This is a genomic window from Aggregatibacter kilianii, from assembly GCF_003129965.1.
Taxonomy (GTDB): domain Bacteria; phylum Pseudomonadota; class Gammaproteobacteria; order Enterobacterales; family Pasteurellaceae; genus Aggregatibacter; species Aggregatibacter kilianii_A.
The window spans coordinates 115344-173014 of the sequence record NZ_NRCJ01000001.1; the positions used below are offsets into that span (position 1 = coordinate 115344).

A 57671-nucleotide genomic window follows, 5' to 3' on the forward strand; every position below is an offset into this window, starting at 1 on the left:
CAAAAGGTTTGCACAAATAATCATCCGCGCCGCGTTGCAAGCCGATAATGCGTTCGTCTAAGGTATCCCTTGCTGTCAGAATCAACACCGGCACATCCTGCCCGTTTTTACGCCATGCTTGCAACACATCCAATCCGTCCATTTTCGGCAGCGTCAAATCCAGCACCACCGCATCATAAGGCGCCGACTGAGCCGCCTCCAGCCCGGTTTTGCCGTCGGTAAACCAATCCACCGCAAAACCCGATTTGGTCAAGCCGATTTGAATGCCGTTGCCGATTAAAGGATCATCTTCGATTAATAAAATCCGCATAAAAAAATTACCGCACTTTTTGAGTTAATCTCTTTACAAAAAATAAAATACCAAAACAAAAAGTGGCTCATCACCACTTTTTGTTTTCTTGCCGGATTATTTTACAATTTTTTCGACGCGATCAATATCCACTTCGGTTTTATCCCAGGATTTATCCACTTCGCCGTAAAGTTTCACTTCATCGCTTGGGGAAATATCTTGTCCGTGCCAAGCTTTGCGTTCGATTTCCACTTGGATTTCGCCGCTCGCATCTTTGAAGATAAAGTCTTCTTTGCCCACTTGTTTCACGATGTTGCCTTGTAAGATGATGTATTGATCGTCTTTCCAGGTGTTCGCGTCAGAGACTTTGCTGACCGCTTGGTCGCTGTTCACGAAACCGCCGCGTTTGAAATCACCTTTTTTGTGGTGTTCCTGTTGCGGCGCATTCGGATCCTGGAAACCGCCTTTGGCAAAGGCGCCGGTGGCGGCGATAGTTGATAATACGAAAATTGTTGCTAAACTACGTTTCTTCATTTGAAATCTCCTCATTAAATTTATCTTGTAAGTAACAAAGCCCGGCTTTGTTGCGAGCTATTAAACGAAAGAAAAATTAAGAAAGTATTAAGAGGCTTAATTATTTTCTAAAAAAGAGAAAAAAAGGAAAAATTATGCGTTACGACCAAATGTCCGCCTTTATTGTCATGGATATTGTACGGGAAGCGGCGAAATACCCCAACGCCATTCATTTTGAAATCGGACAGCCGGATTTGCCGCCTTCCGATAAGGTTAAAGCCGCTTTGCAAAACGCAGTGCAACAGAATCGGTTCAGTTACACGGAAAGCCTTGGATTGCTTGCCTTGCGGGAAAAAATCGCCGAATATTATGACCGCACTTATCAGGTCAACATCACCCCGAATCGCATCGTGCTCACACCCGGCACCAGCGGCGCATTTTTGGTGGCTTACACGCTCACGTTAAAACATGGCGACAAACTCGGCTTAACAGATCCCTCTTATCCTTGTTATAAAAATTTTGCCTATATGATGGACATTCAGCCCGAATTCATGCCGGTGGATAAACAGGATTGTTATCAATTAAGCGTGGAACAGCTGGAACGTCATCAAATTAGAGCCTTGCAAATTTCCTCCCCGGCAAACCCGACGGGTAATATTTACACCGCCGAACGTTTAAAAGCGCTTAACGACTATTGCCGCGCACATCATATCGCGTTTATTTCCGACGAGTTGTATCACGGCTTGGTGTACGACGAAACAGCGGCGACGGCATTACAATTTAATCCGGACGCTTATGTCATTAACGGCTTTTCCAAATATTTCTGTATGCCGGGCTTACGCTTGGGCTGGGTAATCGTACCGGAAGACAAAGTACGCGAAGCGGAAATCATCGCGCAAAATATCTTTATTTCCGCGCCGACATTAAGCCAATATGCCGCACTGGAAGCCTTTGATGAAACGCATTTAGCGCAGGTAAAACAACAATTCCAGGCGCGCCTTGATTTTCTGTACAACGCTCTGAAAGACATTTTCACCATCGAATTTAAACCGCAAGGGACATTTTATTTGTGGGCGGACGTATCGAAATACACTGACGACAGCTATGAATTCGCCAAACAAATGCTGCATGAAATTCAAGTCGCCACCACGCCGGGCATTGATTTCGGGAAAAACGGCACGAAGCATTATTTGCGTTTTGCCTACACCCGTAACATCGAGCATTTGCAGGAAGGCGTGAATCGCATTAAACAATGGTTGGCAAATAAATAAAAATTACCCGTTCCGGTCATTGAACGGCAAATTTATGCGCCTATAATAGGCGTGAATTTTAACTTTCTATTTACAAAAAACGATGAGCATCCGAATTCTTCCCGAAAATGAAATTAAACAGGCGGCGGCCTCTTATGTGACGCCGCCGCTGCTGTTTTCCAATCCGAAAAATTTATATCAACGCCGCGCCGCACGCTTAAGAGAATTGGCACAGGATCATCCGCTCGCCGAGTATTTATTGTTTGCCGCCGCCATTGCCGATGCGCAGCTGGAACTCTTTGAAACGATGCCGATTCCGTCGGATCCGCGTTTGCAGGTGTTGTCTGCCGAGCAACTGGGGAACAAACCCTTAGATGTGAAAAACTGGCAACGCGACCCGATTTGGCGCCAATTATTGACCGCACTTTTAGCCAAATTAAAACCGTCCGCTAACGAGCAAATTCTTACCACCATCGAATGGTTGGAAAAAGCCGCCGACAGCGAATTGGAAGACCTTGCGGATAAGGTATTGGCGCAAGAGTTTTCCGTGATTTCCAGCGACAAAGCGGTATTTGTGTGGGCGGCGTTATCCTTATATTGGTTGCAATTAGTGCAACAAATCCCGCACAACGCCAAACAGGAAAACACGGAAAACCTGCACGTTTGCCCGGTTTGCGGCTCCGCACCGACCGCCAGTATGATTCATTTCGGCGCCAAGCAAGGCTTGCGCTACCTGCACTGTTCCTTATGCGAAAGCGAATGGAACATGGTGCGCAACCAATGCACCAACTGCGGACAAAGTAGCGATTTGGATTATTGGTCGTTTGACGAATATTTGGCGGCGATTCGCAGCGAAAGCTGCGGCAGTTGCCATAGCTACCTGAAAGCCTTATATCAGGAAAAAGATCCGAAAATGGAAGTCATCGCCGATGATTTGGCGTCCATCTTTTTGGATATGGAAATGGAGAAAAAAGGCTTTATGAAAAGCGGTTTAAACCCGTTTGTCTTCCCGGCGGAATGATTTAGCTAGGCGAAAAAACACGGAGAAAAACAACCGCACTTTTGCGAGAAAAAAGGCATCCGACGGATGCCTTTTGTTTTTTGGAGATTACTTACCGGACAAATCAATTTGATACACGGCGAAGCCCACCTCATCAGTGCCCACCTGTTTCATTGGGTACTGCGCTTTTTCTTTGATAAACGTTGCGGCTTGTTCGCTTGGCGAGGTTTCAAAGCGTACATCCAGTTTATCGTTGCCTTTCATCGGTACGAAGCGCCAGTTTTTATCGGCACTTGGATTCACAGCCCCCTCTTTTTCACTGGTGGCTTTGATGTAATCCGCCAGCACTTGACGATTTTCATCCGGCGCAGCGTACACAATGTGCTTGTCGCCGGTGCCCGGGAATTTGTCGCCGTACGCGCGATAATTGTTGGTGGCGATTAAAAACTCCGCTTTCGGATCCACCGCTTTACCTTGGTAGGTCAAATTCACCACGCGATGGGAATTCGGATTAATCAACTTACATTCACCGTCATAACGTGGCGGTTGGGTTAAATCATATTCGTACTGCACGCCGTCGATCACATCAAAGTTATAAGTGCGGAATCCTTCCCAATCCAGCAAAGATTGAGGTTTGTCGCTTTTCGGGTCGATTTGCTTAAACATCCCCGCACTGCATTCCAACCATTCTTTCAGTTGTTCGCCGTTGACTTTCACCACCACTAGCGTATTCGGATACAAATACAAATCTGCCGCATTACGGAAGGTCAATTCGCCTTTGTTCACTTCGGTGTAACCGGTCGGATCGTTTTTCCGTCCACCCACTTTAAACGGCGCGCCCGCACTTAAAATCGGCAAACCCGCCATTGCCGGCACGCTCGGCGCGACCTTTTCCACATAGGCTTTTTGTGCCTGATTGACGATTTGAATGGTCGGATCGTCCTGCACCAACGCCAAATAGCTATACATATTATCGGTGGCTTTGCCAATCGGCTGTGCCACGAATTTACGGGTAGCTTCATGAGTTTCTTTTAAAAGTGCGGTCATTTCTGCGTCATTTTCTACCAATGACTTTTTGTTTTCCGCGTCATAAATCGGGCGCAACACCGCTTTGCCGTCAGTCACAAGCCATTTCCCGTTATGCTCGGTCAGCACCAAATCCACCACGCTGATATTGTTCGCCCAATAGCCCGCCATGCTTTCCGGCACGCCTTTCACCGTGCCTTTGGCAAGGTCCGCATTCGGTGATTTGGCGAATTCTTTGTTTGGGAACAAACGATGGGCGTGTCCGAAAATCACCGCGTCGATGTGCGGCACATCGGCAAGGTAGAACGCCGCGTTCTCCGCACCTTCTTTATACGGCTCATCTGACGGGCCGGTATGCGCCAAGGCAACGATAATATCCGCCCCTTTTTGCTTCATTTCCGGCACATATTTTTGCGCGGTTTTAACGATATCGCGGGTTTCCACTTTGCCTGTTAAATTCGCCTTGTCCCACACCATAATTTGCGGCGGCACAAAACCGATATAACCGATTTTCAGCTTGTGGGATTTGCCCTGATTGTCCGTCACCGCCTTTTCCTGAATCACATAAGGCATGTAATAAGGCTCCTCGCTGCCTGCTTTCACCACATTGGCGTTCACGATGGGGAAATTCGCCTGTTTGATGGCATCGGCTAAATAATCCAAGCCGTAATTAAATTCGTGATTGCCCAGCGTGCCTACGTCATAATGCAACGCATTCAGGCACGCCACCGCCGGGTTCGGTTTGCCTTCTTTATAGCCGACCGCCGCCTGATAATCGGCAATCGGGTTGCCCTGAATCAAATCGCCGTTATCCACCAGCACGCTGTTTTTCGCTTCTGCGCGCGCCAGGCGAATCAAACTTGCCGCACGAGTAAAACCGAATTTCTCTGTCGGCGCGTCTTTGTAATAGTCAAAATCCGTCAAAAAACTGTGAATATCGGTGGTGCCGACAATACGCAAATCCACCTGATTATCGCTTTTGGCAAACGCCACGCGATGACAACCGAGCGCTAATACAGTACCCGCGCCGATTTGAATAAAACGTCTTCGATTCATCATAATAAGATCCTTAGTTGGGAAAAATACGGCTTTATTGTAAGGAAATCGAGAGGGCTTTGAAAGGGAAAGTGCGGTGGTTTTTCACGGTGAATTTTAATTTGGAAAAGCAAGAAATTTATCGAAAAAAATGACCGCACTTTTAGAACCGCAACGCAGAGAACGGTAAAAGTGCGGTCACAAAATCCAAAGGATTTTGAATGTTGGCGCTGCCAACGGCTCCGAAGGAGCAAATAAATCACTTCAGTGATTTATGAGTAAAATAGCAAGTGTTTTTAAAACTCATAACGAATGCCGACGTTAAAATTGCGTCCCGGTGCGCTGTAACGATCGGCGTTGGCGGAGGTAATCGCCAATGGGATGCTACTTGCCGGACGCCCCTGATCCTGCGTCGCCTTACTTAGCAGAGCAAGATAGGAAATGTCGTTCCAGTTCCAGTATTTTTTATCAAATAGGTTGTTTACGTTGGCGGTCAATGTCAGATTTTCCGTCGGTTTCCAATAAACGCCTAAGTCAAACAAGGAATAACCGCCTGTCGGGTTATACAGGTAAGCGGAGGATTGCTCAATGTCTTTGTCGGACTTGCCACGGTTATACGTCCATTGAATATTGGCGCCGTAGGTTTCCCCTTCGTAACCCAAACCGAATTTCACTTTTAACGGCTGGATACTGTTAATCGGTGTTTTCCCCCCGTTGTTGGTGGCTTTGCCGCGACTGTAAGAAATACCTTTAGTTAAGTAAAAGTCTTCATAAAACGTCCATTTCACATCGGCGGTGAAACCGTAAACTTTAGCTTTATCCAAATTGTCGTATTGAATAAAGGTGTTGTAGCCTTGTGTCGGCTTGGAGATCCAATCGATAAAGTTTTTGTAATGGTTGTAATACCCGGTGACCAAGTATTGCAGTCTGTCATTTTGACCTTTTACCCCGATTTCAAAGTTATCGGCGGTTTCGGAATGTAAATTCGGGTTACCGATGACGGCGACATTGGCAGTTTGCGGGCCCAATCCCGGCACGAAATAATTGACGCTTTCAAAGAAATAAGACGTTAGTTGTTGTGGCGATGGCGTTCTTACGCCTCGGGAATATTGTGCATACGGAATAAATTCCGGTGCGGCACGATATTCTAGGCTCAACTTCGGTGCGAATTTCGTTTCGGAACGTTTTGACGGTTGGAATTGTGAAACTTCGCTGTTACCGCCGGAAGGTTTCACCCGATAATACACAAAGCCGACTTGCGGTGTGACAACCCATTTCCCCAAAGCAATTTCATCTTCAAAATACCCTGTAATTTTATCTTGTTTCGTATCCGATGTCGGCTTTCCATTGAAGTAGGCTTGTCTGGAGTTGCCGTAAGCAGGACGTTCATAGTGTAAATAATTGGTGGCTTTGGTGTGGTTGTAACTTAAGCCGTAACGCAGAATTTGTGGAATATTTCCATCAATAAAACTCATTAAATGCGTGTTAATGCCATAAGTTTTATATTTCACGTCGGATTCTTCAAAACGGTAATTATGAGTACCCTGACGATAGCGATAGTTATCGGTGCCGGCATTTTGATAATAAACCTGCGTTTTCGCGTTTTGTAGCCAACCGTGTTCGTTGTTGTAGTCGTGGCTTAATGAAAAACGAGTACGCTTCACGCGGTCAATGGCGTTGCCTTTGGTCTGGATACCTGTGTTTCTATCAATATTGGTATCGTTTAATGTCAGTAAATCAGTCTTAATTTTTTTACGTTGATACTCAAAAGCCGCACCAATACGATGTTGATCATTTAACTGATAGTAATGTTTGGTGAGAACATAATTATTTTGTGTATCCGCCGGATTCGGTTCGGTGCGATTTACGCCGGTGCCGGCATTGGAACCTTTATTATCGGTTTGATCGCCGTTGCGAACGGTGGTCATCACCATGCCCTCATAATCTCCGGCTTTCCCTGCACCACCGAGGGTGCCGTAAACGGAATTATCAGCACTGCTATAACCGCTTCCGATAAAACCGCCGAGAGCACGCCCTTTCAATACATCTGCAGGTTCCAGTGTCGCGAAATTCACACTGCCCGATAAACTGTTGGCGGAGCCGGCATATTGCACGTCCGCACTACGCAGACCGCTCACATCCACATAATCGGCTCGTCCGAATTCCACGCCGTAAGAAATAAAATGCTTGCTTTCTTGCGCTTCCGGCAATGGAATGCCATCGACGGTGGTGGTGACGCGGTTACCTTGCAAACCACGAATATTCACCCCTTCACCACCAGAACGCGCCGTTTGTAATTGGCTGACGTTCACGTCTAGTTTATTGGAAAACAGATCTTTCACATCTTTCGCCTGACGCAAGAAAATATCTTTGCTATCCACTTTGGTGTTGACCAACGTGTCGCTGGTTTCAATTTCAACAACGGAAATTTCCTCTAATTGATTGGTTTCCTCCGCCATTGCCATATTTTGGTAGGTACAAACCGCGGCAACCAATGCCGCCAGTTTTGTTTTTTTAAGCATAGTAACTCCATAATTTGCCATTAAGAATGGTTCTCAATTATATAGATGAACGTAGGGATAACCTACTAAAATTCTAAGAATACGCAAAATAGTTTTCGGCATATGAAAATTTACATTTACCTTCTAATAAATCTCGTTAAAATACATGAGAATTATTTTCAATCACAAAAATGAGGAGATTTAGGATGTTGAAAAAGACATTATTGGCGTTAACCTGCATTGCAGTGGCAACATCTGCGTTAGCAAAAGACGTGACCATTCCTACCGCGCGCGGCGAAGTGACATTGGATGCACCGCCGGCGAAAATCGCGGTATTTGATACGGGAAGTTTGGATACGTTGCAAGCCTTGGGCGTGAAAGTGGACGGTGCGGCGGATGTAGGTAAACTGCTTCCTTATTTGAAACCGACCTTGGAACAGGCAAAAAATGTCGGTACGATTTTTGAGCCGAATCTGGAAGCCTTAAATGAACTAAAACCGGATTTGATTATTGTCGGCACCCGTACCGCAAAAAAATTTGATGACGTAAGCGCCATTGGCAAAACTATTGATTTAACCGACAACGGCGATAAATTGATTGAAAGCGGTATTCAACGTATTGAAAGTTTCGGCAAGCTGTTTGATAAACAGGCAGAAGCGGATAAATTGAAAGCGGAAATCGAAACCCTGTTTAACCAAACCAAAGAAGCTGTGAAAGGCAAAGGCAACGGCTTAATTATTTTGGTTAACGGCGGCAAAATCTCGGCGTTCGGCAAAGGCTATCGTTTGAGTTTTATCCACGATGATTTGGGCGTGCCGATGGCGGATGCCAATATTAACAGCAGCGGGCATGGTCAGCCGGTGAGCTTTGAATTTATTGAAAAAACCAATCCGGACTGGTTGTTTGTGTTAGACCGCATTGCCGCTATCGGACAAGAAGGTAAAAGCGCAAAAGAAGTGTTGGATAACGAGTTGATTCATCACACCAAAGCCTGGAAAAACGGCAATATCGTGTATTTAAGCGGTGCGTCTTACCTCGCTCCGGGCGGCGTGGAACAATTAAAAATGGATTTAAACAACATTAAATCCGCTTTTGAGAAAAAATAATCGCCAATCTCCGTTAATGGTTCTCTCCTACAGGAGAGAACTTTTTTGTGTTAAGCCAACATGTCGAACGTTTTCACCCTAAATCGAATAAATTTTTTCATTCTTCTGTTGCTCTCGCTTCTCAGCATTACCGTGGGCGTGGCGGATTTTCATTGGTCGCAGTTTTTTTCCCACCCGGAACAAATGCAGGTGTTGCTGATCAGCCGATTGCCAAGAACCGCCGCCGTAATTTTAGTGGGCGCAACCCTTGGCGTAGCGGGCATGGTGCTACAAATCGTGTTAAAAAACCGCTTTATTGAACCCGGCATGATCGGTGCCAGCCAAAGCGCGGCGGTCGGCGTGTTATTAATCAGTCTCCTCCTCCCAAGTGCCGCTCCGCTCCTCAAGATGTCGGTCGCCACCCTAAGTGCGCTGGTCGGCATGGGTATCTTTATGCTACTCCTGCAAAAATTACCGCCCCACCAAAGTCTCATGGTGCCCTTGGTGGGGATCGTGTTCGGTAACATCATTGAAGCGGTCACAACCTTTATTGCTTACGAAACGGATAGCATACAAATCCTTTCTATTTGGTTCGCCGGTGATTTTTCCGCCGTCCTTGCAGGACGCTATGAATTGCTGTGGCTGACAGCGATACTTGCCGTACTGGTTTATATTATGGCGGATCAATTGAGTATTACCGGCTTAGGACGCAACATCAGCACCGCACTCGGCATCAATTACCGCCAAATGACTTGGTTTGCGTTAATTGTGGTTGCCATGATTACGGCGGTGGTGGTCGTCACCGTGGGGCAAATTCCTTTTATCGGTTTAGTGGTGCCCAATATCATTTCCCGCCTGTCCGGCGATCGTCTGCGTCAGAATCTGCCTTCCGTGGTATTGCTCGGGGCCAATTTGGTGCTGATTTGCGACATTGTAGGGCGGGTGATTAATGCGCCTTATGAAGTGCCGATTTCCACGGTTTTCGGTATCGTCGGCACGTTGATTTTCCTCTATTTATTGTTTAAGGGGAAAGCTCATGGGAAATAATCGTTTAATGCTGTTTCTAGGCGTGTTACTCGCCCTTGCCTGTGTCTTTTTCATGAGCTACAACGCAAACGGTAACTGGGATTTTGTCTTGCCATTCCGAGGCAAAAAGCTCTTGTTATTGCTCATCATGGCTTACACCATCGGCATTTCCACACTGTTGTTCCAAACATTGACCAACAACCCTATTCTCACGCCAAGCATTTTGGGCTTTGATTCCCTGTATTTATTGGTACAAAGCCTGCTGGTGTTTATTTTCGGCGGCATCGGTTTCACACAATTAAACATCGCCGGCAAATTTGCCTTTGAAACGCTGCTCATGCTGTTCGGCGCCCTCTTGCTCTTCCGCACCTTAACCCAAAATAACAGCGACTTAGCGCGTATGATTTTAGTGGGGATTATTTTCGGCGTGTTATTCCGTAGTCTGAATAACTTACTGCAACGCATGATCGATCCCAATGAATTTGCCGTGGCGCAAGGTTCTTCCTTCGCCAGTTTTAACACGGTCAACCCGACATTACTTTGGATCGGCACGGCAATCACGCTCGTCAGCGCCCTCTGGATTTGGCAACAACGGTTTAAATTAGACGTCCTGCTACTCGGGCGTGATCGCGCCATCGGACTCGGTTTGGAATATCATCAATTCAGCCGTCAACTACTCATTTGCTGTGCATTTTTGGTCTCCGTTTCCACCGCACTTGTCGGCCCGATTCTGTTCCTGGGCTTGTTGGTGTGCGCCATCGTCAACGCCATTAGCCCGACCATGCAGCACAACCGACGCATTCCCATGACATTCATGGTGTCTGCCATCACGCTGGTAAGCGGTCAAGCTTTATTCGAACAAGTAATGAAAATGCAAGGCGTACTCAGCGTAGTCATCGAATTTGTCGGCGGTTTGGTATTTATCTATTTAATGTTAAAACGGGCAAAATAAAGGAATTTCTTGTGATAAAAATCGAAAACATTACCTATAACATCGGTCATGCTACCATTTTGAATAACATCAATCTCACCATTCCCAACGGCGGCGTGACGGCACTTATCGGTCCGAACGGCGCGGGAAAATCCACATTGTTATCCTTAATTGCCCGTTTAAATCCCATTCAGCAGGGGAAGATTTGGCTAAATGACATGGACATCGCCAATACCGCCTCACGCACCATCGCGCAAAATCTGGCAATCCTGACCCAAGATAACGTGATTCACAGCCGTATTACCGTGCAGGATTTGCTCTTTTTCGGACGCTACCCGCACCACCAAGGCAGACCGACGGAAGAAGACAAACGCATTGTTCAGGAAGCATTAAAACGTTTTGATTTGGATCCCCTCGCCTATCGCTTCTTAAGCGAACTCTCCGGCGGACAACGGCAACGGGCGCTTATCGCCATGACCTTCTGCCAAAAAACCGATCACGTTCTGCTTGACGAACCGCTGAATAATCTGGATATGTTCCATGCCCGCGAACTCATGCGCCTGTTACGCCAACTCACCGACGAACTGGCGCTCACCACCGTCATGGTTGTCCACGACATCAACATGGCAGCCGCCTACGCCGACACTATTGTCGCCATGAAAAACGGCGAAATCGCCATGATCGGCACGCCCGCAGAAATCATCACGAAAGCTAACTTAAAAACCGTATTTAATCTGGATGCGGACGTATTGGATTATCAGGGGAAAAGGTTGGTGGTGCATCATATGTGATGTACGTTATAGCGAAAGTGCGGTGGATTTTCGCGGTGTTTTTAAAAACACTTGGAAAATCCACCGCACTTTTTTGTGAATTCTAAACCAAAATCACCCGAATGCCTTTTTCTTCCGTGAGGATTTTATACAGATTCGGATCGAGGTTTTTATCCGTGATGACTACATCGATTTTTTCCAGCGGACAAACCACATTCGGGCTGCGACGGTTGAATTTTGAGGAATCTGCCAGCACAATAATTTCTCTGGCGGCGCTGCACATGGCTTTGCTTACGCCATGTACTTCATTAAATGTGGTTAAACCGACATTCAGATCGAAACCATCGGTGCCGATAAATAATTTATCAAACGAAAATTTCTCAAAGGTGGACTCCGCCAAGATGCCGTGGAAAGATCCGGATTTAGCGCGATAAGTACCGCCACACATTAATAATTCATGGTCGCAATCCAAATTCGTCAATGCGTTAATGAAATGCAGACTGTTGGTCATGATGGTCAGATTATTCAACTTCGCCAAGAACGGAATCATTTGTAACACCGTGCTACCTGAATCCACAATCATTGAATCACCGTCTTTGAGCAATTCCACGGCAGCCTGCGCAATTTTTCTTTTGGTTTCAAGGTTAATACCTGCCTTGTTGACGATAGGCAGTTCAGATTCTTCGTTATTGGTCGTGTTGGTTAAAACTACGCTGCCATAAGTGCGTAGAACTTTGTTATCTTCTTCCAATGCGGTGAGATCTTTGCGAATGGTAGTGCCGGTGGTATTAAAATGTTCGGCAAGCTGCTCTACGGGCGTTCTGCCGTGAAGTTTCAGATAATCTAAAATTGCCTGTTGTCTTTCTCTTGGTTTCATAGAAATAAAATGTCATGTTAAACGGATTGCCTCGGCAAGTGCCTCTTGTGCATTTCGATCAGAGGGAAAAATTACCTGCGGACGAATTTCATCGTAGTGTAGCCCTTTTAGGGCGGGAATCGGTTGCGGGCGGGAGAATACCGTCAAGCCTTTCATCATAATAGAATCCGTAACATGACGATTTTCATCAAAGGCAACGGCGATAACCACTTTTGCTTTAAACCGACCTTTTGTGCGACCAATCCCCACTTTGCCTCGTTTGCACAGCAACTCAAACGCTTTATTGAAACGGGAAACCTGCCACCAGCCGAGGAGGATTTGTAATAGCCAGGCGCCAACGGCAATAAAAATCAGCGTATTGGTTGTATTTTGCATAAATTATCTCATATTTTGAAAGCAATTTAACGATTAACGAAACATTTTATAAGGTTTTTCGTCCAAAAGCGCTTTCCCAGTCAAGTTCAAATTTATCCAATGCGGCAAAAACGGCAGGATCGGATAAAAATTGTTGGGCTATGTCCGGACCGACAGTCACGCTTTGACATCCGGCCAGCAAGCAATCCAGCACTTGACGCGGCGTGCGGAAACTTGCCGCCAATACCATGGATTGCGGTGCATGTAAGTCAATCAGCGTTTGCAATTCGGCTACCACCGCAATGCCGTCCCCGCCCTGGCTATCGATTCGATTTACGTAAGGCGCAACATATTTTGCGCCGGCAAGAGCGGATAACAATCCCTGCACAGAACCGTAAACCGCCGTACCTAACGTCGGCACGCCAAGTTCGGTTAATTTAGCTATTGCCGCTATGCCTTCGGGAATCACGGGGACTTTTACCACAATAGAAGGAATGCGCTCCCGCAGTTTTAATGCATCCTCCACCATTTCCTCGGTGGAACGCCCTATCACTTGCGCGAAAAGTTGTCCTTTATCACCGAAAATGTCCTGCAATTCGGTCAAGACATCAAATAACGGACGTCCTTCTTTTGCGACAATACTCGGGTTGGTCGTCACGCCGGCAAGGGGCAAAGTGCGGTGTAATTTTCGGACGATTTCAACGTTAGCCGTATCCAAATAAAATTCCATCGTGAAACTCCCTAATAATAAAGAAACAAAGGCGGCGCGCAAAACCGCCTGTGAATCGGGTTAGAACATCACCTGTCCGCCGGTAATATTGATGGATTGACCGGTGCAATAAGATGCCTGTTCGCTTGAGTAGAACAATAACACATTCAACACATCTTGATAATCGCAACCGCGTTTGAGCGGCACTTTATCAATATAAACCTGCTCCACCTCACTTTCCGGAATGCCTAATTTTTTCGCATATTGTGGAATCAGCGATTGGAACATCGGCGATTTGAGCAAATTCCCCAACATCAGCGAGTTGACGGTAATGCCGTTATCTGCAAGATCCAGCGCCAACGATTGGGTCAGTCCAACACCGCCGAATTTTGCCGCACTATAACCGGAATTGTGTTTACTGCCCACTTTGCCCGATTTTGAATTAATTTGAATAATACGCCCTTTAACACCATCGCGCACCATCAGTTTGGCGAACTCTCTGGCGCACAGGAAATAACCGGTTAAATTCACCTTCACGGAAAATTCAAAATCTTTCAGTGGAAAAGCGGTAATCGGTGCGGCTTTTGCCACGCCGGCGCTATACACCAACAAATCGGCGCGTCCAAAAGCATGATCCACATCTTGTGCCAAGCGGATTACGCTGTTCTCATCAGTGGCATCCACCTGAAAACCTTTGGCAACATCCTGCCCCGCTTTTTGGTTGATTTCCGCGGCGGTTTTCTGTGCATTTTCACCGTTTAAATCGGCAACAGCAACGCGATAGCCGTTTTCCGCCAGTCCTGTACATAAAAATGCACCCAGTGTTTGTCCGCCGCCAATGACGACCGCTACTTTACTACTCATAATATAACTCCTTAATTTGACAAAAATAGATACTTAACTTCGGCAGATTTTTAATACGCTACCCACATCAATGGAAACGGGAATCGCGCCCTGTACATGGATCGTGCCCGGGTATTCCGCCACGTCGGCACCATCAAAACGCCAGGTAACATGGCCCAATTCTTTCAAATTGAAAGAGGCCACACCGCCCACTGCCGTAATTGGGTAAACCACACCATCAATCTCCAATACATCGCCTACTTTCACGTCATCAATGAGTTCACCGTGTTCATGAATAAAACAATAATCTTCCAAATCCGCCGGCGCCCCTTGCTTAAAGGTAATCATCATGTTTTCCTCTAACGCATCACGGGCAAAATTGCCGATTTTATTGAAGGTGGTTTGATAAAGAATCGTCATCGTCTGCTCTCCTTTGAGAAAAAAAACCCCCTAACCCCACTTTACTCATGAAAGGGGAATCTTTTGTCTTTCCCGCCGGGAAAGAAGGGTTAAGGGAAGTGGATTATTGATAAATGAAGGCGGAAACAACCCATGCGATTAATACGGTTGGCGCGCCGGTTAAGAAGCGACTGACCAACACGGAAGGCACACCTACCCGCACGGTATCTTGTTTTGCTTCCGCCATGGAAAGCCCGACAGGAATAAAGTCACAGGCGGCTTGTGCGTTGATGGCAAATAACGCCGGTAACGCCAAGGCTGGTGGAATGTTGCCCGCACCGATTTGTACGCCGACCAATACGCCAATTACTTGCGCAATAACTGCGCCTGGGCCTAAGAACGGGGAAAGTAACGGGAAGGAACAAATTAATGCCAACGTCACCAAACCGATTGGGCTACTTGCCAACGGCGTTAATCCGTTTGCGATCCAGTCACCTAAGCCGGAAGCGATGATGATCCCGATTAGTGCGGAAACAAATGCCATGAACGGCAAAATGGTTTTTAACACAGTATCAATGGTATCACGGCCCGCTTGGAAAAATACCGCCACAATAGAGCCCATGCCCATGCCGATTTTCGCCAACAAACCGTCACTTTGTGACGTGATTTTTTTCGAACCATCGTAGTCTTTCACCGATTTTTGTGTAACCTGCGCAGCTTTTTCGGGTGCTGCAACCTGCTCGGCTGTGGGAATATCGCTATCAATCAGCTTAATGTTGTTTTCTTTCACGGCAGACACATAAATGTCTTCCACGATAAATTCGGCTAATGGACCTGACTTTCCGGTAGCGTGAATATTAATGGTCGGAATACGACGTTTTGGATAAAGTCCGCAACGTAATACGCCGCCGCAGTCGATAATCGCAATACCGATTTCTTCGCCTGCCGGCTCGCCTTCTTTGAAACCGTCAACGGCTTCCCAACCGGTCAGTTCTACCAATTTGTCCACGATTGACGGACGGGTTCCGGCCGTCATGTACAGTACTTTTTTGCCTTCAACGACAGGTAAAGTCAAAGGACCACCCCAGCCGCCATTACCTTTTTCGATATATAACGCTTTGCTCATGTTACGATTCCTTCTTATAAGTGAACTTCACGATCGAGCTTAATGCCCATACGTTTTTCAAAAATCGCCGTGGTAAAGTCGGTAATCCAACCACGGAAGAAGTTGGTCACCATTCCCACCAATAAATAGCTCACCGCCAGCGGTCCCAATGGCAATCCCAACGTTGTCAAACCGTTTGCAATGCCCAAATAAACGAACAGTTCTCCCGGGTTAATATGCGGAAACAAACCGTTCATGGAGTGACAACTGTAAGATGCCGCCGCGTAATAACTCGGTTTATAACGTTCCGGCAAGAAACGCCCTAAGCTCAATGTCATCGGATTACAGAAAATGAAAGTGCCGATAACGGGAAGAATCAAATAGCGTGAAATAGGATTGCCGGCACTACGTTGTGCAAGGCGCTCAATACGTTCTTGACCAACAAACTTGATCAAAGCATTCATTACAACGAGAAGAGAGATAAGTAACGGCAGAATTCCCGTGACCATACCGACAAAGGTTTCACCACCTTTTTGGAACAGCCCGATAAACCATTCTGCGGCGTGAGTAATGTATTCCATAAATGCAACCCCATAGTTTGAATTGAAAGATAACCTACATCTGAATAATCAAAATGATTAATCATTGAAAGCATTTTATTTCAAAACAAAATATAAAAATGTGATCAATGTCTCATTTTAATAAATTTACTTTCATTTTGAATGAAAAATATTTTAATTAAAATATTATTTAGAAAAATTAAAGGGAGGAAAATTTTAGTTCAAACCAGAAAAGAGAGTAATTGGCAAGTAATAACAACAGAAATGCAATGGGAAGTGAACAACAAAAAAGCCTAGAAAAAATTCTAGGCTTTTATTCGCTAAAAGTGCGGTCGAAAAAATAATATTTTTTCTGACCGCACTTTTACACTTAACGCAATAAACGTTCCACTTCATTCGCTTTAACCAGGAATTGTTTACGTTCGGCGGTGCCCATGCCGCTGTTGCCCCCCGGGAGTTTGACGGTGAGCGGGTTGACCGGGCGTCCGTTAATGTGGAACTCGTAGTGCAGATGCGGACCAGTGGAACCGCCGGTGTTGCCGGATAAAGCGATACGTTCGCCTTTCTTCACGGTTTGTCCAACTTTCACCAACGGGCGACTGAGGTGCATATACACAGTTTGGTATTCACGGGAATGGCGTAGCACCACATAACGCCCTGCACCGTAGGCTTGATAAGCAATTTTTTCAACCGTACCGTCAGCCGGTGCAATGACCGGTGTGCCTGTCGGCATGGCAAAATCCACACCCTTATGTGGTGCAATACGTCCCGTGATCGGATGGCGACGGCGCGGATTAAATGGTGATGAGACTCGCGCCTGACGCTGCAACGGATAGCGGGCGAAACCTTTGCCCAGCGTTTCCCCTTGGCGGTTATAGTAACGACCGTTGCTCGCTTGAATAGCGTAATAGCTCTTGCCATTGCTGACAATGTGAATGCCCTCAACGTTACCTTGCCCGGTACGTTTATCTTCCAGATATTCACGGGAAACCAAAATGGAAATCTTCGTGCCTTTTTTCAGCTGTTTCAAGCTGACCTGCCATTGCAACGCGGAGAATAGCTGATAAATCTGACGATTATCCAAGCCAAGCTTTTTCAGGCTGTTCACGAAAGAACCTTCCATTTCGCCGCGCAGTACTTCCCGTTTCCAAACGCTTTTTTTCTCAACAATTTGGCGCTTAAATTTGCCGTCCGCCTTTAATTCGTAAATGTGTTCTTTCTTCTGTGAAACCAACCAATTCAAATATTCCAATTCGCCTTCATTATTTAAGATCCAGTAGAATTGTTGCCCCGCCTGTAAATGTTTCAACTCGGGATAAGAGGCGATAAGCTGTTTACTGGTGTCATCTTCCAAACCGGATAACTCCAATACGTCTTTTAACGTATCGCCTTTAACGACGGTATGGCTGAATTGATCTTTAATGCGAATCGCCTGATCAGCAACATCTAAGATACTTGTGACCGCACTTTTCGCATCGTCCGGCAGTTTATCCAAATCATCAAATTCATCGTGAGTTTTGACTTCTTCCACTTCATCATCTTTACCGACGTCATCATCATAAGAGGTGGCGTTATTGTCAACCGTACTAATACCGAGCGTATCCGCCAGAATTTGCAATTCATGGGAAACCTCGTTGGCGAAGGACATGGTGTACGCGGAAGCCGGGTAAAGATCGTCGGACAAAATATCCTGAAACTGCTCTTCACCATCGGCAAAGCCGTTATTTCTTAAGGTATCGGAATAAGTGGGGTTATCGACAGTGTCGATTTTTTCAGAAGCGGAATCATTCAAATGTAAAAAAAGCCCGGTAAAAATAGAAAAAAGCGCAATAAAAAAAACAATCGCTTTAATACGCGATTTTCTTTTACGGCGATCTCTTGCCAATTTTACATGTTGCACGACGTTGATTCCTTGACTACGGATTATGGTTTAAGTGTATTTATGACCAAACAAATGTTAAAAAATTCAGCGAAAAATGATAAATGCCGAACAAACGGCTCAATTATACACATAAATCGGCGCGGAACTTGTTAAATAGCAAAAAATAAGTTATTTTTAGCGCAATTTTTCTTCAAACGAACCTAACAATGCAAATCAATGCTATCAAACTGCCTTTAGTCGAATTACAAAATATTAACGTAAAATTCGGGCAACAAACCGCTTTGCAAAACATCAATCTGACCGTTTATCCAAATTCAATCATCACTATCGTCGGTCCCAACGGCGGTGGCAAATCCACATTGCTGAAAGTATTGCTGAAACTGCAACAACCAACCTCCGGCAAGGTGATTTACAATAAAAATATCCGTATCGGTTATGTGCCGCAAAAAATCCATTTGGACCCGAATCTGCCGATGACGGTAGAAAAATTTTTATCGCTAAAAAAAGGCATTCATCCGCAGGACATTCAACAGGCGATGGCGTTATTGTCCATTAGCCATCTTATTCATAACAGTATGCAAAAACTTTCCGGCGGTGAAATGCAACGCGTGCTGTTGGCGCGCGCCATTCTAAATAAACCGAGTTTACTGGTATTGGACGAGCCGACCCAAGGTGTGGATATGACCGGTCAGGCGGAGCTATATCAACTCATCCATCAAACCCGCGAGAATTTAAACTGCGCAATATTGATGGTATCGCACGATTTGCATATCGTCATGGCGGACACCAACGAAGTACTGTGCGTTAATCAGCATATTTGTTGTGCCGGCACGCCGGAAACCGTCTCTAACGATCCGACCTTTATTCACTTTTTCGGCGACCAGTTTTCCAAAAATATTGCGGTTTATACGCACCATCACAATCACCGCCACGATATGCACGGCAACATCTGCCGCGTGGAACCAAAACAACCCCAATAACGATTTCTACTATGTTTGATATTCTTTTTCCCGCCTGGCTCACAGGCATCATGCTTTCCCTCATTACCGCACCGCTCGGCGCCTTCGTTGTGTGGCGCAAAATGGCGTATTTCGGCGATACCCTCTCTCACTCCGCGCTACTCGGTGTGGCGTTGGGGATTTTCCTGCAAATCAATCCCTATATTGCCATTTTAGTACTGACGTTATTGCTTTCCGTAGCGTTGGTCTGGCTGGAAAATAACACGCAGTTTTCCGTAGATACATTGCTCGGCATCATCGCGCACAGTTGCCTTTCCATCGGCGTAGTGACGGTAGGCTTGCTGAAAAACGTACGGGTGGATTTAATGTCTTATTTATTCGGCGACCTGCTGGCAATCAATTATGACGATCTCTTTTACATCGGCATCGGCGTCGTTATCGTGTTAGCGGCATTATGCTATTTTTGGAAGCCGTTGATCTCTGCCACCATCAGCCCCGAACTGGCGCAAGTGGAAGGTATTAACGTGAAAAAAATGCGCTTTATCCTGATGATCTTAACCGCGCTCACTATCGCTTTAAGCATGAAATTTGTAGGTGCGTTGATCATCACATCACTGCTGATTATTCCCGCCGCTACTGCCCGTCGTTTCGCCCGCACACCGGAAACCATGGCAATTATCGCCGTCTTCATCAGCATGATCGCCGTTTCCCTCGGCTTGCTCTTATCCGCTTACTACGACACCGCTGCCGGGCCATCCGTCGTCATCTGCTCCACTTTCCTGTTCCTGTGTTCCTTGCTAAAAAAACAGCAGAGTTAAAATTCACTGAAAAAAATAACCGCACTTTGAAATGCCCTCTCAAAGTGCGGTCGTTTTCAAGCCTGTTTTTTAAATTACAAACTTGGGCGAATGCCCAGCGTATGGCAAATGGCGTAGGTGAGTTCGCTGCGATTTAGGGTGTAGAAGTGGAAATCTTTCACGCCCTCGCGGGACAACACACGCACCATGTCCATGGCGATGCTTGCCGCCACTAAGTTACGGGTGGTTTGGTCGTCGTCCAAGCCATCATACATTTTTGCCATCCAGGCAGGAATTTTCACATTGGTAATCGCCGCCATTTTTTGTAGCTGCTTGAAGTTTGTCACCGGCAAAATGCCCGGTACGATTTCAGCATCAATGCCGATGGAAGCGCAACGATCACGGAAGCGCAGGTAGCTCTCGATGTCAAAGAAGAATTGGGTGATCACATGATTGGCGCCGGCGTCGATTTTACGTTTTAAATTGATTAAATCCGCTTGCGCCGATTTGGCTTCCGGGTGCACTTCCGGATAGGCTGCCACGGAAATATCGAAATCCGCGACATCGCGCAGCAATGCCACTAAATCCGCAGCATAAAACGGCTTTTTCGCATAACCTTTCGGCTCGTCGCCGCGTAATGCCACAATGCGACGAATGCCGCTGTCCCAATAATCTTTTGCAATTTGGCGCAACTCATCAGGTGTGGCGTCAATGCCGGTTAAATGCGGCGCGGCCTCCAATCCGGTTTCCTGTTTAATGCGTTTTACCACGCCGTGGGTGCGTTCACGCTCGCCTGAATTGGCGCCATAAGTCACGGAAACGAATTTAGGTTTTAATACTTTCAGGCGGTGAATGGAATCCCATAGAAGGTTTTCCATTTTTTCATTTTTAGGTGGGAAAAACTCAAAGGAAACGTTAATTTTGCCGTTTAAATCGGCTAAATGTTGGTTCAGATTATCAATTTCTTTTGCATAACTCATAAAGTTACCTCGTGTGTTTAATCGGTCGAAAATGTTCGTTTAAGTTATAGAGAAAGAGGTTAAAGAGAAAACGAATATGTGTCAATTTCAAATATTTCATTCAGTTAATGAATCGGATTAATACGCTAAGTAAAAGCCCGCGATCGATCACGGGCTTCAAAAACACCGAAAATTCTTACCGCACTTTTACCTAATTACGGCGACGTGCCAACAACCACCAAGTGATGATCAGGAACAACACACTCGGCATGAGCGCGCCGATAAGCGGCGTGGTGTTATAAACCAAGCTGAATTTGCCGAACAGTTCGTTCACCACATAGAACAAGAAGCCGAAACAAATCCCGATGAGAATCCGCGCGCCGGCGGTGACGCTACGCAATGGCCCGAAAATAAAGGACAGCGCCAACATCATCATCACACCTACAGAAATCGGTTGGAACAATTTGCGCCAATACGTGAGCTCAAAGTTTTTCGAATCCTGCCCCGTTTCCTTTAAGAAAGAAATGTAGTTAGACAAGCCTGAAATAGATAAGGAAGTCGGTCTTAGCGATGCCACGCCGAGTTTGTCCGGCGTCAAATTGGTTTGCCATTCTTCGTTTAAGCGGTTGGTGGTTTGAATACTTTCCGGTTGAATGCGGGATTCGTTAACCTGCTGCAACACCCATTTGCCGTTGTTAAACGCCGCACGGTTGGCATGTTTCATTTTTTCCAGCTGACGCTGATCGTTGAAGGTGTAGATGTAAATATCGTTTAATTCCACGTCGTCGGTAATGCGGCGCACATACACAAAATTGTTGCCGTCTTTCGCCCAAACGCCGTTTTGCACCGAGAGCATAGAACCGCCGGAAATGGCTCTGGAGCGCATATCGCGGGCGAATTGTTCCGTTTGCGGAATACCCCACTCGCCGATCACCATGGTCAACAACACCAACGGAATGGTGGTTTTCATCACGGCAAGACCAATACGCATACGGGAGAAGCCGGAAGACTGCATGACCACTAATTCGCTGCGGCTGGCGAGGTTGCCTAAAGCGATTAACGCGCCGAGCAATGCTGCCATAGGGAAGAAGGTTTCCACGTCTTTCGGCATGGTCAGCACCGTATAAGCGATGGCTTGCAAAATATCGTAAGTGCCTTTGCCGACGCTGCGGAATTGTTCCACAAACTTAATAATGGCGGACAACCCCACCAACATGAGCAAGGTGGCGAAAATTGTGCCTAAAATGCTTTTACCGATATATCGTTCTAAGGTATTCATCGAGTTATCCCTGTTTTACCGCTTTTTTATTCAACGAATAACGAATGCGATACATAAATGCGCTATCCCAGCTATTCAGGAAAATCGCCAGTAAGAAAAAGACAATATTAACTAACGGCATAAAGAATGCGGCGTTCAATTTGTCCGCACCGCCGGCGGATTTCAGCGAGCTTTGCAATAAGAAATAAATTAAATACAGCAACAATGCCGGCAACACCTTGGCAAATCGCCCCTGACGCGGATTTACGCGGCTTAACGGCACCGCTAACAACGCCATAATCGGTACCGCAAGAATGAGCGTTAAACGCCAATGCAATTCGGTTTTTGACGCCGGTGTATTGGTACTTAATAATTCACTTAACCCCAATTCTGCCGCTTCGCCGGATTCGTCCGTCACCGCTTTATGCCCTAAATACGCCTGATATTCATCGAAATGGGTAATGCGAAAATCCGGCAACGCCGCTGTACCTTCAAAGCGTTCGCTGTTTTGCAGATTCAAAATCTGATCGCCGTTCGGTAGGGCTTTCAATTCGCCTTTTTCCGCCACGATCACCGACGGCTTGGTTTGCCCGCGCGGCTGGGTTTGGAAGACATAAACGTTATTGATTTGATTATTTTGAATATTATCGATGAACAACACAAAATCACTGTTATTGGCGGTAACGAATTGCCCGGCGGACAACGCGCCCATGTTCGGATTGGCTTTGGCTTCCTCCACGATTTCCGTTTGCTTGTGAATCGCCCACGGTGTGAGCCAAAGGGCGTTATATGCCGCCACGCCCGCCGTCAATAAGGAAAGCAAAAGCACCACTTTAATTAAAATCGGTTGCCCTACGCCGCAGGCGCGCATCACGGTGATTTCACTTTCTGCGTACAAACGCCCCAGAGTGAGCAAAATTGCAATGAACAAGCAAAGCGGCAACATGAGCTGCGCCATGGTCGGCATGCCTAAGCCGAGTAAAGAAAAGACCAAATCCGCCGGCACTTGCCCGTTTGCCGCCGATCCCAGCACGCGTACCAATTGCTGACAAAAAAAGATTAACAGCAAAATAAACAGGATCGCGACCTGGCTTTTAAAAATTTCTTTGGTTAAATATTTGGTTAAAATCACTTTATCGCCTATTTTTTCTCTTGCAATTTAAGCAAAAGAGATTAAATTCATTCCGTTTACCAAAGGCAAATGCTTCATTTGCCTAAATAATAAGTAGCGTATAATACCCTAATTTGACATTTAAAACAGCAAAATAAGCGAGGAAAAAATGAAGTACAGCGCGCAACAATGTGCCGTCAACCCGGCTGCCGACTGCCTGATTGTGGGCGTTTTTGAAGAGAAAACCCTGTCCCAAAGTGCGGTGGAAATTGACAACGTTTCCGGCAAATACATAAGCCGTTTGGTAGAAAGCGGCGAAATTGGCGGCAAATTAGGGCAAACTGCGTTATTACGCCATGTGCCGAATGTGACCGCCGCGCGCGTGCTGGTGGTCGGTTGCGGCAAAGCAGGCGAGTTAAACGAACGTCAATATAAACAACTTATGCAAAAAACCGCGCAAGCATTGAAAGAAACCCAAGCCAAAAGTGCGGTCAGTTTTTTAACTGAAATTCAACTTAATCAACGTGACCTTTACTGGAACATTCGTTTTGCGGTGGAAACCCTAGAACAAGATTCATATCAATTCACCCAATTCAAAAGCCAAAAAACAGCGGAAAAATCCACCGCACTCTCCGAGGTGACTTTTAACGTAGGCGCCGACGATCAGGCAACCGCCGAACAAGCCATTCAGCACGGTGCCGCCATTGCGTTAGGCGTGCGCCTTGCCAAAGACGTAGCGAACTGCCCGCCGAATGTGTGCAACCCGACCTATCTTGCCGACAAAGCCTTGGACTTGGCGAAAACCTCTCCATTAATTAAAACCACTATTATCAATGAAGCCGAAATGGAAAAATTAGGCATGGGCGCGTATTTGGCGGTGTCTCGCGGTGCGCACAACGAAGCGAAACTCTCCGTGATGGAATACCGTAACGCGTCGAATCCGAACGCCAAACCTATCGTGTTGGTGGGCAAGGGCTTAACGTTTGACGCAGGCGGCATTTCCCTCAAACCTGCCGCCGACATGGACGAAATGAAATACGACATGTGCGGTGCGGCATCCGTTTACGGCGTGATGAATGCCTTGGCGCAGCTGCAACTGCCGTTAAACGTCATCGGCGTGATGGCGGGCTGTGAAAACCTGCCGGACGGCAATGCTTATCGCCCGGGCGATATTTTGACCACCATGAACGGCTTAACCGTAGAAGTGCTGAACACCGACGCAGAAGGGCGTCTGGTCTTGTGCGACACCTTGACTTATGTGGAACGTTTTGATCCTGAAGTGGTGATTGACATCGCTACCTTAACCGGTGCTTGCGTGGTGGCATTGGGGCAACACAACAGCGGTTTGGTTTCCACCCATGACGACATTGCCGCCGCCCTTGAAAAAGCCGCTCAACAAAGTGCCGACAAGGCGTGGCGTTTACCGCTAAGCGAAGAATATCAGGAACAACTGAAATCCAACTTCGCCGATTTAGCCAACATCGGCGGACGCTGGGGCGGTGCCATCACTGCGGGTGCATTCCTCTCCAACTTCACCAAGAAATACCCGTGGGCGCACCTCGACATCGCCGGCACGGCATGGCTACAAGGCGCGAATAAAGGTGCCACCGGTAGACCGGTTTCGTTACTGGTGCAATTCCTGTTGGATCAAGTGAAGTAAAAAACACTGAAAAAACAACCGCACTTTACTGTTCCATATGGAAAAAGTGCGGTCGTTTTACCCGCTGAATTCATCACTTTCGGTTATAATCTATGCCGAAAATCTATTAGATTTCTGATGGTTAAATGGATTTAATTTCTCGGTTTGTTATTTTTTTAGGAGTAAACAATGTTAATAGTCACCTTAGCGATTTTCGCGCTGGTCTTGGTTTTCCTTGGCTATTTGTATCAAAAAACACAGAAACTGGGGCAAACGGTGTTTGTCGGTTTGGTATTGGGCTTGGGCGCGGGCGCATTATTACAAAGCACCGGTGATCAAACGCTGATTACCAATGCGCTGGATTGGATGAATCTGGTGGGCGGCGGCTATGTGCGCTTATTGCAAATGATCGTCATGCCGTTGGTGTTCGTCTCCATTTTATCGGCGATTACCCGCCTGAATCAGGCAAGTGCACTGGGTAAAATCAGTTTCAGTGTACTTTCCGTTTTGTTAATCACTACCGCCATCGCCGCCTTTATCGGTATCGTGATGGTGTATGTTTTCGGTTTATCGGCGGAAGGTTTGGTTGCCGGCGAACGTGAAGTTGCGGCGCAAGCCAAAGTGTTAGGACGCGTGGATCAGGTCAGCAATTTAACCATTCCGGCAATGTTGCTCTCCTTCATTCCGAAAAACCCGTTCGCCGAACTCACCGGAGCAAACCCGACGTCCATCATCAGCACGGTCATTTTCGCCGCCTTCCTTGGCGTCGCGGCATTAAGTTTGCGTAAAGAAGATCAGGCGCTGGGCGATCGCATCGCACAAGGCGTGGAAACCTTGAATAAACTGGTTAGCCGCTTGGTGCGCTTCGTGATTCGCCTCACCCCATACGGCGTGTTTGCATTAATGATTAAAATCGCCGCCACCTCCAAGTGGGCGGATATTCTAAACCTCGGCACCTTCATCATCGCTTCCTACATCGCCATTATTCTGATGTTTGTGGTGCATGGCGTGTTACTCGCCCTTTCCGGCATTAACCCGATCGACTACTTCAAAAAAGTCATGCCGACACTTGCCTTCGCCTTCAGCTCCCGCTCCAGTGCGGCGACCATTCCGTTAAACATCGAAACCCAAACGGATAAACTCGGCAATAACCCGGCAATCGCCAATTTCTCCGCCACCTTCGGCGCCACCATCGGACAAAACGGCTGCGCGGGGATTTATCCGGCAATGTTGGCGGTGATGATCGCCCCGACCGTCGGCGTGGATCCGTTCAGCGTAAGCTATATCGCCACCTTGGTCTTAGTAGTCGCTATTTCCTCTTTCGGCATTGCAGGCGTTGGCGGCGGCGCGACATTTGCAGCCATCGTCGTGCTTTCAACGTTAAACTTACCGCTTGAATTAGTCGGTTTATTGATTTCCATCGAACCGCTTATCGATATGGGACGCACCGCGCTTAACGTTAACGGCGCCATGACGGCAGGCACATTAAGTAACAAGTGGTTGAAATTGAAAGACTAAGTTCCTTCTTTAAAAACACTGAAAAAAATGACCGCACTTTTACTCCCTAAAAGTGCGGTCATCATTTTTGTCAAATTAAAACAACGCTTACGCCACTAACGCCGTTTGTTTCAATCGATTCTTCAACTTGGTATATTCCGTTACCACATAGCGTTCCGCCCAGGCTTGATCGTCGATTTTTTCGATGCGCACCGCGCTGTATTTGTATTCCGGCGTTCTGGAACCCGGGTTCAAATGTTCGGCGGTGAGTTCGTTACATTTTCCGATCCACCATTGGTAGGTCATATAACAAGCGCCTTTGTTGGTACGAGTGCTGACATCGGCGCGGGAAATGACTTTACCGCGTGAGGACGCAATCCATACCAGGTCGTTGTTTTTGATACCAAGGGCTTTGGCATCTTGATCGTTCATTTGCACGAATCCCGGCTCATCGGCAAGGGCGGCGAGCGCACGGCAGTTACCGGTCATAGAGCGGCAGGAATAGTGACCGACTTCGCGCACGGTGGAAAGCACCAATGGGAATTCTTCGGAAACTTCTTCCATCGGCGGTTCCCAGTCGCAGGCGAAGAACTCGGCTTTACCGTTCGGACGGTCAAAGACTTGTCCTTTGTACAAATAGGACGTGCCTTGGTCTTCCGGTCCTTCGTCAGTGCAAGGCCATTGAATGTAGCCCAAACCTGCCATTTTTTCGTAAGTCGCACCTTTGTAAATCGGGCAAAGAGAACGAAGTTCATCCCAGATTTCTTGGGTGTTGTTGTAGTGCATTGGGTAGCCCATGGCTTGCGCGATGAGACTGATAATTTCCCAGTCGTCTTTCACGTTACCGGTCGGTTCAACGGCTTTATAGAAGCGTTGGAAACCACGGTCGGCGGCACTATACACGCCCTCATGTTCGGCACAAGAAGTCGCCGGCAACAACACGTCCGCTTCCGCGGCGGTTTGTGTCATGAAGATGTCTTGCACAACCAGAAATTCCACTTTCTCAAAGGCTTTCTTCACGGCATTAATATCAGGCTCTGTTTGCAATGTGTCTTCCCCCATAATATAGAACGCCTTGATTTTATCTTCCATGATGGCTTCCGGCACTTCGCTTAACGGCACGCCCGGTTTGGTTGGAATAGACGGTACACCCCAAGCTTTAGCGAATTTCGCATTGATTTCCGGATCGGCAAAACTTTGGTAGCCCGGCAGGACGTTAAACAACGCGCCCATATCGCAAGCGCCTTGTACGTTGTTTTGACCACGTACCGGGTTGACGCCCACATTCGGTTTACCGAGATTACCGGTTAACATTGCCAAACTTGCCAACGCACGCACGGTTTCCACACCTTGACGGAATTGACATACACCCATCCCCCACAAGATCGTGGCGGTTTCCGCTTTCGCATAAGTGCGGGCGATTTCACGCAACATTTCAGGCGCAATGCCGGTGATATGTTGGGTGGATTCAGGTGTGTAGGCTTTGACGGTTTCATAGAACGCATCGAAGTTTTCGGTGTGTTCGTCGATGAATTTTTGATCTTGCAACCCTTCTTCCAAAATCACATTCATCATGGCGTTCAGGAACGCCACATTACTGCCGTTGGCAAGCGGAGCATAAATGTCCGCAATACGGGCAGTTTCGATTTTACGCGGGTCACAAACAATGATCTTCGCACCTTTTTCTTTGGCGTGATTAATTCGACGCGCCACAATCGGGTGTGAAGTGGAGGCATTATAGCCAAAAATAAATACGCATTTGGTATCTTCAATCTCAACGATTGAGTTGGACATTGCGCCGTTACCGACCGATTTGAGCAGACCTGTTACAGAAGGGCCGTGTCATACGCGCGCACAACAGTCAACGTTGTTATTTCCTAATACCGCACGGGCGAATTTTTGCATCACGAAGTTCACTTCGTTGCCCGGTCCACGAGAAGATCCCGTTACCATGATAGATTCGTTGCCGTATTTTTCTTTGATTTCTCTGAGACGGTTCGCTGTGTAAGAAATGGCTTCTTCCCAGCTTACCGGTGTGAACGGTTCGCCACGTTTGTAGCGGATCATCGGTTGAGTCAGGCGAGGAGTCAGGATTTTTGTGTCATGCACAAAATCCCAGCCATAATATCCTTTTAGACACAACTCCCCTTCGTTGGTCTTGCCGTTTGCACCCTCAGCTCCCACAATTTTGTTATTCTCCACCAGAAGATGGATCTTACAACCTGAGGCACAATACGGACATACAGTAATCACTTTTTTAATTGCCATAGTAATGTCCTTATTTGAGATACAACACGAGATGGATAAATTATTGTTATTGTCCAAAGCCATCATACTCCTAAACATAAAACATAGGCTCACAAAAAGCATGGATTTATTGATATAGAACAGGTTTTTTGCAGATTTTGTGATTTGATAAAAAAAATGACCGCACTTTATATACATCCGAAATGCACTTTAACAAAGCTCTTATTCTGTAAGACTAACCTAAACGTTTCTATTCATACCGTTTCTTACCACTTTCCGCATCCTGCGTCCGTAACCATGCCAACTTTTCCTTAATCTTAATTTCCATGCCTCTTGTTGTCGGGAAATAGAATTGGCTGTCTTTTAGTTGCGGCGGGAAGTAGTTTTCGCCGGCGGCGTAGGCGTTGGGTTCGTCGTGGGCATAGCGATATTCAGCACCGAAACCGAGATCTTTCATGAGGTGGGTCGGGGCGTTGCGGAGATGTTCCGGCACGTCGAAATCGGCGGATTCGACAGCGAGTTTTTTGGCGGCTTTGAAGGCGAGATACACGGCGTTGCTTTTCGGTGCAACGGCAAGATACACGATGGCTTGTGCAATGGCACGTTCCCCTTCGGCGGCGCCGACACGGGTGAAACAATCCCATGCGGCAAGGGCGACTTGCATAGCACGCGGATCGGCATTGCCCACATCTTCCGAGGCGATCGCCAGCAAACGGCGCGCCACATAAAGAGGATCGCCGCCGGCAGTGATAATGCGTGCGTACCAATAGAGCGCCGCATCAGGGGCGGAACCGCGAATGGATTTGTGGAGTGCGGAAATAAAATCGTAAAATCGATCGCCTTGTTTATCGAAACGTGCCTGTCGTTCACCCAACACTTCCGTGAGTAAAGTGCGGTCTAAAATTTTGCCGTTTTTCGATTCCGTTGCCATATCCACCATCATTTCAAGGCAATTTAAGGCAAGACGCGCATCGCCGTTGACATATTCCGCCAACATCGACAACAAATTCTCTTGTAAATCCAACCGCACTTTGCCCAAACCGTTTTCCGGATCTTCAATCGCCTGTTGTAAAACACGCTCGATTTCCTGCGCGGAAAGGGGTTTGAGAATGTAAACCCGCGCGCGGGACAGCAACGCGTTGTTTAATTCAAAGGAGGGATTTTCCGTGGTGGCGCCGATAAAAATAATGGTGCCGTCTTCAATGTGTGGCAGGAAGGCGTCTTGTTGGCTTTTGTTGAAGCGATGAACTTCATCCACAAATAAAATGGTGCGTAAGCCCGCCAATTTATTTTGTTTGGCTTTTTCAATGGCTTCACGAATTTCTTTAATACCACTGGTGACGGCGGAAATGCGCTCTACTTCCGCGTTAATGCGATGAGCGATAATCTCCGCCAGCGTGGTTTTTCCGGTGCCTGGCGGGCCCCAGAAAATCATGGAATGGACATATCCCGCTTCAATGGCTTTGCGCAACGGTTTTCCTTCGCCCAACAAATGAGACTGACCGCAATATTGCGCCAACGTGGTCGGTCGCATTCTGGCGGCAAGCGGGCGAAAGTCGTTTTCGTTGAAATCAAAGCTGAAGTTAGACATAACCGAACCGATTATTTTTTACGTTGGTCGTCCAATTCGACGCCTTTTGGCACGCTGAATTTAAACAAACCGTCATCCAGCGTTTGATTGGTAATATTGCGCAAAACATATTGATTTGTCTGACCGTCTTTTTCCATTGTACTAAAGCCCTTTAACACGCCGTTTTGATCGATACGAATATCAAATTGTTTGATGTTGCTGTTTTGCGCTTTCGGTTTTAGCACGAAGGTATCATCTTTTTGTTCTACGGAATATTGCGCCCAATGGCTTTTATCATTACTGGTCAACAATACGAACGGCGTATTATTCACCGCATCTTTCACCCAGTTGGCAGTAACCTGTTCCACGAAGGGATCATAAAACCAAAGGGTTTGCCCATCGGCAATAATTTGGGTTTCCTGTGGCGCTTTGGTGTCCATGCGGAACAAATTCGGGCGTTTGATTTGCAATTTTCCATTGCCTTGTTGCACGTTTTTACCGTTCGCCGAACTCACGGTTTGCGCAAAATCCGCACTTAACACGTCCACTTTATTTAAGCGGCTTTGCAACTCAATATCGGCATTCGCCCAAGCAAGGGAAGAAAGCCCGAGCAGAGAAAGTGCGGTCAGTTTTAACAATGTTTTTTTCATAAAATTACCTGTATTCCATGTAAGAGGGGCGTTCACGCGCCCCGAAGATTTGTTCATCAATAGACAAATAAACTACCGTTTAATTCAGTCAGCGGATTGGATTAATAGTCCGTCCCACGCGCCAGCACTTCCCGTTTGCCGTTTTGCACCGGAGAAACAATACCTTGTTCTTCCAGTTGATCCATAATATTGGCGGCTCGGTTGAAGCCCACGCGGAAACGGCGTTGAATGGCGGAAATGGAGGTGGTGCCGGTGCTGACCACAAACTCCACCACTTCATCAAATAATTCATCGATTTCGCCGCCGCGTTCGCCTAAGCGTTCTGCACCGGCTTCCTCTTCGTCGCCGTCTAAAATGCCGTCAATGTAATTCGGTTTGCCGCGCGCTTTCCAGTCGTCCACCACACGCGCCACTTCGTCATCGGTCATGAAAGCCCCGTGAATCCGGATCAATTCGGTGGAGCCTTGCGGCGAATACAACATATCACCTTTGCCTAACAAGGATTCGGCACCGCCCGCGTCAAGAATGGTGCGCGAGTCGATTTTAGTCGCCACCGTGAAAGCAATACGGCTCGGCACGTTGGCTTTGATTAAGCCGGTGATCACATCCACGGAAGGGCGTTGGGTTGCCAAAATCAAGTGAATGCCCACTGCGCGGGCTTTTTGTGCCAAGCGGGCGATTAATTCTTCCACTTGTTTGCCGGCAACCATCATTAAATCGGCAAATTCATCCACAATCACCACAATATAGCTAAGTTTTTCCAGCGGAGGCGGAAGCTGATCCATGGAATCACCAGGACGCCATAACGGGTTCGGAATCGGCATATTTAGCGCATCATATTCGTCGATTTTCTCGTTAAATCCTTCGATATTACGCACCCGCAACGCCGACAATAATTGATAGCGACGTTCCATTTCATCCACACACCAACGCAGGGCGTTCGCCGCTTTTTTCATGTCCGTCACCACTTCGGTTAACAGGTGCGGAATGTCGTTATAAATGGAAAGCTCCACCACTTTCGGGTCAATCATGATGAACTTCACTTCTTCCGGTTTAACACGGTAAAGCAAGCTCAAAATCATGGTGTTCACGCCGACGGATTTACCGGAACCGGTCGTTCCCGCTACCAATAAATGCGGCATTTTGGCAAGATCCACCACCATCGGTTTGCCGCTGATGTCTTTACCCAACGCCATGGAAAGTAAGGCTTTGGAATTGCGGAATTCGTCGCTGTCCAACACGTCGCGCAACGGCACCATTTGGCGGTGATCGTTCGGCGTTTCGATACCGATATACGGCTTGCCGGGAATCACTTCCGCCACGCGAATGGAACGGAACATTAACGCGCGCGCCAAATCCGTATCCAGCCCTGTCACCTTGGAGGCTTTCACGCCCGGATCCAATTCCAGTTCATAGCGCGTCACCACAGGTCCGACTAACACATCTTTCACTTTCGCTTTCACGTTGAAATTGCGTAATTGCTGCTCGATGCGTTGCGAGGTTTCCACAATTTCCGCTTGAGTAATATCCTGTTCGCGGGTCGGGCGATGTTCCAGTAAATCCAGACTCGGCAATGGTGTGGTCGGTTTTTCCACAGCCTTTTTATGTTGTTGAAATGCCGGATGAATCAGGGAATCGCCGTAAGGTCGATAATTATTTGTTTTTGGCGTCGCTTCCGTCGCGGGTTCCTGCAGAATTTTTTGATAAACGTCTTGTGCGCCCATGTCTTTCGCGCGCTGCTCCATTTCCTGTAAACGTTGCTGTTCCTGCGCGGCAAACTGACGGGCAAGCTCGCTTTGCTCAGGATCATCCTCAGCCACATCCGCATACGGGTCGGCCAGCGATACACTCGGTATTTCCTCGGCGGTAGAAAAATTATTTTGAAAACCGACCGCACTTTTTGGCTCACCGTACGGGTTTTCCTGTTGCCATGTCGGGGTGAAGTCCTGTTGATTCGGTAATTCCACTTGGCTGTTTTGCGTAGAAATACTCACGTTCGGCAAACTTTCCTGTTGCTCAAAATCATACTTCACGAACGCATCAGGTGTTTCTTCCGAAGCAAAGGCTTGTGCAGTATCGCCATGGGTGATTGGCGTTTCATTACTCTCCGCGGTTTTTGACAAGCCGGAAATATTGATGAAATCCGTCGGGTTGACCAATGCCTTTGTTTGTTCCGATGTTTCCTGCGGTGCGGTTTCCGCAATCACAATTTCTTCTAAAGTCTCTTCCGATGGTGCTTCGGTTGTTTCGTTTTTCTCATCTTCTTCCGCTTCAGGCGGCGGATTTTGCATGGTCAGCCAACGATAAAACTTCATTAATAAACGGATAAAAGACGCGCCGGAGCAAAAAATAAAGCCCACAGCGGCGAAAATCACGGCAAGCAACAGCACGCCGAATTTACCTAAGCTTGGGTATAAATTCAAGGTAAGGCTACCGCCCAACACACCGCCGGCAAGGTAAGCAGGCGGGTTGTTTAAGGAAAGCGTGGCAAGCACGGTTAAGCCGCAAAGCAACAAAATAAAACCGAAAGCGCGCAACGCAAATTTCGTCCAAGTGAGATTTTCTACCCGCTTGGAACGGATCAGATAAATAGGGATAAAAAATAAAACGAAAGGAATCAGATTGCCCACATAACCGAAGAAAACAAAAAATAGATCTACAAACCAGGCACCGAACGCCCCCGCTTTGTTAATCGTCTCCGGCGCAAAACTAGATGTCGCCCAGGAATTATCCAACGGCGTGTAGCCGGACCAGGCGATAATCAGGTACAAACCGAAAAGTGCGGTCAATCCTAACAGCAAAGTTAATAGGTAATACTTCGGTGAAAAATGTTCGGTAATATGTTTAATCATGCGCTATTTTAACTGTAAAAAATTCGTTTGTTTCACTTCTTCCATCACCACATAGGTGCGCGTGTCGTTCACCCCGGGAAGTCGCAACAAGGTTGTGCCAAGTAGCTTACGATAAGCCGCCATATCCGCCACTCGGGTTTTCAATAAATAATCAAAATCACCGGAAACCAAATGGCACTCCTGAATTTCGTCCAACTGCTGCACCGCCGCGTTAAATTCTTCAAATACATCGGGTTTACCGCGCACCAAGGTAATTTCCACAATCACCAACAACGGCGAATCCAATAATTCGGGATTCAACAAGGCGCGATAGCCCATAATTACCCCTTGCTTCTCCAACCGCTTCACCCGCTCCAGACAAGGCGTCGGCGACAATCCCACCTTCTTGGACAAATCAATGTTGGAAATCTTTCCGTTGCGTTGCAATTCGTTGAGAATTTTTATGTCGATAGCATCAAGAGCTTTGGGTAGTTTTTTTTCCATGGGGTTTTTGGGTTTGGGTTGAGGTTGAAAATTGAGGGGAGATTTTAGCGTAAATTGGAGGGAATTTCAGTAATAAAGTGAGGTATTGGTATTTTGGAGCTATTTTTACATTTATCTTTAAATTAAAGATCGGGTTTCGCCGATGGGCGCCTTACTTTCTTTTGCTTGCACAAAAGAAAGTAAGCAAAGAAAAGTGCACCCCAACTTCACCGCTTATCCTCGCTCGTTTGCAATTTTTTTAACGAAAATTTTCGAACTCGCCACTGCGTGGCTCAAACAAAGCGAAAATTTTCTAAAAATTGCAAGTCGCTCAGGCGGTTCAAATGGGGACCCCGTTGGAGCGTTATTTGAAAAAAAGTGCGGTAGATTTTAGAGTTGTTTTTCAAGCGATTAAAAACGCTTGAAAAACTGACCGCACTTTAAGTTTATTTTTTATAATAGATAAACCTTATTCGAAGAAAGAATAATTTTCCCCGTTTAAGGCGCCCCTTTTTCTAAGGTTTTTTTAGGGAAGTTACGCCAGCGACGCATCAAGCGGAGTCTGCTAACTTCCCGTTAAGAAAAATCCTTAGAAAAAGGGAACAGCGACTTATCCGGGGTCGCCTTTCTTTTGGTTACTTTTCTTTGGCGAAGCAAAGAAAAGTAACTCGCCTTGGCGAACCCCCGATTTAAAAATTATCCAACACCCCAATCGCATCCACCAACTTCTTCACCGTAAACACCTGCATATTTTCCACAGCATGTTTCGGCTTATTGCCAAACGGCACAATGGCGCGTTTGAAGCCGTGTTTGGCGGCTTCGCTAATGCGTTCTTGTCCGCTTGGGACAGGGCGGATTTCACCCGCCAAGCCAACTTCACCGAAGACCACCAAATCCTGCGGCAACGGGCGGTTGCGGAAACTGGAGATGAGTGCGAGGAGCAAGGCTAAATCGGCGCCGGTTTCGGTGACTTTGACGCCGCCGACTACATTGACAAACACGTCCTGATCCGCCATTTGTAACCCACCGTGACGATGTAGTACGGCGAGTAATAAGGCAAGGCGGTTTTGCTCCAACCCCACAGCGACACGGCGCGGGTTGGCGAGCATGGAATGGTCCACCAGCGCCTGAATTTCCACCAACAGCGGACGTGTGCCTTCCCATAACACCATCACCGAACTGCCGGGCGTTTGTTCCTCACCACGACTTAAAAAGATCGCCGACGGATTTTTCACTTCGCGCAAACCTTGTTCCGTCATGGCAAATACGCCCAGCTCGTTCACCGCGCCGAAACGGTTTTTATGGCTGCGTAAGGTACGAAAACGTGAGTCGGTTTCACCTTCCAATAACAAGGAACAGTCGATGGCGTGCTCCAACACCTTCGGACCTGCCAGCGTGCCGTCTTTGGTGACGTGTCCGACCATCACGATCGCCACTTGGCGGGTTTTCGCATAGCGGGTTAAAAAAGAAGCGCATTCGCGCACTTGCGCCACGCTGCCGGGCGAGGATTGAATGTCTGCGAGGTGCATGACCTGAATGGAGTCGATAACGATAATTTGCGGTTTTAACTGATCCGCCAGATTACAAATTTGCTCCACGGAGGTTTCCGACAACATATTCAATTTTTCCGGAGGCAAGCCAAGGCGTTTGGCGCGCATTGCCACTTGTTGCAGGGATTCCTCGCCGGTCACATAAAGTGCGGTCATTTTTTGCGATAGATTACACATCACCTGCAACAATAACGTACTTTTACCCGCCCCCGGATGCCCGCCGATGAGAATCGCACTGCCCGGCACGACACCGCCGCCAAGCACGCGATCCAATTCGTAAAAACCGCTGCTGAAACGTGGTGTTTCCTGCAGGCTGATTTCGCTTAAAGTCTGAATTTTGGCACGGGTTTCGCCCGCATAGCCGCTAAACCTGTCCGCTTTATGATTCGGCGTAGAAACCAACCGCACTTCGGTGATGGTGTTCCAAGCTTTACAGGCGGAACACTGCCCCTGCCAGCGGGAATACTCCGCGCCGCAATCATTACACACATAAGCCGTTTTTGTTTTTGCCATCGGTTATGCTCCCATCGTTAACGTCATAAGATGAAGCATGCGCTGCGCATATTGCGGCGTTTGGATGAGATCGAGCAATTTATTCATCGCCGACGCGTTGTCTTTGGTTTCGCTGTGTAACCGAATAATCTCGTGCAGCTGCATCAAAACATGCCCATTGGCTTCGGCTAAATCCGCCGACACATTTTCCTGCGCGTAATGGCAATTTGCCGCCTGTTGTTCGCTCAATGCAGCTTCCAACAAGGCTTTATTGTCTGCGTAATAATGATACAAATTGAAAAACGCGCCCACCCGCTCCACGGTTTTAATGAAATCGGCAGCGAAGAAATCCGCGCCCAAGGCAAGCGTTTCTTCGATTAACGCTTGTTCATAGCCCAAAAGTGCGGTGAGTTTTTCCGCTGTTTTTTGCGCACGTTTTTCCTGGTGTAAAAAGCCGCGCCACTGTTCGATCCAATCGCTTGAATAAGCGGTTTTGCCTTGTGCTAATTGATAGCCGCGCTTGGCTTTACTCAGGGAATAAAAATGTACCTTGCCTTCGTAACGGGTTAAAAAATCCGCCACAAAGGCCAAAAACGCTCCCAATCCGCCAGATTTCACTTCAAATTCAATTTCGCTAATCACTTGTTCCCGATCACCGGCAAGCACTTTCCCCGAATCAAACGCCACTTCGATTTGGCAATCGGGAGCGTATTGCACCAGCCACATTTGGCGCTCAAAATCCGTGCTGAAAATCGGTTGTAATGGATTGTTGGGGTTGCCCAATTGCAAACCATGGGCTTCAATTAGTGCGGATAAATCAGGTTTCGCATCAAGCAAAGCAACATTGTATTCAGGGCGAACATGCAACCCGCCGGACACCTTGCCGTCGGTTTTGAGGGTTAAGGTGTAATCATCCTTTTGGCGGCGTACGCGCAGACCCATTTTATGTTTGGTGAAAAACTGATCGGAGGTGTCGTAATAGGTATTGGCTAAAAAATCGCATTGTTTTTCGATCACATTGAAATGATTCAAAATATTGTCTAATTGTGCTACATCGGCAGAATTTACCGCCAACTTCAATTCAATTTCATCCTGCATTATAAAATCCTTTAAAGATCATGAAGTTTTGCTTTTTCATTTGATTTATGAACGGCTCATTATCCAATAAATGTAGGGATTTTTCGATTAAAATCGTGAATTTTTCATCAACATAATGTAATATGCGCCTGAATTATTAACCTTCCTTAAAGGAGTCTTTTTTATGGCAATGAATAATATCCTCGGATTATTTGCCCACTCCCCTTTAAAACCCCTGCAAAAACATTCCAATAAAGTCACCGAATGTTGCGAATTATTAATCCCTTTTTTTGAAGCGACCTTTACTTCCGATTGGAATAAAGCGGAGCAAATTCGCTTGGATATTTCCGCTCACGAACGTCAGGCGGACGCCTTAAAACGTGAGATCCGTTTAAAATTACCACGTGGTTTATTCATGCCGATTGATCGTACCGATTTATTGGAATTAGTAACCCAACAGGATAAATTGGCGAACTATGCCAAAGACATCGCAGGCCGCATGATCGGACGTCAATTCGGTATTCCGGAAGAAATGCAAAACGAATTCATGAGTTATGTGCGCCGCAGTTTAGACGCCACCGAACAGGCACATAAAGTCATTGAAGAAATGGATCAATTGCTGGAAACCGGCTTCAAGGGACGCGAATTAAATTTCGTGAATCAAATGATCAATGAACTCGATATCATTGAAGATGATACCGATCAAATGCAAATTAAATTGAGAAGAATGTTATTCGATATTGAAGATCGCTTTAACCCGATTGATGTGATGTTTTTATATAAAGTCATCGAATGGGTGGGTGTACTCGCCGATCAGGCGCAACGTGTCGGATCGCGCATTGAATTGATGTTGGCGCGTTCATAATTTCCATTTACTCAGGAATTTTTCAATGGAATTACTCAATCAATACGGTTCATTATTAATCATAATTACCGCGATTTTCGGCTTTTTTATGGCCTTTGGCGTAGGTGCCAACGATGTTTCAAATGCTATGGGAACATCTGTTGGCTCAGGAACAATCACAGCAAAACAAGCCATTTTTATTGCCATGATTTTTGAAGCGGCCGGTGCTTATTTAGCCGGCGGCGAAGTGACGGAAACCATTAAAAGCGGCATTATTGACACGATGGAATTCGTCAATGAGCCACAGGTTTTGGTCTTCGGCATGATGGCATCGCTATTTGCCTCCGGCGCGTGGCTATTAATCGCCTCAAAAATGGGTTGGCCGGTATCCACCACTCACTCCATCATTGGTGCCATTATCGGCTTTGCCTGTGTCACCGTCGGTCCACATGCCGTAGATTGGAGCAATATCAAAAACATTGTCGGCAGCTGGTTTGTTACACCGGTCGTTGCAGGTTTACTTGCCTATGCCATCTTTATTAGTACGCAAAAACTGATTTTTGACACGGAAAGCCCGCTTAAAAATGCACAAAAATATGGTCCATATTATATGGGTTTAACCGTTTTTATTTTGTGTATTGTTACCCTCACTAAAGGCTTAAAACACGTCGGCTTAAATTTAACCGGTAGTGAAAACTTTTTAATTTCTTTCGCTATCAGTGCCGTATCTATTATTTACAGCTATTTCTACTTCCGCAGCGCCCGATTCAAACTGAAAATGCGTCAAAACCGCGAGTTTGGCGGTGTTGAAAAAGTATTCAGCATCCTCATGTTGATGACCGCTTGTGCCATGGCATTTGCCCACGGTTCCAACGATGTCGCCAATGCCATCGGGCCACTTTCCGCTGTCGTTGCGATTATTGAAAGTGGCGGTCAAATTGCCAACAACGTTCCCCTTGCCTGGTGGATCCTGCCTTTAGGGGCGGCAGGGATTGTCGTCGGGTTAGTTGTGATGGGTTATAAAGTCATGGCGACCATCGGTACGGGTATTACGGATTTAACGCCAAGCCGTGGTTTTGCCGCACAGTTTGCTACTGCAATGACCGTGGTTGTGGCATCCGGCACAGGGCTACCGATTTCCACCACGCAAACCTTAGTGGGCGCAGTATTGGGTATCGGATTTGCGCGCGGGATCGCGGCGATTAACCTCACTGTCATTCGCAACATTGTGGTGTCATGGGTTGTCACCTTGCCTGCCGGCGCGTTGTTCTCTGTAATTATTTATTATTTGCTCAAAGCAATTTTCCATTAATCTACCCTTAAAAGTGCGGTTATTTTTCACCGCACTTTTAATTTTATATTTCACCTTTTTATGACTTAACTTAGGGTTTACAGCATGCAAAAAACAATGAAATACCTTCTCGCGTTAACCTTTCTTGGCATAGGCATCAGCACCGCTCAGGCGGAAACCAAATACGTAACGGAAAACCTTTCTACTTATTTACGTAAAGGCGCAGGAGACCAATATAAAATCGCCGGCGCCATTCAATCGGGCGAACAGGTTACCGTATTGGATCAAAAGGATCGCTATACCCTCATTCGCGACGGTAAAAACCGCGAGGCCTGGATCTTAACTAACGAATTGAGCAACGAAGCCAGCAGCAAACTGGAAAATCCGAAATTAAAAAGCCAAATTCAGGAATTAAGCCTGAAATTAAGCCGTTTAGACGGCGACTGGCAACAACGCACCGTTGAAATGCAACGTCGCACCAAACAGGCGGAACAACAAAGCAGCGAATTATTAGAACAAAATTCACAATTAAAACGCGAATTGGAAATCACCAAAAATAAAAATCGTGACTTGGAAGCCATGTTGGATGCGGGCAAACGCGAAATTGCCATTCAATGGTTTATTTACGGCGGTTCCGTACTTGGGGTCGGCTTGTTAATCGGTTTGATTTTACCGTTAATCATGCCGAAACGCCGTCGTCGTGATGGTTGGGCGTAATGTCCGAAAACACTTTTCAGATTTATTTGGTTGGCGGGGCTGTGCGCGATCAGCTCCTCAACCTGCCCGTTCAAGATCGCGACTGGGTCATTGTGGGCGCAACACCAGAAGCGTTACTTAGCCAAGGCTATCATCAGGTGGGAAAAGATTTCCCCGTTTTTTTGCACCCGCAAACCAAAGAAGAATACGCCCTTGCCCGTACGGAACGCAAATCCGGTTCGGGTTACACCGGGTTTATCTGCGATTTTTCCCCCGACATCAGCCTTGAACAGGATTTAATTCGTCGCGATCTCACCATCAACGCCATGGCGCAGGATTTGCAGGGCAACCTATTTGACCCTTACGGCGGTGCACAGGATTTAGCGAATGGTATCTTACGCCATGTTTCTCCCGCGTTTATTGAAGATCCGCTACGCGTGCTACGCGTCGCGCGCTTTGCCGCCCGTTATCGTTATTTAGGTTTTCGCATCGCCGCAGAAACCCTGCAACTGATGAAAGATCTCACCGCACAAGGGGAACTGGCACATCTCGCCGCCGAACGGGTTTGGGCGGAAACGGAAAAAGCATTAAACGAAAAAAATCCTGAAATCTATTTTGAAACCTTGCGTGAAGTGGGTGCGCTCAAGGTGTTGTTTCCGGAATTGGATGCCCTTTACGGCGTACCAAACCCGGCGAAATACCATCCGGAAATCGACAGTTTCGTGCACACCATGATGGTGTTGCAACAGGCGACGTTGCTGTCCGAACAGGTAGATTGCCATAAAAGTGCGGTGCGTTTTGCCGCCATTTGTCATGATTTGGGCAAAGCCAAAACACCGAAACAAAACTGGCCGCATCATCATGGCCATGAAAAGCTCGGCATTGCGCCGACCCAAAGCCTGTGCAAACGCCTGAAAGTGCCCGGCTATTTTCAGCAACTGGCTGAACTCACCTGCGAATATCACACCCATATTCACAAAATTTTTGAATTGCGCCCGGAAACTATCGTCAAACTGTTCAATACATTTGATGTATGGCGGAAGCCCCTGCGCTTCATGGAATTTTTGTTGGTATGCTTTGCCGATACGCGCGGGCGCAAAGGCTTCTCGCATATTCCGTATCCGCAGCAGGAATTTGCTATCACCTTATATCAAGCGGCGTTGAAAGTGGATATTCAATCCATTATCGCGGCAGGCTTTGAAAATAAAGCCATTCGCGATCAACTCAATCGCGGACGAATTTTTGCCGTGAAACAAAAACGCACGGAAATCTTACCGCATTTTGTCGAGTCCAAATAAAAGGTCGCGCCTCTGCGGCGAGACAAAAAACAGCACTATTTTAAGGAAGACAGATTATTTATGAAAAAATTAAAATCCTATTTTTTACTTGTGTTCGCCGCGTTATTTTTAACCGCCTGTGTGACGGATCAGGAACGTCCGACCAACGTAAAATACATTCCCAAAACCGACCGCACTTGGCAGCAGCATTTAACCCAATTAAAACAAATTCAGGGCTATCAAGCACTCGGGCAATTAGGCTACATCAGCAGCAAAGAACGCTTTTCCACGCGTTTCGACTGGCAATATAACAACCCGCGCGATTACACCCTGAAGCTCTACTCCACCATCAGCAGTGAAACCCTACAAATCCAAATGCACGAGCAAGGCATGACCATCTCCGACAACAAAGGACGCCAACGCTCCGCCGCCGATGCGAAAATGCTGTTACGCGAAATCATCGGCATGGATTTCCCGCTGGCACAATTCGCCTTCTGGCTGAAAGGACAGCCGGAAGACAGCGCCGATTATCAAGTGGGTGAAAATCATTTCCTTGCGACGTTCAGCCATACCCTCGACGGCAAACCTTGGACGGCGGATTATTTGTCCTATCATGTGAATCATCGCCCGCCGATGCCGGAGAATATTTTGCTGAAAACGGAGGGGCAAACCTTAAAAATCCGTGTAGATGAATGGCAATTTCAATGAAAACGTATCAATTTTCTACCGCACTTTTCACGCCTGAACGCTTAAAAAGCGAAGACGGCTGGCGCTTTCCTTGCCCGGCGAAACTAAATTTATTTCTCTACATCAACGGCAAACGGGCGGACGGTTACCACGAGTTACAAACCCTGTTTCAATTTGTGGATTTTGGCGATTGGTTACACATTAAGGTGCGTCAGGATGGCGAGATTCACTTAATCTCCACCATTGCCGATTTAAACACGGAAGACAATTTAATTTATCGTGCGGCGACATTGTTGAAACAACATACCGGCTGCACGCTCGGCGCCGATTTGACCTTAGATAAAATCCTGCCTGTGGGCGGTGGCGTCGGTGGCGGATCTTCCAACGCGGCAACCGCCTTAGTTGCGCTAAATCATTTATGGCAAACCGGTTTAAACACCGAACAGCTCGCCGAGCTGGGATTACAGCTTGGCGCCGATGTGCCGATTTTCGTGCATGGAAAAGCGGCATTTGCGGAAGGTGTGGGCGAAAAAATCACCTATTGCGAACCGCCGGAAAAATGGTATCTGGTGCTCAAACCCGATGTGTCTATTTCCACCGCCGTGGTGTTCTCTGATCCGAGCTTAACGCGCAATACGCCGAAAAAACCGCTGTCACAATTACTGGCAGAAAAATACGCAAACGATTGCGAAAAAGTTGTGCGAGATCATTATTCAGAGGTTGAAGAATTGCTGAACTGGTTGGTAAAATATGCACCGGCCAGATTAACCGGGACTGGTGCTTGCGTTTTTGCGGAATTTGATGATGAAAAATCCGCCCAATCAGTTCTCCAAGCCAAACCGAAAAATTGTTTCGGTTTCGTCGCAAAAGGATTAAATCATTCTCCATTGCATGACATGTTGAAAACCGTGCCTGATTCAACGAATTAACCGACTTATTTACAACCTAACTCCTGAGGTCAAATTTACGATGCCTGATATTAAACTCTTCGCCGGTAACGCCACGCCGGAACTCGCGAAACGCATTTCCGAAAGCCTATTCACCAAATTAGGTGATGCCACTGTGGGCCGTTTCAGCGACGGCGAAGTGCAAGTCCAAATTAACGAAAACGTGCGCGGTAGCGATGTGTTCATCATTCAATCCACTTGCGCACCGACCAACGATAATTTAATGGAATTATTGGTCATGGTTGACGCATTACGTCGCGCCTCCGCCGGTCGTATCACCGCCGTGATTCCTTATTTCGGCTATGCCCGTCAGGATCGTCGCGTGCGTTCCGCCCGTGTACCGATTACCGCCAAAGTGGTCGCGGACTTCCTCTCCAGCGTCGGCGTTGACCGCGTATTAACCTGCGATTTGCACGCCGAACAAATTCAAGGCTTCTTCGATGTGCCGGTAGATAACGTGTTCGGCTCACCGGTGTTATTAGACGACATCCGCAAAAAGACCGACCTCGTCAATCCGATCGTCGTTTCTCCGGACATCGGCGGTGTGGTTCGCGCCCGTGCCGTAGCCAAATTATTGAACGACACCGACATGGCGATTATCGACAAACGCCGTCCGCGCGCCAACGTATCACAAGTGATGCACATCATCGGCGACGTTGCGGATCGTGATTGTATTCTGGTTGACGACATGATCGATACCGGCGGCACTTTATGCAAAGCGGCGGAAGCCTTAAAAGAACGCGGTGCAAGACGCGTATTCGCCTACGCTACCCACGCCGTCTTCTCCGGCTCCGCAGCCAAAAACCTTGCCAGCGACGCCTTGGACGAAGTGGTAGTCACCGACACCATCCCGCTTTCGCCGGAAATCCGCGCCTTAGGCAAAGTGCGCACCCTGACCCTATCAGGCATGCTCGCCGAAGCCATCCGTCGCATCAGCAACGAAGAATCCATCTCCGCGATGTTTAACGAGTAATAAAAACACCCGTAAAAACCACCGCACTTTAAACGACAAAAGGCTTGGGAAACCAAGCCTTTTGTTTTTTGCCTTACGATCCGATACTCACCGACTGCCTTGTTGTGCTATAATCGCGCCACATTTAACTTAGAAATTGAGGTATTTCATGAAAAAACTGCTTCTTGTTCTGGCGGGCATTTTAACCGTTGCCGCCTGTTCCCAACCGAAAGACATTTACTTCAACGGCTCCGAAGGCTCTCATTCCGGTCTGAAATACGACAAAGCCACCAAAACCTTTGGGATCAATGAGTAAAATTCCAAAAAAGTGCGGTTGAAAATTTAACTGTTTTTTCAACCGCACTTTTTCTTTTCAAGTTTCCTAAATATTCATCTCCTGAAATAGATTCAATTTATCCGGCACCAAATACACCTGCTCGCCCAATTGATATTGCGCCTGTAAGTAATTATTTTTGGTTAGAATCACTTCAATCGGCTGTTCGCTCTGCGGGCTGTCCACCTCCACCCGCACGATAAAACCGATGGCGTTGATATGGCTGATTTTACCCGTGGCAAGGGCGTTTTCGGCGTGACGCGACAGAGTGAGTTCATAAGGGCGGATATACACTGTCGCCGATTGGTTTTCCACTGCTTTGGTGGCGTTGCTGTGAGCTTGCAGATTATGCGCGAATTCCCCCACCACCAGATTGCCGCGCTCCACATGCCCGTGGAACACGTTCACATCGCCGACAAATTGCGTCACAAAAGGCGTTTGCGGGGCGTGATAAATTTGATTCGGCTCGTCCACCTGCTCGATTTGCCCCTGATTCATTACCACAATACGATCGGACATATCCAGTGCTTCATCCTGATCGTGAGTCACAAAAATACTGGTCACTTTCAGTTCCTGCTGTAAATCCCGCAACCAACGGCGCAGCTCCTTACGCACCTGCGCATCCAACGCACCGAAAGGCTCATCTAACAGTAACACTTTCGGCTGCACCGCCAAAGAGCGCGCCAACGCGATACGCTGTTTCTGTCCGCCGGAAAGCTGATTCGGATAGGCTCTCGCCAGCCATTCCAGCTTCACCAGCTTTAAAAGTGCGGTCACTTTTTCACGTATTTCTTCCTTGCCCGGTCGTTCTTTGCGCGCCTTCACCTGCAACCCGAACGCTACGTTGTCAAACACCGTCATGTTCTGAAACAAGGCATAATGCTGAAACACAAACCCCACCCCCCGCTCCGCCGCCGAAACCCGCGTCACATCGCGCTCGCCAAACAAAATTTGCCCGCTGTCGGAAAACTCCAACCCGGCAATAATCCGCAACAACGTCGTCTTCCCGCACCCGCTAGGACCAAGCAACGCGGTCAGGCGATGGTTAGGAAAGCTGAGGTTGATGTTTTTCAGCGCGTGGTACGAACCGAAGTGTTTTTCGAGGTTTGTGAGGGTGATGGACATGGTGTTGATCCTGTTTGTGTTTTTAATTTGTGTTTGTAAATATCTTCTTTATCTAATTTATATATCGGGTTGCGCCCGATAGGCGCCTTACTTTCTTTTGCTTGCACAAAAGAAAGTAAGCAAAGAAAAGTGCACCCCGGATAAATTGCTTTTCCTCTCTTAGCATTAATTTTCTTCACGGAAAATTTCGAACTCGCCACTACGTGGCTCAAACAAAGCGAAATTTTCCTAAAAATTAACGCACGTTCGGGCAATTTATACGGGGACCCCGTTGGTGCACTATTTGAAAAGTGCGGTGGATTTTTAATTTGTTTTCTAAGGTTAAAAACATTCGTAAAACTAACCGCACCTTAAATTTATTTTTTTGAATAGATAAAATCTATTCGGAGAAAAAATAATTTTCCCCGTTTAAGGCGCCCCTTTTTCTAAGGATTTTTTAGGGAAGTTACGCCAGCGACGCGTCAAGTGGAGTCTGCTAACTTTCCGTTAAGAAAAATGCTTAGAAAAAGGGAACAGCGACTTATCCGGGGTCGCCTTTCTTTTGGTTACTTTTCTTTGGCGAGCAAAGAAAAGTAACTCGCCGTCGGCGAAACCCAAGTCAACCAAATAAAATCGCAAAATCACTTTTGCACTCCCCGCTCCAACGATCTCTTAACCCTTCTCTCCTCCCTACCCCGCACCACACTCTGCACCCCCAACGTCAATATCGCCACCAACGCCAGCAGGCTCGCACAGGCAAATGCCGCAACAAACTGATATTCGTTATAGGTGATTTCCACATACAACGGGATGGTATTGGTTAAGCCGCGGATATGACCGGAAACAACGCTAACGGCACCGAATTCGCCCATGGCGCGCGCGTTGCTGAGGATAACGCCGTAAATCAGCGCCCATTTGATTTTCGGCAGGGTGATTCGCCAGAACAACGTCCAGCCCGATGCGCCGAGGATAAGGGCGGCTTGTTCTTCGCTGTTGCCTTGTGCGGTCATGCTCGGCAACAGGGATTTTGCGATGAGCGGGAAGGTGACGAATAAAGTTACGGTAACAATGCTCGGGGTGGCGAACATGATGCGAATGTCGTGTTCCGCAAGCCAGGCGCCCCATAAGCCGTCAAGCCCGAAAAGCAGCAAGAACATTAACCCCACCACCACCGGCGAAATGGAAAACGGCAGATCCAAAAGTGCGGTTAAAATGCTTTTTCCTTTGAAGTTGAAATAAGCGATAGTCCACGCCATGACGACGCCGATGAATAAATTCACGGGCAAAACGATTAACGCCACTTTTATGGTCAGCCAAATGGCGGCGCGAGCTTCCTCATCATTGATTGACTGCCAGAATAAATGTACGCCCTGCTCTAAGGCGGAATAAAACACCGTAAATAGCGGGAACAACAGAATGACGGTGAAAAAAATTAAACCGACGCTGATTAACGTCCATTTTTGCCAATTTGCACCCATAAATTACCTCACTTGACTCATGCGTTTCGCCACCGTCCATTGGGCTAAATTAATTAAAAAAATCAAGGCAAAAGAAATCACCAGCATGAGCAACGCCACCACGGAAGCGCCTTGCACGTCGTATAAATCCAGTTTTGACATGATGATCAAAGGCGCGATTTCGGAGACCAACGGCACGTTGCCGGCAATAAAAATCACCGAGCCATACTCGCCTAACGAGCGGGCGAACCCCATGCCCGCGCCGCCGATAATCGCCGGGAGCAAGGCGGGAATGATCACTTTGCGCAAAATAGTCAATTTGCCTGCGCCGAGAATCTGTGCGGCTTCTTCAAACGCCGGATCCAAGTTCGCCAACACAGGCTGAATGGCGCGCACCACAAAAGGCAGGCTGACGAAAATCAAGGCGATGGCAATGCCGCTCGGGGTATAGGCGATCTGAATACCCATTTTTTCCAACAGCCCGCCAATCAAGCCTGTCGGCGCATATAAAGATGCCAATGCAATCCCCGCCACGGCGGTAGGCAGCGCAAAAGGCAGGTCGATAAACCCATTGACGAACGATTTACCGGGAAAGTCATAACGCACCAAAATCCACGCCAGTAAAAAGCCGAAAATCACATTAATCAGCGTCGCCACCAACGCCATACGAAAAGACAGCAAAATGGACGCGATCACCCGCTCGCTGCCAATGATCTGCCAAATGCTCTGCCAATCTAGCTGCAATGCACTGAAAAACAACAGAATTAGCGGCAGAACCACCATTGAACCGAGCCAGCCCAGCGTAATGAACATACCGCGTTTAAAACCGGGTAAAACGGTTTGCATGATAACGTCTCCAACCTTTTCCCACAGGAATCCTAAAAAATGTTTAAAAAAATAACCGCACTTTTTATAAGGCGCAAAGATCAGAAATTTATTTATCATTCCATTTAGAAATAAGTAACCGTTTGCTATTCATGAAAATATTCTATTTAGTTATATAAAATTCAAATTTGTTATTTTTTTAATCATTTCTTTTGCGCTATAAATTAGCCCCAGAAAAAGCAAGGGATTAATTCCGAGAATAACTCAAGAAATAAAGAGAGGAGCCGGCAATGAAAAAAATGGTTTTATTTTCAGCAGCTTCATTGCTTGCCGCTCTGTCGATTATCACGGCTTGTTTACAAACTAAAAACGACACACCGAAAGTGTTATTGAACGTTTCTTATGACGTGATCCGTGATTTTTACAAAGAATACAACCCGGTATTTCGTCGCGAATATGCCCCTGATGTGATGATTTCCCAATCCCACGGCGGCGCCAGCAAACAGGTGTTAAGCGTGCTGAACGGTTTACCGGCGGATGTGGTGACGCTAACCCAAAGCAATGACATTGATGCGCTGGTGCAAAAAGGCTTGGTGAAGGCAAGCTGGCAAACAGATTTACCGAATCAGGCGACGCCTTTCGGTTCGGTGATGGTATTTTTGGTGCGCAAAGGCAACCCGAAGCACATTCGTGATTGGGCGGATTTAACCCGCGCCGACGTAAAAGTGGTGTTTGCCAACCCGAAAACCTCCGCTAACGGGCGCTTCGCTTATTTATCCGCGCTGGCGTATGCACAGAAACATAGCCAAAATCCCGAGGATTTTATGTTGCGTTTATTGCGTAACGTGCCGGTGTTGGAAGCCGGCGCACGCGGTGCCAGCATCTCCTTCACCCAACGCAATATGGGCGATGTGCTGATTACGCCGGAAAACGAAGCGGCGCTGGCGGCAAAAACACTGGGCAAAGATCAATTCGATTTGGTTTATCCGAGCATCAGTGCCTATACGCCGGTGCTGGTGGCAGAAGTAAGTGCCAATACCAAACACAACGGCACACAGCTGTTGGCGAAAACGTATTTGCGTCATTTATGGTCGCCACAAGGGCAAGAGATTGCCGCGCAAAATTATTTTCGTCCGCGCGATGAAGAAACAGCGGAAAAATACACCGCACTTTTCCCGTCGGTGAACAGTTTCGATGTCAATCAACAATTCGGTGATTGGCAACAAATTAACCAACAACATTTTGTCGATAACGCCCTTTTTGATCGACTTTATATCGCCGCCCAAAACGGCGCGAAAAATACAAATAAGGAGTGATTCATGCACTATTTTCCCCTCTTCGCCGATTTAAAATCACGCCCCGTGCTTGTTGTGGGAGGCGGTTCGGTAGCGGCGCGTAAAGTGAATCTGCTCCTACAAGCCAACGCGGAAGTGCGTATCGTGGCGCAAAAATTGAATCAGGAATTGACCGCACTTGAAGCGCAAGGCAAGGTTTTCTGGTTAGCCAAAAATTTCTCCGCCGAACAACTCAATTCGGTCTTTCTGGTCATCGCCGCCACTAACGACGAGCAACTTAACCAACGGGTTTTCCGCATTGCCGAAAGCCAACACAAGCTGGTCAACGTCGTGGACGATCAACCTCATTGCAGTTTTATTTTTCCTTCCATTATCGATCGCGGCGCATTACAAATCGCCATTTCCAGCGCCGGCAGAGCGCCGGTACTCGCCCGTTTGTTGCGGGAAAAACTGGAAGCCCTGTTGCCGCAGCATTTAGGCAAAATCGCCGAAATTTCCGGTAAATGGCGTGATGAAGTCAAACGCAAACTGCATTCCGTCACCGAACGCCGCCGTTTCTGGGAAACCTTATTTAACGGACGCTTCGCCAATTTAGTGAAAAATCAGCAAATCGCACAAGCGGAAGCGGAATTGGCTCAACAGCTTGAGAAGAATTATCAGGGCGGTTTTGTTTCCCTAGTAGGCGCCGGCCCCGGCGATGCGGGATTACTGACCCTCAACGGGTTACAGGAAATCCAAAAAGCGGACGTGGTGCTTTATGACGCCTTGGTTTCCGAAGAAATTTTGTCCTTAATTCGCCGTGACGCCGATCGCATTTTCGTCGGCAAACGGGCGAAGGGCGCATTTGTCGCACAAGAAGACACCAATCAACTTTTAGTGAAGCTCGCCCAACAAGGCAAACGCGTAGTGCGTTTAAAAGGTGGTGATCCTTTTGTGTTCGGACGCGGCGGTGAAGAGTTGGAAATCCTCGCTTCGCACGATATTCCGTTTTCCGTCGTCCCCGGCATTACCGCAGGCATCGGCGCCACCGCTTACGCCGGCATTCCGCTCACGCATCGCGATCATGCACAAAGTGCGGTGTTCGTCACCGGTCATCGCAAAGCCGATGCCGCCGATATTGAATGGCAAACCTTAGCGCGTAGCAGCCAGACCTTGGTGATTTACATGGGCACCTTAAAAGCCGCCTTTATCGCGGAACGCTTACAACAACACGGCAGAAGCGGCGACACGCCGGTCGCTATTATCAGCCAAGGCACGCAGCTTACCCAAAGCACCGCCGTCGGCACGCTTAAAAATCTGGCGCAACTTGCCGAAAATGCGCCGACACCGGCATTAATCGTGGTGGGCGAAGTGGTTGCTCTGCATGAAAAACTGGCGTGGTTCGGGGAAGAAAAACAGCGTCAAAAACGACCGCACTTTACGCTGGACAGCCTGACTATCGGACAAGTGGCATAAGGCGGCGAGGAGAGTGCGATGAGCTTTTTGAAACCGACATTCTGGCAAATCCCGCTAATTAGCCTTGAACAAACGGACCGCTTAACGGAACAAACCGCCGCGCTAAAACAGCGTCTGACACAAATCGCCGACAGCCACCAAGACGCCCGTTTCGCCAGCAGTCTGGCGGTGGAGGATATGGTCATTACCGACATGATTGCCCGCGAGCATTTGAACATCGGTATTTTTACGTTAGATACCGGCTTGCTTCATCAAGAAACCTTGGATTTATTGGATAACCTGGCGAAAACCTATCCGCACATTCATGTAGAACGTTTTCGCCCGATTCAGCAGGACGCCGATCATTATGTGGAAGAAAAAGGCAAATTCGCCTTTTACGAAAGCGTCGAACTGCGCCGCGAATGCTGCCATATCCGAAAAATCGAGCCGCTCAACCGCGCCATCAACGGCGCCGACGCTTGGCTCACAGGACAACGCCGCGAACAATCCGCCACCCGCACGGAGCTGCCTTTCGCGGAATGGGATAAAGCACGCGGCATTGACAAATACAACCCGATTTTCGACTGGACAGAAACCGACGTATGGCGCTACATCCTGACAAACAACGTGCCTTACAACGAACTCTATCACCAAGGCTTCCCCAGCATCGGCTGCGACCCATGCACGCGACAGGTAAAAGAAGGCGAAGACATCCGCGCGGGGAGATGGTGGTGGGAGAATAAGGATAGTAAGGAGTGTGGGTTACATAAGTAAACAAATCCCCCTCTTTAGTAAAGAGGGGTTAGGGGAGATTTAGCAGACGTGATACACCTAGATGACTGGAATAGTCAACGTTTTCTGCTGTTTATCCATACAATCTCTGGGTTAATAGGTTTAATCAAATCTCCCCCTGCCCCTCTTTTCTAAAGAGGGGAGTAATTGACCGCACTTTCAGAATAACACTCGGATAAATCGGGGTCCCCGTATAAGACGCCCGAACGGAAATAGGATTTTTAGGAAATTTTCGCTTTGTTTGAGCCGCTTGCGGCGAGTTCGAAAATTTCCGTGAAGAAAATCCTGTTGGAGAGAGGAAAAGCGGCTTATCCGGGGTCGCCTTTCTTTTGGTTACTTTTCTTTGGCGAAGCAAAGAAAAGTGACACTAAGGGCGAAAAAATGAATTTGATATTAAAGAAAAACAAGGAATAAAACATGACCCAAACCGAACTCAACAACACCCACCTCGACTGGTTGGAGGCCGAATCCATCCATATTATCCGCGAACTGGTGGCGGAATGTGAAAATCCGGCGTTGCTTTTCTCCGGCGGGAAAGATTCCGTGGTTTTGCTGGCGTTGGCGCGTAAAGCCTTTCAGCTTGGCGACCGTCCGGTGCATTTGCCGTTTCCTTTGGTGCATATCGACACCGGGCATAATTACCCTGAAGTGATCCAATTCCGTGATGAACAGGTGGATAAACTGAACGCGCGCTTGGTGGTGGGGCATGTGGAAGACTCCATTGCCAAAGGCACGGTAGTGTTGCGTAAAGAAACCGATTCGCGCAATGCGGCGCAGGCGGTGACGCTACTCGAAACCATTGCGGAAAACGGCTTTGACGCATTAATGGGCGGTGCGCGTCGCGATGAAGAAAAAGCTCGAGCAAAAGAACGGATTTTTTCTTTCCGCGACGAATTCGGTCAATGGGATCCGAAAGCGCAACGCCCGGAATTGTGGTCACTGTATAACGCCAAGCTACACAAAGGCGAAAACATGCGCGTATTCCCGATTTCCAACTGGACCGAACTGGACATTTGGCAATATATCGCCCGCGAAAATCTAGAATTACCGCCGATTTATTACAGCCACAAACGAGAAGTGGTTCGCCGTAAAGGCCTGCTTGTGCCGGTCACACCGCTGACGCCGAAACAAGCAAACGAAGTGAGCGAAGAACTCGACGTCCGTTTCCGCACCGTAGGCGACATCAGCTGCACCTGCCCGGTGGCAAGCCAAGCCGCCAACGCATTGGAAATCATCCAAGAAACCGCCCTCGCCGACATCTCCGAACGTAGCGCTACCCGCTTAGACGACCAAGCCAGCGAAGCGGCGATGGAGAAGCGGAAGAAGGAAGGGTATTTTTAAGCACAAACAATAGGTTACAAGCACGCATTAGGAAACGCGCGCTATCAAAGTGCATTAATTAAATATTAAAAGAGAAATAAAAAATACTTAAAAAAACGACCGCACTTTCGGAATAACGCTCAGATAAATCGGGGTCCCCGTATAAGACGCCCGAACGGAAATAGGATTTTTAGGAAATTTTCGCTTTGTTTGAGCCGCTTGCGGCGAGTTCGAAAATTTCCGTGAAGAAAATCCTGTTGGAGAGAGGAAAAGCGGCTTATCCGGGGTCGCCTTTCTTTTGGTTACTTTTCTTTGGCGAAGCAAAGAAAAGTGACACTAAGGCGAAAAAATGATTTTGATATTAAAGAAAAACAAGGAATATAAAATGACCCAGCAACACACCACTCCCCTCCGCTTTATCACCGCCGGTAGCGTTGATGACGGCAAAAGCACCTTAATCGGGCGTTTACTTTACGACAGCAAAGCCCTGCTTTCCGATCAGCTTACCACGCTGAACAACGCCAAAGACAAACACAACAAAGAAGCCATCGACTTTTCCATTTTAACGGACGGCTTGGAAGCGGAGCGCGAGCAAGGCATTACCATCGACGTGGCATATCGCTATTTTTCCACGGCAAAGCGCAAATTCATCATCGCCGACACCCCGGGGCACGAACAATACACGCGCAACATGGTGACCGGCGCCAGCACGGCATCGGCGGCAATCGTGTTAATTGACGCCTCACAATTAAACTTTGACGAACAACCGTTGCAACTATTGCCGCAAACCAAACGCCATTCCGCCATTTTGCGCCAATTAAACTGCCCGCACATTTTGGTGGCGGTGAACAAAATGGATTTATTGGATTACAGTGAAGAAAAATTCAATGCCATCGTGCAGGCCTATGAAAAATTGGCGGCGCAACTCGGTTTAAAAGACGTGCATTTCGTCCCGGTTTCCGCCTTACTTGGCGACAATCTGGTTTACGGTAGCGACAGCACGCCTTGGTATCGGGGTGAACCGATTTTAACCATTTTGGAAAATTTGCCGAGCGTGGACGAAGTCAGCCACGCCGAAAGCGATTTTTATCTACCGGTGCAACTGGTCATTCGTCAGGATGCCGACAAAGCGGATGATTTCCGTGGCTATCAGGGGCGTATCGAACGCGGCGCCGTCAAGCTCGGACAAGAAATCCGCATCGAACCTATCGGCTTAACTGCCGTCGTGACGGAAATCATCACACCGAAAGGTGAAGTTCAACAAGCCGTTGCGGGCGAAGTGGTGACAATCCGTCTGGACAAAGACATCGACATCTCCCGTGGCGATTTATTCGTTGATGCACAATCGCCGTTAACCCCGCAAAAACAGCTACAAGCCACCATTTGCTGGTTCGACGAACGCCCGCTCAACACCGCCCGCAAATACCTGCTTAAACACGGCACACAAACCGTCTTCGCCAAAATCAGCGAAATCGAAAGTGTATTAAACGTGCACACACTAGAACACGAACAGGGCGCTACCGCGCTGAACATGAACGACATCGCAAAAGTGAAATTAAGCCTGCAAAAACCCATTGTGGCGACAAGTTATGAGGAAAATATCGCGGGGGGATCTTTTGTGTTGATTGATGAGGCGACGTATAACACGGTGGCGGCGGGGATGATATTTTGATCTTATATATTTAATAATGGAGCGTTATTAAACATCGCATTTCGCCCGATGGGCGACCTACTTTTTCTTTGCTTGTGCAAAGTAAAAGTAGGCAAAAAGAAAGCACACCCTGCTTTGCCTTGTTTCCTTTGTTCCATTGAATTTGCTTCACGGAAATTTTCGAACTCGCCGCAAGCGGCTCAAACAAAGCGAAAATTTCCTACAAATTCAACTCCACAAAGGCGGCAAAGAAGGGAATAAGCTAAAACAACAACCCTAGAAACAAACCCCAAAACATTAAAAATATTGACCGCACTTTCCAAATAACGCTCGGATAAATCGGGGTCCCCGTATAAGACGCCCGAACGGAAATAGGATTTTTAGGAAATTTTCGCTTTGTTTGAGCCGCTTGCGGCGAGTTCGAAAATTTCCGTGAAGAAAATCCTGTTGGAGAGAGGAAAAGCGGCTTATCCGGGGTCGCCTTTCTTTTGGTTACTTTTCTTTGGCGAAGCAAAGAAAAGTAACTCACCATCAGGCGAAACCCTGATTTTAAACTCAACTAAAACTTTACTTGTGGGAAAACAACCTTATGCCAAACACAAATCCATTACCACCTGAAATCACACAGCTCCTGCCCGGCTTAACGCCGTTACAACTGGCTTGGTTGTCCGGTTATGCTTGGGCGAAAGCGGAAAATGCGGATGTCGTCATAGGCGAAAATGTACCGCAAATTTCCACCGCACTTTCTGCCGAGCCCATCACTGTTGCCGTGCTGTCCGGGTCGCAAACGGGCAATGCCAAGGGCGTGGCGGATAAGCTGGCGGAGAAATTAACGGCGGCGGGCGTAAACGTTAAACGTGTCGCGTTAAAAGATTACAAAGCGAAACAGATCGCCGAGGAAAAATTACTGTTGTTGGTCACCTCGACCCAAGGGGAAGGTGAGCCGCCGGAGGAAGCGGTGGTGTTGCATAAGCTGCTCAACGGCAAAAAAGCGCCAAAACTGGACGGGCTCAGTTTTGCGGTGTTGGGATTAGGCGACAGCTCCTATCCGAATTTCTGTCAGGCAGGCAAGGATTTTGATAAACGTCTGGCGGAATTGGGTGCGACCCGCTTATTTGATCGCGTGGATGCGGATCTGGATTTCGCGGCGGTAGCGGAAAAATGGGTCGAGGATGTGACGGCGATCGTGAAAGAAAAAGCCGCACAGGCGACACCAACAACCGTTTCGCAAACCAATCCTGCGCAAACGCCTGCCAAAACCAGTCAATACAACAAAGAAAATCCCTTTCCGGCAACCTTGCTGACCAATCAGAAAATTACCGCCCGCCAATCGGACAAAGACGTGCGCCATATTGAGCTGGATTTGACCGGCTCCGATTTGCAATACCGCGCTGGCGATGCGCTGGGTGTGTGGTTTGATAACGATCCGGCGTTAGTGAAAGAAATCTTGCAATTAGCACAAATTGAGGAAAACGAAAGCGTGACCTTAAATGAAAAAACGCTGGAAATTTCCACCGCACTTTTATCCCATGTGGAGCTGACCCAAAACACGCCGAGCTTCGTGAAAGGTTACGCGGAATTTGCCAAGAACAAGAAACTGGACAAGCTCGTGGCGGATAACGAAAAACTGCAAGCCTATGTGCAAAATACGCCGATTGCGGATGTGTTGCATGATTTCCCCGCCAAGCTGACGGCGCAACAGCTTATCGGCTTATTACGCCCGCTCGCGCCGCGCCTCTACTCCATTTCCTCCTCACCGGCGGAAGTGGGCGACGAAGTACATTTAACCGTCGGCGTAGTGCGTTTTGAGCATGACGGCAGAGCGCGCAACGGTGCGGCATCCAGCTATTTGGCGGATCGCGTGGAAGAAGACGGCTCGGTACGGGTGTTTGTGGAGCATAACGACGGTTTCCGTCTGCCACAGGATTCATCCAAACCGATTATTTTGATCGGCTCCGGCACCGGTATCGCCCCGTTCCGCGCCTTTATTCAGGAACGCGCGGCGACGGAAGCGGAAGGCAAAAACTGGCTGATTTTCGGTAACCCGCATTTCGCCTCGGACTTTTTATATCAAACGGAATGGCAGCAAATCGCTAAAGATGGGTTCCTGCATAAATACGATTTCGCTTGGTCGCGGGATCAGGCGCAGAAAATTTATGTACAGGACAAAATACGTGAAGAATCCACCGCACTTTGGCAATGGTTGCAGGATGGCGCGTATGTTTATGTGTGCGGTGACGCGGCAAGAATGGCGAAAGACGTGGAACGGGCATTGTTGGATGTGATCGCACAAGAAGGCAAATTGAGCGCTGACGATGCGGAAGATTATTTAAACGATTTGCGTGAAAACCAACGCTATCAACGAGATGTGTATTAGGAGTGAGTGATGAGTGAACAAACTAAAAAAGGCTTAGAGTGGAAAGAAAAACCTTTATCGGATAACGAGCGTTTAAAAGAACAAAGCCGTTTTTTGCGCGGTACGATTTTAGAGGATTTGCAGGATCCGCTCACCGGCGGGTTTAAAGGCGATAACTTTCAGTTAATCCGTTTCCATGGAATGTATGAACAGGACGACCGCGACATTCGGGCGGAACGGACGGAAGAAAAGCTGGAACCGCTGAAATTCATGTTATTGCGCTGCCGTTTGCCGGGCGGGATTATCAAACCGCAGCAATGGGTCGAACTGGATAAATTTGCCCGTGAAAACAGTTATTACCGTTCCATTCGTTTAACCAACCGTCAAACGTTCCAATTCCACGGCGTGCCGAAAGGTCAACTGCAAACCATGCACCGTTTGTTGCATAAACTGGGGCTGGATTCCATCGCCACCGCCTCCGACATGAACCGTAACGTGCTGTGCACCTCTAACCCCATCGAATCGCAATTGCACCAGCAGGCGTATGAATTCGCCAAGAAAATTTCCGAACATTTGCTGCCGCGTACGCGCGGTTATCTGGATGTGTGGATTGACGGAAAAAAAGTACAAAGTTCCGACGATTTCTTGCAGGAAGACGAGCCGATTTTAGGCAAAACCTATCTGCCGCGTAAATTCAAAACCGCAGTGGTGATCCCGCCGTTAAACGACGTGGATTGTTACGGCAATGACCTGGATTTCGTCGCCATCGCCGATGAAAACGGGCATTTGGCAGGCTTTAACGTACTTGCCGGCGGCGGGCTTTCCATGGAACACGGCAACACCAAAACTTACCCGAATATTTCCTTGGAACTGGGCTATGTGCCGTTGGAATACACGCTAAAAGCAGCGGAAGCGGTCGTTACCACGCAACGGGATTTCGGCAACCGCAGCGACCGGAAAAACGCCCGCAGTCGCTACACCATTCAAAACATGGGCTTAGACGGCTTCCGCGCGGAAGTGGAACGTCGCATGGGCATTCCGTTCGAGCCGATTCGCCCGTTTAAATTCACCGAACGCGGCGACCGTATCGGCTGGGTGAAAGGCATCGACAACAACTGGCATTTAACCCTGTTT

Annotated in this window: 52 protein-coding genes (2 of these 52 cut by a window edge); 27 read left to right on the forward strand and 25 right to left on the reverse strand. The window is 47.6% G+C overall.

Going from position 1 to position 57671, the window contains the following annotated elements; all coding sequences use genetic code 11:
- Both DK430_RS00530 and DK430_RS00535 read right to left on the reverse strand, forming a co-directional pair.
- Positions 1-310 carry the 5' portion of a response regulator gene (locus DK430_RS00530; RefSeq protein WP_109077170.1) on the reverse strand. It extends 371 nt beyond the left edge of the window, so only the first 310 of its 681 coding nucleotides appear in the window; its start codon is at positions 308-310; the stop codon falls past the left edge of the window.
- A gap of 96 nt (positions 311-406) precedes the next feature.
- Positions 407-823 carry a YgiW/YdeI family stress tolerance OB fold protein gene (locus DK430_RS00535; protein ID WP_109077171.1) on the reverse strand — a complete coding sequence of 139 codons (417 nt, stop codon included), beginning with the start codon at positions 821-823 and terminating at the stop codon, positions 407-409.
- 134 nt (positions 824-957) lie between these two features.
- On the opposite strand from DK430_RS00535, the gene DK430_RS00540 reads away from it, so the two are divergent.
- Together DK430_RS00540 and fdhE are read left to right on the forward strand one after the other, a co-directional pair.
- Positions 958-2073, forward strand: coding sequence for a pyridoxal phosphate-dependent aminotransferase (locus DK430_RS00540; RefSeq protein ID WP_109077172.1), 1116 nt, complete (start codon positions 958-960; stop codon positions 2071-2073).
- Between the two features lie 82 nt (positions 2074-2155).
- Positions 2156-3073, forward strand: a complete 918-nt coding sequence (gene fdhE / locus DK430_RS00545) for a formate dehydrogenase accessory protein FdhE (RefSeq protein ID WP_109077173.1) — start codon at positions 2156-2158, stop codon at positions 3071-3073.
- Between the two features lie 87 nt (positions 3074-3160).
- On the opposite strand, the gene cpdB is transcribed toward fdhE, so the two are convergent.
- Together cpdB and DK430_RS00555 are read right to left on the reverse strand one after the other, a co-directional pair.
- Positions 3161-5137, reverse strand: coding sequence for a 2',3'-cyclic-nucleotide 2'-phosphodiesterase (cpdB, locus tag DK430_RS00550; RefSeq protein ID WP_109077174.1), 1977 nt, complete (start codon positions 5135-5137; stop codon positions 3161-3163).
- A 272-nt stretch (positions 5138-5409) separates the two neighbouring features.
- On the reverse strand, positions 5410-7635 hold the full coding sequence (locus DK430_RS00555) for a TonB-dependent hemoglobin/transferrin/lactoferrin family receptor (protein WP_109077175.1): 2226 nt from the start codon (positions 7633-7635) through the stop codon (positions 5410-5412).
- 185 nt (positions 7636-7820) lie between these two features.
- Here DK430_RS00555 and DK430_RS00560 point away from each other — a divergent pair, with 185 nt between their 5' ends.
- The 4 genes from DK430_RS00560 to DK430_RS00575 are packed head-to-tail and all read left to right on the forward strand — an operon-like array spanning position 7821 to position 11447.
- Positions 7821-8720, forward strand: coding sequence for a siderophore ABC transporter substrate-binding protein (locus DK430_RS00560; protein ID WP_109077176.1), 900 nt, complete (start codon positions 7821-7823; stop codon positions 8718-8720).
- A gap of 60 nt (positions 8721-8780) precedes the next feature.
- Positions 8781-9746 (forward strand): ABC transporter permease, encoded by a 966-nt coding sequence (locus tag DK430_RS00565; protein WP_109077177.1) that lies wholly within the window; start codon positions 8781-8783, stop codon positions 9744-9746.
- Positions 9736-10677, forward strand: a complete 942-nt coding sequence (locus DK430_RS00570) for an iron chelate uptake ABC transporter family permease subunit (RefSeq protein ID WP_109077178.1) — start codon at positions 9736-9738, stop codon at positions 10675-10677. The genes DK430_RS00565 and DK430_RS00570 overlap by 11 nt, the downstream gene beginning before the upstream one ends.
- An 11-nt stretch (positions 10678-10688) precedes the next feature.
- Positions 10689-11447 carry an iron ABC transporter ATP-binding protein gene (locus tag DK430_RS00575; RefSeq protein ID WP_109077179.1) on the forward strand — a complete coding sequence of 253 codons (759 nt, stop codon included), beginning with the start codon at positions 10689-10691 and terminating at the stop codon, positions 11445-11447.
- Positions 11448-11529: 82 nt separating this feature from the next.
- Here DK430_RS00575 and srlR read toward each other — a convergent pair whose 3' ends face one another.
- The 8 genes from srlR to mepM form a co-directional block, all read right to left on the reverse strand.
- A complete protein-coding gene (srlR, locus tag DK430_RS00580; RefSeq protein WP_109077180.1) occupies positions 11530-12303 on the reverse strand; it encodes a glucitol operon DNA-binding transcriptional repressor SrlR in 774 nt (257 codons plus the stop codon).
- A 12-nt stretch (positions 12304-12315) separates the two neighbouring features.
- Entirely contained in the window at positions 12316-12678 is a 363-nt protein-coding gene (gene gutM, locus DK430_RS00585; protein ID WP_109077181.1) for a transcriptional regulator GutM, read from the reverse strand.
- Positions 12679-12724: 46 nt separating this feature from the next.
- Positions 12725-13387 carry a fructose-6-phosphate aldolase gene (gene fsa / locus DK430_RS00590; protein WP_109077182.1) on the reverse strand — a complete coding sequence of 221 codons (663 nt, stop codon included), beginning with the start codon at positions 13385-13387 and terminating at the stop codon, positions 12725-12727.
- Positions 13388-13447: 60 nt separating this feature from the next.
- Entirely contained in the window at positions 13448-14230 is a 783-nt protein-coding gene (srlD, locus tag DK430_RS00595) for a sorbitol-6-phosphate dehydrogenase (protein WP_109077183.1), read from the reverse strand.
- A 33-nt stretch (positions 14231-14263) separates the two neighbouring features.
- On the reverse strand, positions 14264-14629 hold the full coding sequence (gene srlB, locus DK430_RS00600) for a PTS glucitol/sorbitol transporter subunit IIA (RefSeq protein ID WP_109077184.1): 366 nt from the start codon (positions 14627-14629) through the stop codon (positions 14264-14266).
- Positions 14630-14732: 103 nt separating this feature from the next.
- On the reverse strand, positions 14733-15734 hold the full coding sequence (gene srlE, locus DK430_RS00605; RefSeq protein WP_109077185.1) for a PTS glucitol/sorbitol transporter subunit IIB: 1002 nt from the start codon (positions 15732-15734) through the stop codon (positions 14733-14735).
- A 14-nt stretch (positions 15735-15748) separates the two neighbouring features.
- The gene (srlA, locus tag DK430_RS00610) at positions 15749-16294 is read right to left on the reverse strand and encodes a PTS glucitol/sorbitol transporter subunit IIC (RefSeq protein ID WP_109077186.1); all 546 of its coding nucleotides are present in this window, start codon (positions 16292-16294) and stop codon (positions 15749-15751) included.
- Positions 16295-16643: 349 nt separating this feature from the next.
- Positions 16644-18173: a murein DD-endopeptidase MepM gene (gene mepM, locus DK430_RS00615; RefSeq protein ID WP_109077187.1), complete on the reverse strand. Its 1530-nt coding sequence runs from the start codon at positions 18171-18173 to the stop codon at positions 16644-16646.
- Positions 18174-18361: 188 nt separating this feature from the next.
- Here mepM and znuC point away from each other — a divergent pair, with 188 nt between their 5' ends.
- Both znuC and znuB read left to right on the forward strand, forming a co-directional pair.
- Entirely contained in the window at positions 18362-19135 is a 774-nt protein-coding gene (gene znuC / locus DK430_RS00620) for a zinc ABC transporter ATP-binding protein ZnuC (RefSeq protein WP_109077188.1), read from the forward strand.
- Between the two features lie 11 nt (positions 19136-19146).
- Positions 19147-19932 carry a zinc ABC transporter permease subunit ZnuB gene (gene znuB, locus DK430_RS00625; RefSeq protein ID WP_109077189.1) on the forward strand — a complete coding sequence of 262 codons (786 nt, stop codon included), beginning with the start codon at positions 19147-19149 and terminating at the stop codon, positions 19930-19932.
- 74 nt (positions 19933-20006) lie between these two features.
- On the opposite strand, the gene metF is transcribed toward znuB, so the two are convergent.
- The 3 genes from metF to lptF all read right to left on the reverse strand — a co-directional run bounded on the left by metF (position 20007) and on the right by lptF (position 23260).
- Positions 20007-20891, reverse strand: coding sequence for a methylenetetrahydrofolate reductase (gene metF / locus DK430_RS00630; RefSeq protein WP_109077190.1), 885 nt, complete (start codon positions 20889-20891; stop codon positions 20007-20009).
- A 190-nt stretch (positions 20892-21081) separates the two neighbouring features.
- Positions 21082-22149, reverse strand: coding sequence for an LPS export ABC transporter permease LptG (lptG, locus tag DK430_RS00635; protein WP_109077191.1), 1068 nt, complete (start codon positions 22147-22149; stop codon positions 21082-21084).
- A gap of 4 nt (positions 22150-22153) precedes the next feature.
- The gene (gene lptF / locus DK430_RS00640; RefSeq protein ID WP_239496767.1) at positions 22154-23260 is read right to left on the reverse strand and encodes an LPS export ABC transporter permease LptF; all 1107 of its coding nucleotides are present in this window, start codon (positions 23258-23260) and stop codon (positions 22154-22156) included.
- A 148-nt stretch (positions 23261-23408) separates the two neighbouring features.
- On the opposite strand from lptF, the gene DK430_RS00645 reads away from it, so the two are divergent.
- On the forward strand, positions 23409-24899 hold the full coding sequence (locus DK430_RS00645; protein WP_109077193.1) for a leucyl aminopeptidase: 1491 nt from the start codon (positions 23409-23411) through the stop codon (positions 24897-24899).
- A gap of 168 nt (positions 24900-25067) precedes the next feature.
- Entirely contained in the window at positions 25068-26396 is a 1329-nt protein-coding gene (locus DK430_RS00650; protein WP_109077194.1) for an L-cystine transporter, read from the forward strand.
- 87 nt (positions 26397-26483) lie between these two features.
- Here the strand turns inward: DK430_RS00650 and fdhF are convergent, their stop codons facing one another.
- The 5 genes from fdhF to lrp form a co-directional block, all read right to left on the reverse strand.
- Positions 26484-28820: a formate dehydrogenase subunit alpha gene (gene fdhF / locus DK430_RS00655; RefSeq protein ID WP_479745919.1), complete on the reverse strand. Its 2337-nt coding sequence runs from the start codon at positions 28818-28820 to the stop codon at positions 26484-26486.
- A 52-nt stretch (positions 28821-28872) separates the two neighbouring features.
- Positions 28873-30213, reverse strand: a complete 1341-nt coding sequence (locus DK430_RS00660; RefSeq protein WP_109077195.1) for a replication-associated recombination protein A — start codon at positions 30211-30213, stop codon at positions 28873-28875.
- An 11-nt stretch (positions 30214-30224) separates the two neighbouring features.
- Positions 30225-30842 carry an outer membrane lipoprotein periplasmic chaperone LolA gene (lolA, locus tag DK430_RS00665; RefSeq protein WP_109077196.1) on the reverse strand — a complete coding sequence of 206 codons (618 nt, stop codon included), beginning with the start codon at positions 30840-30842 and terminating at the stop codon, positions 30225-30227.
- A 101-nt stretch (positions 30843-30943) separates the two neighbouring features.
- Complete coding sequence (locus DK430_RS00670) at positions 30944-33694, reverse strand: DNA translocase FtsK (protein ID WP_109077197.1); 2751 nt, start codon at positions 33692-33694, stop codon at positions 30944-30946.
- Between the two features lie 3 nt (positions 33695-33697).
- Positions 33698-34177, reverse strand: coding sequence for a leucine-responsive transcriptional regulator Lrp (gene lrp, locus DK430_RS00675; protein ID WP_109077198.1), 480 nt, complete (start codon positions 34175-34177; stop codon positions 33698-33700).
- Between the two features lie 142 nt (positions 34178-34319).
- Between lrp and DK430_RS00680 the strand changes: the two genes are divergently transcribed.
- The gene (locus DK430_RS00680) at positions 34320-34550 is read left to right on the forward strand and encodes a hypothetical protein (RefSeq protein WP_109077199.1); all 231 of its coding nucleotides are present in this window, start codon (positions 34320-34322) and stop codon (positions 34548-34550) included.
- Between the two features lie 295 nt (positions 34551-34845).
- Here DK430_RS00680 and radA read toward each other — a convergent pair whose 3' ends face one another.
- Together radA and DK430_RS00690 are read right to left on the reverse strand one after the other, a co-directional pair.
- Positions 34846-36219 (reverse strand): DNA repair protein RadA, encoded by a 1374-nt coding sequence (gene radA, locus DK430_RS00685; RefSeq protein ID WP_109077200.1) that lies wholly within the window; start codon positions 36217-36219, stop codon positions 34846-34848.
- Positions 36220-36222: 3 nt separating this feature from the next.
- A complete protein-coding gene (locus tag DK430_RS00690; RefSeq protein WP_109077201.1) occupies positions 36223-37296 on the reverse strand; it encodes a CYTH domain-containing protein in 1074 nt (357 codons plus the stop codon).
- Positions 37297-37459: 163 nt separating this feature from the next.
- Here DK430_RS00690 and DK430_RS00695 point away from each other — a divergent pair, with 163 nt between their 5' ends.
- From DK430_RS00695 to DK430_RS13245, 8 genes are all read left to right on the forward strand, one after another.
- Entirely contained in the window at positions 37460-38140 is a 681-nt protein-coding gene (locus tag DK430_RS00695) for a TIGR00153 family protein (RefSeq protein ID WP_109077202.1), read from the forward strand.
- 25 nt (positions 38141-38165) lie between these two features.
- On the forward strand, positions 38166-39431 hold the full coding sequence (locus tag DK430_RS00700) for an inorganic phosphate transporter (protein ID WP_109077203.1): 1266 nt from the start codon (positions 38166-38168) through the stop codon (positions 39429-39431).
- An 84-nt stretch (positions 39432-39515) separates the two neighbouring features.
- A complete protein-coding gene (locus tag DK430_RS00705) occupies positions 39516-40127 on the forward strand; it encodes a TIGR04211 family SH3 domain-containing protein (protein ID WP_109077204.1) in 612 nt (203 codons plus the stop codon).
- Complete coding sequence (locus tag DK430_RS00710) at positions 40127-41404, forward strand: multifunctional CCA addition/repair protein (RefSeq protein ID WP_109077205.1); 1278 nt, start codon at positions 40127-40129, stop codon at positions 41402-41404. Before DK430_RS00705 ends, DK430_RS00710 begins: the two co-directional genes overlap by 1 nt.
- A gap of 60 nt (positions 41405-41464) precedes the next feature.
- Positions 41465-42091 (forward strand): lipoprotein insertase outer membrane protein LolB, encoded by a 627-nt coding sequence (gene lolB, locus DK430_RS00715; RefSeq protein WP_109077206.1) that lies wholly within the window; start codon positions 41465-41467, stop codon positions 42089-42091.
- Positions 42088-42999 (forward strand): 4-(cytidine 5'-diphospho)-2-C-methyl-D-erythritol kinase, encoded by a 912-nt coding sequence (ispE, locus tag DK430_RS00720; RefSeq protein WP_109077333.1) that lies wholly within the window; start codon positions 42088-42090, stop codon positions 42997-42999. Before lolB ends, ispE begins: the two co-directional genes overlap by 4 nt.
- A gap of 40 nt (positions 43000-43039) precedes the next feature.
- The gene (locus DK430_RS00725) at positions 43040-43990 is read left to right on the forward strand and encodes a ribose-phosphate pyrophosphokinase (RefSeq protein ID WP_109077207.1); all 951 of its coding nucleotides are present in this window, start codon (positions 43040-43042) and stop codon (positions 43988-43990) included.
- A gap of 148 nt (positions 43991-44138) precedes the next feature.
- Entirely contained in the window at positions 44139-44285 is a 147-nt protein-coding gene (locus DK430_RS13245) for a putative periplasmic lipoprotein (protein WP_204352496.1), read from the forward strand.
- 66 nt (positions 44286-44351) lie between these two features.
- On the opposite strand, the gene DK430_RS00730 is transcribed toward DK430_RS13245, so the two are convergent.
- The 3 genes from DK430_RS00730 to cysT all read right to left on the reverse strand — a co-directional run bounded on the left by DK430_RS00730 (position 44352) and on the right by cysT (position 47710).
- Positions 44352-45428 carry a sulfate/molybdate ABC transporter ATP-binding protein gene (locus DK430_RS00730; protein ID WP_109077208.1) on the reverse strand — a complete coding sequence of 359 codons (1077 nt, stop codon included), beginning with the start codon at positions 45426-45428 and terminating at the stop codon, positions 44352-44354.
- Positions 45429-46048: 620 nt separating this feature from the next.
- Positions 46049-46885 (reverse strand): sulfate ABC transporter permease subunit CysW, encoded by an 837-nt coding sequence (gene cysW / locus DK430_RS00740; protein WP_109077210.1) that lies wholly within the window; start codon positions 46883-46885, stop codon positions 46049-46051.
- Between the two features lie 3 nt (positions 46886-46888).
- Entirely contained in the window at positions 46889-47710 is an 822-nt protein-coding gene (gene cysT / locus DK430_RS00745) for a sulfate ABC transporter permease subunit CysT (RefSeq protein WP_109077211.1), read from the reverse strand.
- 269 nt (positions 47711-47979) lie between these two features.
- Between cysT and DK430_RS00750 the strand changes: the two genes are divergently transcribed.
- The 8 genes from DK430_RS00750 to cysI all read left to right on the forward strand — a co-directional run.
- Positions 47980-49005 (forward strand): sulfate ABC transporter substrate-binding protein, encoded by a 1026-nt coding sequence (locus DK430_RS00750; protein ID WP_109077212.1) that lies wholly within the window; start codon positions 47980-47982, stop codon positions 49003-49005.
- Between the two features lie 3 nt (positions 49006-49008).
- Positions 49009-50439 carry a siroheme synthase CysG gene (cysG, locus tag DK430_RS00755; RefSeq protein ID WP_109077213.1) on the forward strand — a complete coding sequence of 477 codons (1431 nt, stop codon included), beginning with the start codon at positions 49009-49011 and terminating at the stop codon, positions 50437-50439.
- A gap of 18 nt (positions 50440-50457) precedes the next feature.
- The gene (locus DK430_RS00760; RefSeq protein WP_109077214.1) at positions 50458-51192 is read left to right on the forward strand and encodes a phosphoadenylyl-sulfate reductase; all 735 of its coding nucleotides are present in this window, start codon (positions 50458-50460) and stop codon (positions 51190-51192) included.
- Between the two features lie 255 nt (positions 51193-51447).
- On the forward strand, positions 51448-51624 hold the full coding sequence (locus DK430_RS13145) for a hypothetical protein (protein WP_162616792.1): 177 nt from the start codon (positions 51448-51450) through the stop codon (positions 51622-51624).
- A gap of 3 nt (positions 51625-51627) precedes the next feature.
- On the forward strand, positions 51628-52551 hold the full coding sequence (cysD, locus tag DK430_RS00765; protein ID WP_109077215.1) for a sulfate adenylyltransferase subunit CysD: 924 nt from the start codon (positions 51628-51630) through the stop codon (positions 52549-52551).
- Positions 52552-52915: 364 nt separating this feature from the next.
- Positions 52916-54202 (forward strand): sulfate adenylyltransferase subunit 1, encoded by a 1287-nt coding sequence (locus DK430_RS00770; RefSeq protein WP_109077334.1) that lies wholly within the window; start codon positions 52916-52918, stop codon positions 54200-54202.
- A gap of 568 nt (positions 54203-54770) precedes the next feature.
- A complete protein-coding gene (locus tag DK430_RS00780; RefSeq protein ID WP_109077217.1) occupies positions 54771-56558 on the forward strand; it encodes an assimilatory sulfite reductase (NADPH) flavoprotein subunit in 1788 nt (595 codons plus the stop codon).
- Positions 56559-56567: 9 nt separating this feature from the next.
- Positions 56568-57671: the 5' portion of an assimilatory sulfite reductase (NADPH) hemoprotein subunit gene (gene cysI / locus DK430_RS00785; RefSeq protein WP_109077218.1), read on the forward strand. Its footprint extends 663 nt past the window's final position; the window shows 1104 of its 1767 coding nt (coding positions 1-1104); its start codon is at positions 56568-56570; the stop codon falls past the right edge of the window.

Bases quoted from the DNA above. Each gene is read 5' to 3' on its own strand.
- srlE (WP_109077185.1), bottom strand. From the start codon at position 15,734: ATGAGCAAAGCGTTATATATCGAAAAAGGTAATGGCGGCTGGGGTGGT.
- cpdB (WP_109077174.1), bottom strand. From the start codon at position 5,137: ATGATGAATCGAAGACGTTTTATTCAAATCGGCGCGGGTACTGTATTA.
- DK430_RS00780 (WP_109077217.1), top strand. From the start codon at position 54,771: ATGCCAAACACAAATCCATTACCACCTGAAATCACACAGCTCCTGCCC.
- DK430_RS00690 (WP_109077201.1), bottom strand. From the start codon at position 37,296: ATGCAGGATGAAATTGAATTGAAGTTGGCGGTAAATTCTGCCGATGTA.
- DK430_RS00560 (WP_109077176.1), top strand. From the start codon at position 7,821: ATGTTGAAAAAGACATTATTGGCGTTAACCTGCATTGCAGTGGCAACA.
- cysG (WP_109077213.1), top strand. From the start codon at position 49,009: ATGCACTATTTTCCCCTCTTCGCCGATTTAAAATCACGCCCCGTGCTT.
- cysW (WP_109077210.1), bottom strand. From the start codon at position 46,885: ATGGGTGCAAATTGGCAAAAATGGACGTTAATCAGCGTCGGTTTAATT.
- DK430_RS00680 (WP_109077199.1), top strand. From the start codon at position 34,320: ATGGGCGCCTTACTTTCTTTTGCTTGCACAAAAGAAAGTAAGCAAAGA.
- DK430_RS00565 (WP_109077177.1), top strand. From the start codon at position 8,781: ATGTCGAACGTTTTCACCCTAAATCGAATAAATTTTTTCATTCTTCTG.
- DK430_RS00535 (WP_109077171.1), bottom strand. From the start codon at position 823: ATGAAGAAACGTAGTTTAGCAACAATTTTCGTATTATCAACTATCGCC.
- DK430_RS00555 (WP_109077175.1), bottom strand. From the start codon at position 7,635: ATGCTTAAAAAAACAAAACTGGCGGCATTGGTTGCCGCGGTTTGTACC.
- DK430_RS00750 (WP_109077212.1), top strand. From the start codon at position 47,980: ATGAAAAAAATGGTTTTATTTTCAGCAGCTTCATTGCTTGCCGCTCTG.
- DK430_RS00705 (WP_109077204.1), top strand. From the start codon at position 39,516: ATGCAAAAAACAATGAAATACCTTCTCGCGTTAACCTTTCTTGGCATA.
- DK430_RS13245 (WP_204352496.1), top strand. From the start codon at position 44,139: ATGAAAAAACTGCTTCTTGTTCTGGCGGGCATTTTAACCGTTGCCGCC.
- srlA (WP_109077186.1), bottom strand. From the start codon at position 16,294: ATGGAATACATTACTCACGCCGCAGAATGGTTTATCGGGCTGTTCCAA.
- znuC (WP_109077188.1), top strand. From the start codon at position 18,362: ATGCAAATCAATGCTATCAAACTGCCTTTAGTCGAATTACAAAATATT.
- DK430_RS00650 (WP_109077194.1), top strand. From the start codon at position 25,068: ATGTTAATAGTCACCTTAGCGATTTTCGCGCTGGTCTTGGTTTTCCTT.
- DK430_RS00770 (WP_109077334.1), top strand. From the start codon at position 52,916: ATGACCCAGCAACACACCACTCCCCTCCGCTTTATCACCGCCGGTAGC.
- DK430_RS00540 (WP_109077172.1), top strand. From the start codon at position 958: ATGCGTTACGACCAAATGTCCGCCTTTATTGTCATGGATATTGTACGG.
- lptG (WP_109077191.1), bottom strand. From the start codon at position 22,149: ATGAATACCTTAGAACGATATATCGGTAAAAGCATTTTAGGCACAATT.
- DK430_RS00710 (WP_109077205.1), top strand. From the start codon at position 40,127: ATGTCCGAAAACACTTTTCAGATTTATTTGGTTGGCGGGGCTGTGCGC.
- gutM (WP_109077181.1), bottom strand. From the start codon at position 12,678: ATGCAAAATACAACCAATACGCTGATTTTTATTGCCGTTGGCGCCTGG.
- DK430_RS00700 (WP_109077203.1), top strand. From the start codon at position 38,166: ATGGAATTACTCAATCAATACGGTTCATTATTAATCATAATTACCGCG.
- cysT (WP_109077211.1), bottom strand. From the start codon at position 47,710: ATGCAAACCGTTTTACCCGGTTTTAAACGCGGTATGTTCATTACGCTG.
- lrp (WP_109077198.1), bottom strand. From the start codon at position 34,177: ATGGAAAAAAAACTACCCAAAGCTCTTGATGCTATCGACATAAAAATT.
- znuB (WP_109077189.1), top strand. From the start codon at position 19,147: ATGTTTGATATTCTTTTTCCCGCCTGGCTCACAGGCATCATGCTTTCC.
- DK430_RS00645 (WP_109077193.1), top strand. From the start codon at position 23,409: ATGAAGTACAGCGCGCAACAATGTGCCGTCAACCCGGCTGCCGACTGC.
- lolB (WP_109077206.1), top strand. From the start codon at position 41,465: ATGAAAAAATTAAAATCCTATTTTTTACTTGTGTTCGCCGCGTTATTT.
- DK430_RS00670 (WP_109077197.1), bottom strand. From the start codon at position 33,694: ATGATTAAACATATTACCGAACATTTTTCACCGAAGTATTACCTATTA.
- fdhE (WP_109077173.1), top strand. From the start codon at position 2,156: ATGAGCATCCGAATTCTTCCCGAAAATGAAATTAAACAGGCGGCGGCC.
- DK430_RS00695 (WP_109077202.1), top strand. From the start codon at position 37,460: ATGGCAATGAATAATATCCTCGGATTATTTGCCCACTCCCCTTTAAAA.
- metF (WP_109077190.1), bottom strand. From the start codon at position 20,891: ATGAGTTATGCAAAAGAAATTGATAATCTGAACCAACATTTAGCCGAT.
- srlR (WP_109077180.1), bottom strand. From the start codon at position 12,303: ATGAAACCAAGAGAAAGACAACAGGCAATTTTAGATTATCTGAAACTT.
- fsa (WP_109077182.1), bottom strand. From the start codon at position 13,387: ATGGAATTTTATTTGGATACGGCTAACGTTGAAATCGTCCGAAAATTA.
- ispE (WP_109077333.1), top strand. From the start codon at position 42,088: ATGAAAACGTATCAATTTTCTACCGCACTTTTCACGCCTGAACGCTTA.
- DK430_RS00570 (WP_109077178.1), top strand. From the start codon at position 9,736: ATGGGAAATAATCGTTTAATGCTGTTTCTAGGCGTGTTACTCGCCCTT.
- cysD (WP_109077215.1), top strand. From the start codon at position 51,628: ATGACCCAAACCGAACTCAACAACACCCACCTCGACTGGTTGGAGGCC.
- DK430_RS00760 (WP_109077214.1), top strand. From the start codon at position 50,458: ATGAGCTTTTTGAAACCGACATTCTGGCAAATCCCGCTAATTAGCCTT.
- DK430_RS00660 (WP_109077195.1), bottom strand. From the start codon at position 30,213: ATGTCTAACTTCAGCTTTGATTTCAACGAAAACGACTTTCGCCCGCTT.
- DK430_RS00730 (WP_109077208.1), bottom strand. From the start codon at position 45,428: ATGTCCATCACCCTCACAAACCTCGAAAAACACTTCGGTTCGTACCAC.
- srlD (WP_109077183.1), bottom strand. From the start codon at position 14,230: ATGAGTAGTAAAGTAGCGGTCGTCATTGGCGGCGGACAAACACTGGGT.
- lolA (WP_109077196.1), bottom strand. From the start codon at position 30,842: ATGAAAAAAACATTGTTAAAACTGACCGCACTTTCTCTGCTCGGGCTT.
- radA (WP_109077200.1), bottom strand. From the start codon at position 36,219: ATGGCAAAAACAAAAACGGCTTATGTGTGTAATGATTGCGGCGCGGAG.
- srlB (WP_109077184.1), bottom strand. From the start codon at position 14,629: ATGACGATTCTTTATCAAACCACCTTCAATAAAATCGGCAATTTTGCC.
- DK430_RS00725 (WP_109077207.1), top strand. From the start codon at position 43,040: ATGCCTGATATTAAACTCTTCGCCGGTAACGCCACGCCGGAACTCGCG.